Below are 47085 nucleotides of genomic sequence, written 5' to 3'. Positions count from 1 at the left end.
AGAGATGTTTAGCGAAACTCGTTTCCGACGTCAACAACAATTTTGATGTTTTTAGCGGATCGAACTTCGATCCTACCAAGCTTTCAGTATTCCGGGCATGCTTCATCGCTCGCAGAAATGAGATTACCTCTGCGTCTACTATTCCTCAAGCCACTTGCGGAGCCTGAAGACTTTTGATGTTCGTCAGAGGAGCCGCGAAGACTTGCCATTTGCTGGCAGCTACGGCTCGTGGCGTCGATCAGGATCTTTGAGAAACCCTGATCAGACCCGGCCTTCAGTGGAGTTCTCATGGAACTCTTCTGACGCGGTGTCTGTGACATGAAGCCTGCCTGGATCTGAAATCCGGCGGGGTTGCGGATATGTCGATTAGCCGGCGCTTTGTCAACACCTCCTCAAACGGATTTTGCATTTTCCCCTCCCCGTTCGGAGAGGCATGCTTAACAGTCCCTAAAACCCTACGGGCCGAAGCTTGGCCGTCCTTGATCCGCATCAAAGAGAGGGAGTAAACGGACGGAAGGGATGTCCTATGTGAGCAGTCGAGCCAGCGGAAAGAAACCGGGGACCGGCCGGTCCCCGGAACGGCGGCAACCCAAGCGAGAAGCTGGAAAGAGCCTTTGCGGGCAATCATCAAGTGCCCTCCCCCTCTCCTCGCAAGGGCTCTTTCTCCGGTCTCTCCGGTCATGCAGGCTTTCCTCGCCGCTCCCCATCCCAGCCTAAGACATAGGCGCCTACCTGCTCCTGCCGATGATGGCATAGCGGCTCTCCGTCTCCCGATGGCGACGCGTAGCTTTCACGATGGACTCGGCTGGATCGCAGGACCTAGTTCAGAGTAAAGCCGTGGTGGTGGAGTCCTGGCGTCAAGAACCGCGGGCAAAAAGCGGGATATCGCCAGGAGGCATAGTGCGGTCGCGCGTTGGAAAGGCAAGCAGGGCGGGTTGCCCTAAGCCGTTGAAAAGCGACGAAACAGACTAAAGCGCAAGCTTCGAGGATGGCCAGTTGCCGACCAGCGCAACATCGGCTCCTTGGATCACGGCCGTTGCGCGACGAAAAACAGGCGCGGGAAACGCAGGAGCACCTTCCCGTCAGCCTGAGCCGGATAGGCCTTGGCGATTTCCTTTGTATAGCGACGGAGGTACTCGGCCTGTTCGTCTGGGGAGAGCCGGTCAAGATACGGCTTCAATCCGGTGCCCTTGAACCATTCGACGATAGCGCCGGCGCCTTCGAGAGGATGAACATAGGTCGTCTGCCAGATATCGGCCGTGCATCCGGCCTGCTGCAAACACGCGTAATAATCCTCGAACGAGCCGATCTTCCCTTTCGCGTCAGAGGCCGAAGCCAATTTGGCTGACCAGGGACCGTCATTCGCAACCTGCTCCATGAGGCGGTGTGACGGCTCATTCAGGTTGTTAGGCATCTGCACAGCCAGGCAGCCGCCCTTCTTCAGGAACGAGACGAGACGGGTCAGGAGACCCGGATGGTCAGGGATCCATTGCAGAACGGCATTGGCGAAGATCAAATCGAATCTCTCCTCAGGCTGCCATGTCGCAATGTCAGCTGCCTCGAACGTCAGGCCTGGAAGTCGCTCTCGCGCCTTGGCGAGCATCCCGGGAGAATTGTCGAGGCCGCTCACCTGTGTGCTTTGAAAGCGCTTGACCAACAATTCGGTGCTGTTTCCCGGACCACAACCAAGATCCACACAGCGCTCCGGGGCCGACAGCGGCACCCGCCGGAGCAGGTCGACCGATGGACGCGTGCGCTCGTCCTCGAACTTGAGATACTGCCCTGGATTCCAGTCTGCCATTGTGGGCTCCTCCTCACCAAACTCTGTCGGCGACATCCCATGCGCTTGACGCGCTCACCTGATCCCTGAAGCGATGTTCGGCCGCTTTCCTTTCAGGGGCGCGATCCGACAGGCGCAACCGTCGCGGTCTCCATGCCGTGAGCATCAAAGATCTTTCTGATGGTCCCATCGCTTTTCAGATCCTCGATGATGCGGCTGAAGACCTTCAGCGCTTCGGGGCGTCCCTTTGGGACGGCTACGGCAGTGCCGGCAGCATGAAAATGGCCGTCCAGCATTCTGGCACCAGGAAATCGTGAAAGAAGACTCTGGAGAGACTCCTTGCCGAGAGCAAGCGCATCGACCCCACCGTTGCGGAACTTCTCGAGAGCATCCTCAAGATTCGAAAGGCCAACAGCCGTTGTCTTCGTGAGCGATTTGCGGGCACTGCGGATCGTGGCGGTGTTCTCGACACCGTAAATCCGGACGCCTTCACGATCCACATCCTCGATGTTGATGATCGAGGATCCTGCCGGAACCATGTAGGTGCTCTCGCCGAGAAAGTAGTTCGGGCCAAAGTCGACGAGCTTCTTTCGCTCGGCATCCACAGGCGTGAATGACACGTCCCATGCTCCTGACGAGGCTGTCTCGATGATGGCGCCTGAGCTGGCGCATGCGACCAGGGTCAAGGGCACACCGATGCGTTCCGCCATGAGCTTCGCCAGATCGACGGTCGGGCCGCGTGGCTCGCCGGTCTCTGTATCGCAGGCGGTCCAGACTGCCGAGAGGGCGCTGCCTACCGCGATGGCCACGCGCAGGCTCCCCGTTGGGGCCAGAACCTTAAGCAGATCGTTATCGAGATCCGTCTTCATGCAGCCCCTCGGAGCTTTGTATCTGCCAGAGCATCACCGGACTGTTCCGGATTACGCGCTAGCTTATGACCCGGATCGGTTTCCCATCAAGGAAGGCTTTGAGGTTCTCGATCGATTGATTGAAGAACAGCCGATAATTCTCCTCGGTCACGAATCCGATATGCGGGGTCGCAACGACGTTCTGCAGATAGCGGTAGGGATGTTCCAGCGGCAAGGGCTCGATGTCGAAGACATCAAGACCCGCACCAGCGATCCGGTGGTGGATCAAGGCGTCAAGGAGCGCAGCTTGATCGACCAGCCTCGGGCGCGACGTGTTGATGAGAAAAGCGGAGCGCTTCATCTTGGCGATATCGGCAGCCGATACGATACCCTCTGTTGTGTCGCTGTGGGGAATGTGGATCGTGATCACGTCCGAGTCGGCAAATAACTCCTCCTTGGACACGCATTCGACCCCGTGTGGTGCGGTCCTCTCAGGCGTCAGGTTGGGACTCCAGGCGACGACCCGCATGCCGAAGCCCTGTCCGATCCGGGCGACGGGCTGGCCCATGTTTCCCAGGCCGAGGATGCCGAGTGTCTTGCCGGCCAAGCCCAGTCCAAGGCCCAACTGCCAGCCGCCGTTCCGCAACGAAGCCGCCTCGAGGGACATCCGGCGCATGAGCATCAGGATCAAGCCCCAGGTAATCTCCACGGTGGTTTGATGATAGGCCTCAGTCGTGCACACCGTGATGCCGAGATCCCGGGCTGCTGGAAGATCGATCGAGCGCGCATTGCGCATGCCGGTCGCCAGGAGCAACTTCAACTTCGGCAATCGCTCCAGCGTTGAACGGGGAAACTCCGTCCGCTCGCGAATCCTGAGAACGGCATCGAACTCGCTCAGACGATCGATGAGTTGCTTCTCCTCATGGACGTGGTCCGTGAACGGCACGACGACGGCATTGGGAATGCTGCTCCAATCCGCCAGTTTGAGAGCTGATGCCTGATAATCATCAAGGATCGCTATGCGCATAGGCTAGACCTTTATGAAGAGGGAGGTTCTTTGTTCCGGGGAGAATCTGCTTGCGCCTCAGTGTGAGCGGGCGGTTTCGGCAAAGGGCACCAACAGCTGGCCTCAACGAAGAAACCGCGCTTGCTGACCCAGCATTGGGTGACCGCCCGCCAATGGGAAATCTCGTAATCTCCATATTTCGTGAAGCACAAAATTTCCTTGCCATCCTTCGGGGCCGTCTCCATGGGCCGCCAAGGCCCATAACCGGTCTGGTCCTGAGTATCCTCATGAATCGCAACCATGAGATCCTTGATGACCTCCCATATTTTGATCAGCCACGAGGCTGTGGCTGATCTGTTCCGCCGAGGTTTTCAAATAACTTATCCGAAAACCTCAGCCCTGGCGCATGCAATCGCTTTCTTACGGCACCCAGGTCGTCTCGGGTGCTTCCTGCTCCGTTCTGTTTGCAAAGGAAACCGGCGCTTCGACCTTTCGAGCCCCCCGAAGGCTGCTCACTTGGAGCAGGCGGGTCAATTGACCAATATCCGCAACGGACTCAAGGGTCTCCAGCCGCTCGAAGAGCGGAGCAATCTGCTCCCGCGGCAATGAGCGACTCGCACAGTCCTCGAACTTCTCCCACAGCTCATCCGAACTCATGGGATTATCACCGCCGCGCCCGACCAGATTATCCACCCGCCTTGACAGCATGCGACCGTCCTTGAGCTCCACGATCACTTCAGCGCCCCACTGCTCTGCGGCATCGTCGGCCATGTCGGGATGGGGACGCGCCTCCGTGATTTGAAGAAGACGGCGGATCGTGGGCTCATTGTGAGCCTCTCCCTCGAAGTCTTTGAGACGGACAGCTCCATCCAATAGGGCGCGCGCCACGACATATTGAACGCTGAACTTCGCCTCAACGGGAGTTTTCGGATGCGGCGTGTTGGTGTGGCGCAGCCGACGTCCGTGAGGGAGAACCTCGAGCCGGGTAACATCGTCTGCCGTGATCCCCTCCTCGCGAACCAGGTTCAGCATCATCATGATGGCAGGATGCGTGCTTCCGCAGCATGGGAACTGCTTCAAGCCGACATCTGAACTCTCGATCTCGAGTGGCTCCGCCCAGCCGGCGAAGAGTTTCTCTGCATCGAATGTTCCAGGTCCGTTGAAAACGTTCAGGAAGCCCTGATGGTGCTCAAGAACCGAGGGATTGGCATCGAAGCCGTTTTCGGCAAGCAACGCTGCAAGCAGCCCGTTGCGCCCGCACTGCCCGACATGAAGCGGCTTGGTCATGGTGCCGAAATTGGCCTTGATGCCGCTTGCGAGCGAAGCAGCGATGGCAAGAGCCATCGTGGTTTTCTGCTGGTCCAGCCCGATCAGATAGGACATTGCAGCCGCGGCCCCGAAGGTTCCAAGCGTCGCGGTGGGATGCCACCCTTTGTCGTAGTGGTGGAAGTGGACGGCGCGAGCGAGCTTGAGCTCGGTTTCCACCCCGACGATGTAGGCGAGAAGGACCTCCTCGCCGGAATACTTCCGCTCCTCGGCGACCGCCAGGAGAGCCGCCACGAGGGGCACCGAATGATGCCCGCCGAAGACGCTGTTGAAATCGTCGTAATCCAGAGCGTGAGAGGCCGTTCCATTGATCAGAGCTGCATCGAGCGCACTCGTGCGCCGATCCGTACCGAAGATCAGGGAGCTGCCGGGAGCCTCGGCCACACCGGGCGTCCGCAGCAGGATCTGAGTGCAGTCCTCCGGGATGCCTGCCAAAGTCACGCCCACCGTATCGAGAAAGCATGTCTTGGCCTGCTGAAGCGCCTTTTTCGTCACCTGCTGCTTGTTGAAGCTACGGATTTTCTCGGCAAGGCGCGCCGCTAGGGATATCTGTGCCAGTTGGTTTATGTCGTTCATGAGCGCCTCCTCATGATCGTGTGGCAGCATTCCGGCCGGCGATGCGGCCGAATGTGGCTCCGGAGACAAGACCGGTTCCAGCCGGGTAGTTGTCATAGAACAGACCGCCGACCATTTCGCCGCAGGCGAAGAGCCCCGGGATAGGCCGCCAATCGGTCCCGATCACCTGCGCATTCTCGTCGACCTTCAGGCCGCCGAAAGTGAACGTGATGCCGCCGGTCGCGCTATAGGCATAATATGGCGGCTTATCGATCCGCAGCGCCCAGTTCGTCTTCTCGGGATTGAGGCCGCGGGACCGCAGCCCGTCCTTGCGGGTCGGATCGTATCCGTCCTGGGGATCACGGGCGCCTGCATTATACTCGAGCAGCGTTTTCAGCGCCTGCTCCTTGTCGTCGATATCGAGCTGTTCCAAAAGCCCTTCAAGCGTATCGGACACGATCGGCGTGCTGGTTTCGTAGCGCGGCTCGAGAAGATGGACGACCTTCGAGTCGAAGATCTGATAAGCCTTTCCGCCAGGCTCGGCGAGGATCGCCCGCCCGAACTTTGCATAAGTGAAGAGCGCCCCATCCTCACCCTCATCCACGAAGCGGCGCCCACGACGGTTGAGCATCACGCCATAGACATAGCTCAGGCGGTTGCTGCGATCCGTCAGCTCGCGAGGAGCGAACTCGCCCCAATCCGCACTGATGGGCGTAGCGTGGCAGCCGCTCCATTGGCCCCACGGCATCGCACCGATCGCCATGGCCATACGCAGGCCGTCGCCTTGATTGTGAGGCGTTCCACGCACTTTGGCGGCCCCGACCAGAGGCCCGATATGCTGAGTGCGCATCTGCACGTTGGCTTCGAACCCGCCGCAGCCGAGCACGACCGATTTCGTGCGGATCGTACGAATGCCTTCGTTGTCACGAACTTTGACGCCGTTGACGCGCCCTTTTTCATTAAGACATAGCTCGATCGCAGCGGCGCCATACTGGATATCGATCCCCATCCGCTCCGCCGTCGCAAACCAGCTCCGGGACAGACCGACTCCCTCATGCTCCGCTCGAACGACGAGACCACGCGCCCAGATCATCACGTTGTCTTTTCTGACGGCGGACAGGGTGATCGCCGGCTCCATTTTCACGCGGCCGGTCTTGTTCATCCAGAAGACCGTATCCTTGGAATTGTTGACGAGGACTTTCGAGAGAACGGGATCTGTCCGCCCGCTCGTCACCCTCATCAGGTCACCGTGATAATCTTCCTTCGTGTAGGGCGCGATACCTTCGTAGAAGTTCTCGTATTTCTCGTCCGCTCCGGGGACAAGGGGCGCGATCTCTCGGGGATCGTCGAAGGCGAAGCGCAGCACTCCGCCACTCCAATGGGTGTTCCCGCCTCGCATCTCACGAGGTGCCTTCTCGAGCACCAGAACCCGCTCCGCCCCGTTCTCCTTGGCGGATACGGAGGCTGCTAATGCAGCATTACCGGCACCGACGACGACAACATCATATTCTTCCATGGTCTTCCTCGTTTCCTCCGCGCCTGGCCTGCTGGACAAGGGTCCAGCAACCGGTCATCTTTCTGTTCTTGCCCTCACCAGGAGCATTACCGCCAACTGTAGACAGTTGTCAGTTTTCTACAGGAAAGGTTCCCGCATTGCAATGCTTCCTGCATTGCACCAAGTTCGGATCAGGGCAGACGGAAACGCATTGGCAGCATGAGCCAAAACGCATCGAGCCGCGCCGGATTCCGGCGCGGCTCGATGCGTTCAGATGGCAGCGATCTTTAAACCCGCTCTCTGCAGAGCTCGGCGCTAGAGCATCGGACGAGAAAGGTGGATTTGCATTTTTTGGGACGCATCCGATGCTTCCTTTCTAAGCAGCGCATCGTTTGAGCGGAAAACCGGGTCCACTTTTCCGCACGATGCGCTAGGCCACTGGCGGCCTGGAACTGCGCCGTGAGACCTTCTTTGGAGCGGGCGGCATCTCGACGGATGAAGTTGGCCCACCCTCCTCCGAGGAGGCTCCAAGTTGCGCCTCAACGTGGAGCCGTGCATTGCGGATATGCGCGCGCATCTTCTGTTCTGCGAGTTCTGGATCGCGCTTAGCGAGGGCAGCGACGATTTCCTTGTGCTCCTCGAAGGCATTTCTCGCGCGCCCCCGCAAGGTACTGGACTTATAGCGGTAGACACGCAGCAGATCGTACAGATCACCGCACAGCATTTGGATCAGGCGCTCGTTGCGGCTTCCCTTCACGATCCGGAAATGGAAGTCGAAATCCTTGCTTTCCTGATAATAGCCTGCCCCAACCTGGATGCTCTTGCGCGAGCCATGCTCCTTCAGCAGAGCTTCAAGACCAGCGATCTCTTCATCGGTCATTCGCTGCGCCGCCAAGCCGCAAGCAATCCCCTCCAGGGCTTCGCGAACGACAAGAATATCGGACAGGTCAGAGACCGACAGGGCCGCCACGCGCACGCCAATGTTCGGCGTTCTCTGAAGGAGCTTGCGCCCCTCGAGCCGTCGGATGGCCTCCCGTAAAGGTCCACGGCTCACCCCGAGAGATTTCGCAAGGGCCTGCTCACTGATCTTGCTGCCTGGAGCAAGCTCTCCGCTGATGATAGCGGCCTCGAGTCGTTCGGCCACGACGTCTACCAAGGATTGGGCCTGAACCCTGCTGTTCAAAAGATCGCTCATAGGAAATTCTGTTACCCTAATAGACTGCCGAGTGGAAGCCGTGGATTGCGCCCTCTCCTATGAGCGCCGGACCTTTCTGGCAATAGAAACCGACAAATAACCAGGACATCAACACGTTACACGCTTTTGGCGCGTGATCAGGCGCACTGTCTGGGATCAACGCTCCGTATTTAAGTTGATCGCTTCACCCAAGCCTTCTCACCACGACGTCGATGTGAACTCCGTGCATTTAAGCATGAACGACACCGAATTGCAAGATTGCGTAAACTGTTGACATTTTACATAACGAGTGCTGTCAATGCAACATCGCGAAGTCACAAAGATTGGATGCCCCATGCTCCACGTTCGTCACAATGCCGAGGTTGCCTCATCCAATGGGCCAGCGAGCAGCTTGGCGCGGTTCACGGCGGATCTGCAGTACGGAGACATTCCCGCCTCTGCCATCGATCGAGCCAAAATGCTTATTCTCGATGCATTGGGCGTTGGCCTCGCATCGAATGCCTATGACTATGCTGAAAGGGTTGTTGCCGGAGCGGTTGCGCTGGGCGGAAGCGGCCCCTGCTCCGTGATCGGGCGCGCTGAACGCCTGCCTGTCCGCGACGCGGCTCTGGCGAACGGAGTTCTCATCCATGGACTGGATTTCGATGATACGCATCTTACCAGCATCGTTCATCCGACGGCTGCATGCTTGCCTTGCGCACTGACTTTTGCAGAGTCTCTGAAGGCAAGCGGTCAATCGCTGCTCACGGCCTATGCGGCCGGCATGGAGGCTGCGGTTCGAATCGGCGGATCTGTCAAAGGCGGATTCCACCATGTCGGATTCCATGCGACCGGAGTTGTCGCCCATTTCAGCTCCAGCATCATTGCCTCAAAGCTCCTCGGCCTGTCCACCGAGCGTATCGTGGCCGCCCAGGGCATTGCGGCCAGTACGGCGGCAGGGATCCAAGTCTTCCTTGAAGAGGGCGCGTGGACCAAACGCTTTCATCCAGGCTGGGCCGCTGTCGCTGGCATCACGGCCGCGCGTTTGTCGGAGAACGGCTTCGTGGGTCCATCGCGCCCCTATGAGGGCAAGTTCGGCCTTTTCCAGACTCACCTTCACGAATATGCGAAGGATGTGGATCTGAGCTGGATGAGCGACCGGCTCGGTGAGTATTGGCATTTCGCCGACACCGCCATCAAACCCTATCCGGTCTGCCACTTCATTCATGGCTGCGCGGATGCCGCAATCGAGCTTCATCGGGAACTCAATCCGGATGACATTACGGAAGTCGAGGCGTTTTTGCCGAAGGATACACTTCACATCATCGCGGAGCCAGCAAGCTCGAAGGAGCGTCCGACAACTGATTACGAGGCCAAGTTCAGCGCGCAATTCGTTGTCGCGACATGCCTCATCAAGGGCAGGTTCGGCCTTCCCGAACTCCAGGCTGATGCGCTCGCCGATCCTCAGGTTCGGGATCTGGCCACGCGGGTCCGCTGCCACGCGGATCCGGATTCCGCCTTCCCGAAATTTTTCTCGGGAGGCGTACGGGTGACGACCCGTGACGGGCGCCAGCTGACACGACATGTCAGGGTCAACAGTGGCGCAGGAGAGCGGGCTCTGCCGCTTGAAGGTGTCGTAGAGAAATTCATGGCCTCGGCATCGCTTGGGGTGTCGCGTTCGAAGGCGGAAGAAATCCGGGATGCTGTTTTACAGCTCGATACAATCTCAGTCGAACAGCTCGCGAATGCCCTTCGCTATGATCGGCGCGCCTGATTCCTGTGCGCCATCCACCAAAGAGCTGACGTGTGTACGCTGGTTGAGCCCCGTCGTGGCTCACCAGCATACAGAATAGCCAATTAGAATGGATGAGATCTTTCGAGTTCGGTCTAGGCAGGTGATGCGAGCACACGCACCGGATTGCCTGCCCGCCAGGCCGCAATGCCATCAACGGTGTCTTCAAAAAAGGCCCGGTAGGCCCCCTCCGTGACATAGCCGAGATGGGGCGTCAGCACAGCGTTCGGAATTGTCCGCAAGGGATGCTCGGGAGGGAGCGGCTCCTGGTTGAATACATCGAGGCCCGCCGCACGAATCCGCCGGGTCTGCAAGGCCTGGACCATCGCTTCCTCGTCGATGATCGGACCGCGGGACGTATTCACGAGGATGGCGGACGGCTTCATCAACCCGAACTCGTGAGCGCCCACGAGCCCGCGGGTTCTCTCGCTCAGGATCAGATGGATCGATACCACGTCCGAGATGCGAAACAGTTCGTCCTTGTCGACGTGCCTGGCTTGAAAAGATGCAGCCTTTTCCTCAGTGAGATTCTGGCTCCATGCGACGACATCCATGCCGAAGGCCCGCGCGATGGGCACCATGCGGCTCCCCAGCTTGCCTAGGCCAAGGAGGCCGAGCGTCTTGCCGCCCAGGGAGAGACCGATGGTTTCCTGCCATCCTCCCTCCCGGACATGGCGATGCTCCTCCGGAATTGAGCGGGCACAGGAGAGAATGAGCCCCCATGCGAGCTCAGGCGTCGCATATTGCGATTCTCCCGGGTGAGTATGGCAGACAGTCACTCCGTGTTGGGCTGCCGCTTCCAAGTCGATGGTGCGGGTTCGGGCACCGGTCACGATCACGAGCTTGAGACGAGGCAAGCGCTCGATCAGTTCTCGCGGCAGCGGCATCCTCTCACGCATGAGACATAAGACATCGAAGTCCGCCAGCGTATCCGCGGCCTCATCGATGGACGAGAGGTTGCGATCGAACACCTGGATGTCGTAGTCCGGTCCGAGCGTGTCCCAGTCTGCATACTGGAGAGCGACACGCTGGTAATCGTCGAGGATCGCAATGCGCATTGAACTCTCCGCTGAGATTGAACCGTTTCTACAGCTCTTCGATCTCGACAGGGAAGAGGCTGACCATGTCGTCGACCTCCATGAGGTGGAACACATTGAAACGATAAGCTGAGCCTGTCACGACCTCGGGCGGAGTGAAGGGAAATGCCAGATTGCCGGCCGTCGAGATACGCCCCTCATACCCATGATGGAGTAGGTATTGCTTGGTCGTTCTGACGACCTCCTCTGCCCTCTCTGCGCTGGGGGCAATGCACTCGCCCAGGATGAAAACCTCCCGAGGCAGCGGGTCCGGAGCCGTTCCCCAGTCCCGGACGCCATCCGCGCCATAAATGCGGAAGAACAGCTTGTAATCCTCCTCGGTGTCCTCGCAGACGAGATCGCGGACGACCGCCTTCACGCTCTCCAGAATCATCTCGTATCGTGCAATGAAGCGAGGATCGGCAGCGCCACACAGGAGAAGCGCCCGGAATCCCACTGATCGTGCGCCCTCGAGCTTGATGGTCAGCCGCTGGGCTGGTTCGAAGACAGCACCGGCGACCCGTGTCCTTCGGGAATCGAGTGCGGTATACGTGACGTTTCTTAGATCGATGCGGCCGGCCGGCTCGCGGATCTCGTAAGGATCAGCCTGTTCATAGAGACTGTGGGCAGCCACGGAACTCGGTGTCGCCGCACGGTTGGGTGCCATGCTTTCGAGATCGAAGCCTTCATCGTCCAAGGTCGCCAGAATGGTATCGCGCCCGCCCGGAATGCAGCAGAGCGACGCGCATTCGACGATCTTCGCCATGTGGGTTGCGATGCCCGCCGGGAAGCCCAGCATGATGGGAACGGCCGCGAAAATGCCGGTGTCGCAAGCCCGGCCCGCAATAACCACATCGGCTCCGGCCATCAAGGCTCTGCGGAACGCCTCGACACCCATCTGGCCGACAAGGTTGGTTGTGGCGTCGACCTCTTCTTCGGTGAGATCCGGCATCGTATCCAGAGAATGGACGCGCCCTGCCCTGATTGCAGCTTTCACGGCCTCCCGCGGAATGTCCGCCGGAATGACGGCCATCCTGAAATGAAGCCTCTCTTCGCGGGCAATCTCCCGCACGAGATCGACGGTCTGTTGGAGATGCGGGGCGGCTCCGGCAGAGCCGGCGGAGCCGATAATCAAGGGAATGTTGAGCTGTCGCGCGGCTTTCAGCACCTTGCGCAGGTCTCGTTTGGCACCCACCCGCGTCGGCGCCATCGTACCGCTCCCCAGATAGTGCGGGCCGATGTCGATGGAACCCATGTCGCACCCGATCATATCGGGGTTGCGGCGCAAGCCTTCATTGAGCGCCGGCGTCGGAATTCCATAACCCAGTTGCCCCGAGGCTCCGAGAATGCGAAGCGGCCGGCGGCGTCCGCCGGAGAACTCATCCATGAGGCGTTCGATGGCGCTCATACTTCAATCTCCAGCAACGGTGCATGCTGCTGCGCGCCATAGACATCGCGATCTCCCGGATCCCCCGACATGATAGCGCGGGGAATCGTGATCTTCACCGCCTGGGCGGGCGCATAATCGATGACCCGGACCTCGTTCTCGGAGCGGCCATAGCGGGCCGCGACCTCGGACCGCAAGTGCGCCACCTGCGAACGGACGCGTTCGAAATCCTCAGGACGGTCGAAGATCAGATCAAAGGTGACGAGACAGGGACCAGCGTTCTTGCTGCGCAAAATGCGAGCGATCTCTTGGAGTTGCATCGGCGTACTCATGCTGAAGCCATCGAGCGCCTGACGTCCAGCTGAAGCGCTTCGATGATGGAATTCGTGAAATGGATAGTCCTGACGCCATCAGAGAATGGCGTCAGGCCGCCTTGGCTGTCTTCTCAGGCACGGCGACAAGGTGGCAGTCTGCTGGCGCGAAGCTGATCCTCACGTCCGCTCCGGGCATAAAATCGAGCGCGGAATGCACCTTCACGATGGTTCCGCCGGCCCTCACGAAATACTCCGTGTAGGCCCCCATGTAGTGCCCCTCCTCCACGCGGCCTCTCAGCTGGTTCACCGACTCATGATATGCCGCCCCCCGGCTTGCATCCGACAAATGAATGGCCTCGGGTCGCAACATGGCCTGGTACTGACCATTGGCACTGAGATTGGAAGCATCCAGCTGAATCCGCGTGCCGTCAGGCGTGACCCAGGTCCGGCCATCTGGGCTTGGGGTCACGTCGATGAAACTCGCCCGCCCGACGAAGTCGGCAACGAAGCGGTTGACCGGCCGACGATAGAGATCCTTGGGCTCGCCGACCTGCATGATCCTGCCGGATTCCATCACGATGACGCGATCTGACATGGACAACGCCTCCTCCTGATCGTGAGTCACGTAGACGGCAGCGACCCCGAGTTCACGTTGGAGACGGCGGATCTCGGACCGCGTTCCTTCGCGCAGCTTGGCGTCCAGGTTGGAGAGTGGCTCGTCGAAGAGGAGAACCTTCGGTTGCCCCACGATGGCCCGCGCCAAGGCCACGCGCTGCTGCTGACCGCCCGAAAGCTGTGATGGCTGGCGGTCCTTCAGGTGGCGCATCCCCACGACTTCCAACGCTTCATCGACCTGTTTGGCCACATCGGCAGCCGGAACCTTGCGGATCGTGAGCGGGAATCCGACGTTCTGGGCCACCGACATATGGGGCCAGATCGCGTAGGATTGGAACACCATGCCGATGTTGCGCTCATGCGGCGGGATCAGAACGCCCTGCTCAGGTGCGGAGACGACCTCGTCCCCGATCCTGATCATGCCATTATTGGCATCCTCCAGCCCAGCGATACACCTGAGGGTCGTTGTCTTGCCGCAGCCTGACGGGCCCAGCAGACTGACGAATTCTCCTCTGGCAACCTGAAATGAGATGCCGTGGACCACGGTCAGGGCACCATAGCGCTTGACGAGATTCTGAACGACGATGCTCATGGCGTTTCCTTACACTTTCTCTCAGCCGCGCCGTGCAGATGGCATCAGCCAGATGATGAGCGACATTGCTGCAAAGATGATGACGGTTGCGACCACCGACAGTGCACTCGCAAGGCCCCAATTCGCCTGTTCGAAGAACGACCAGATCGAAATGGACACCACGGAGGTCGTGGCGGAGTAGAGGAGGATCGCCGACGAGATTTCACGGAAGAAGGCCATGAACAGCAGGAAATAGGCTCCCTGCACCGACGGCCGCGCAAGAGGCAGCAGGATCTTGAAAACCGAACCGAGCCGCGTTGCTCCGCCGACCCAGGCAGCCTCCTCCAGGCTCTTATCGATCTGGACCAGTTGGCCGCCGATCGTCTCGGTCGCATACGGCAGGAAGCGCGTAACGAAGGCCATGATCATCAGGGCAAGCGTGCCGTAAAGCGGGATCGGCAGATAGGCATAGGCCCACAGAAGTCCAAGGCCCAAAACGATGCCCGGCACTCCGAAGGGAAGACTCGCGATGAAGTCGAGCCCTCTATACCCGGTCGGCCTCAGCCGCAGGGTGAAGTAAGAGCAGAGAAGGCCGAGAACCACGCCGATGGCCGCGCCAACCCCCGATACGATCAACGTGTTCCAGAAGCTGCGCATGGTCGATGCGCTTTCCCAAATGAACATGTAGTTCCGCAGGGTGTACATGCCGGTCATGGGATTGGCCGTGAACCACTTCAGCAAGGATGTATAGACGAGGATCACCATCGGCAGGAGAAGACCGAGGAACACGAAGCCGAAGCAGAGAATATAGGCAGCCCACTTCCAGCGTCCGAGCGGAATAGGTGTCGCCCGTCCGGCCTTGCCGGTGATCGTGGTCAGACGCCCGGTCCGCGTGACCCGTCGCTGAGCCCAGATCGCGCTTCCGGTAATGGCGCTGAGAGCAATGCCCACGGCGGCAGCCAGCCCATAATCTGCCGGCGAAAACCGGACAAGGAGGTAGAGCTGGGTCGCCAGCATGGTCACCTGGCCCGGAATGCCGATGAGAGCCGGAATTGCGAACTGCTCAATGGTGATAATGAAGGTGAGAATGAAGCTCGAGATCAGGGAATAGCTTAGAAGCGGCAGAGTCACCCTGAACAAGACCGCATGGGGCTTAGCGCCCGAGGTGCGGGCTGCCTCCTCATAGATTCCATCCATGCTGAGGATCGGTCCGCGCATCGTCAGATAGACGAATGGCACTTGGTGCAGCACCATGACGATGACGATGCCGAGGGTCGTATAGATGTCGATCCGAAGCCATGGCAATCCCAGCACATCGTCCACGACCGCGTTGAAGATGCCACCGGGCGCGCCGATGATGATCCAGGCCATCGCGAGAATGAATGAAGGGAAGTAGAAGGCAAGTCCGATCAGCGCCGTGATGATATTGCCGTATTTGAAGTCTGTGCGATGCACCACAAGGGCGATCGCCGTTCCGATGACGATGCAGAAAGCGGAGGAAAGAAGTCCGATCCAAAGCGTCGTGGCGATGGTCGACAGAACACCTCCGGAAAAGAGGTTTGCATAATTTTGAAGGGTCCACTCCCCTTCGATTCCCGGAGCGCTGGTGCGCAGGCTGCCGTAAATGAGGGCCGCAATGGGAATTGCGACAAGCAATATCACAATGGCATATGTCGCAACGTATACAGCATTGAGCACACGATCGTGTGATTGCCGTCGCCTGACCTTCCCGGTCACGAACTCATCGGCGGTCGCGGTGATCGCCTTATCGGTCATTGTTCAATTCCCAACTCTTCTCGCCAATGATGGAAATGGCCGCATGTCTGCCATGCGGCCATCGCGTTTTTCATCTTAGCGGACGCCGAAAACAGTGCGCCAATGCTCGACGATCTTCTTCTGCCGCTCAGGGGTCAGAATTTCTTCTCCGCTCACGACATTTGAGAGCTGAGAGGTCGCAGGGAGCTTAGATAGCGGCGGGATCCCGTTCCGGGTGACGGACAGACCGCCATATTGCTGAAGTGCCTCCTGTCCTTCTTTGGTCATGAGCCAGTTGAGGAAGACACGGGCCGCATTCGGATGAGGCGCATTCTTGGCAACGAACGCTACGTTGGCCGAGGAGGTCGTGCCGGACTTCGGGTAGACGTACCCGATAGGGGCGCCGTCTTCGAGCAGCGGGTTGAGAGGAAGGTCCGTCAATTCTGCAACGCGCACGTCACCGCGGATCACCGCTTGGATGATGCCCCCCGACCCTTCGAAGAAGCGAACCTCATTCGCCTTGAGCTTCTCGGCAGCATCGGGGAAGCCTTTATCCTCCCAGAAGGCTACGATCTGTTGGATCGACACTGACCGCCAGGGCGGGTTCATGCCCACCTTGCCCTTCCATTTGGGATCAAAAAGATCAGCCCATTCCTTGGGAGCCTCGGAATCCTTCACGAGCCCCTTGTTCCAGATAATGGCCTCACGCGCATATTGCAGCGTGAAGAGCATGTTGTTCTGGTTCACGCCGGCAGGAAAGTTGGACAGTTCCGGCGGCGTCCACTGCGCCATCCAACCCTGTTTCATGCCCTCGGTGACGCGCTCGTCCGGGAAGGTGATGAAAACGTCGGCGATGTGACGACCGGAATTGAACTCGGTCTGGAACCGCTCGATGAGCGGATTGCTGCCAAGACGGATCTGCTCCGTCTGGATCTCGGGATATTTGTCACGGAATTTCTGCAGCAATGGCTCGATGCCGTTGGGCTGCAGGTTGTTATAGAAGACGACCTTTCCCTCTTTCTTGGCGGCAGCCACCGTATCGTCCCAAGACTGAGCCTTGACCGGTGAGGACAGGGCCGCCGCCAGAGCAGTGGCTGCAATAGCCCCACCCGTGAGCCATGACTTGGCCTTCGAATACCAGCTCGATTTCATCATTAGAGCGTTCCTCCGTAACACTGAGCAGAATTGTTTATCTTGTATGCCCTAGAGGTTAGGCTAGCAGCATACAGCGAACTGTCAACAGTTGACTGGGAGGCAGGGCCCTCCTATAAGACAGATCAGAACGGCAAACTCGCGGCCGGGAGGCCAAGCGAGCTTAGCGGACAGAATGGCAAGCAGCATGTTTCACCAAAAAACGACGTCGCAATCACCCTCTGGAGCCAGAGTTCGCTTGAAGCAGTTGGTCGAGCAGCGGAACGCCCTTCTCGTTCCCGGCGCGGCAAATGCTCTCAACGCGCGGATCATCGAGGATCTAGGCTTCGAGGCTGCCTATCTGACCGGCGCAGGCTTGGCCAACACTTATCTCGGCATGCCCGACCTCGGCCTCGTCACCGTGACGGAACTCGCTGAGACTGCGGCGAGAATCACGGATGTGTGCTCGCTGCCGCTGATTGTCGACATCGACACAGGCTTCGGCAATTCGCTGAATGTATACCGCACCGTCAAACTCCTGGAGCGCAGCGGAGCGGCGGCGCTCCAGCTCGAGGACCAGATCTTTCCGAAGAAGTGCGGCCACTTCTCCGGAAAGGGAGTTGTGCCTCTGCCGGAAATGATCGGCAAAATCCACGCAGCACTCGACGCGAGGCAGGATCAGAATCTTCTTCTGATCGCGAGAACCGACGCAAGAGCCGTCGAAGGTTTCGAGCGGGCGCTCGAACGGGCGCACGCCATGACGGAAGCGGGAGCTGACATCATCTTCGTCGAAGCTCCGGAATCGGTAGAGGAGTTGCGAGCCATTGCTCAGTTGCCGGCTCCGCAGCTGGCGAACCTGGTCATCGGCGGCCGGACGCCTCTTCTGACGATCGACGAATTGCGCGAACTCGGCTTTGCAGTTGCTCTTTATGCAAATGCCGCACTTCAGGCGACTATCCGCGCGGTGCAGGACATCCTCAGGCACCTGAAGGAGCAAGGCTCCCTATCCGGCGCTGAAGAGAAGCTGGCGAGCTTTTCCGAGCGCCAACGTGTTGTCGCCAAGGAGGCGTTTGATGCGCTGGAAGCTCGCTATACCGGAAGCTGAGCCATCCTTAATCCCATCAGGCGCCTTTTCTTAGCGCGTCAACGAAAACCTAGTCTCACCATGATGAAGCCATGAGGTTTTAACGTGACACAGGCACGGATTCGAGCATCCTTCATGCGCGGTGGCACGTCCAAGGCCGTTGTCTTTCGGCAAGAGGACCTTCCGGCGGATCGCCGAGAGTGGGACACCATCTTCCTCAGTGTGATGGGCTCGCCGGATCCGAACGGCCGTCAGCTGGACGGAATGGGCGGAGGAATTTCGTCGCTCTCCAAGATCTGTGTCGTGGGCCCTCCGTCTCGGCCCGATGCGGATGTTGATTACACATTCGCCCAGATCTCGGTGCGCGATGCTTCGGTGGACTTCAGCGCCAATTGCGGGAACATGTCATCCGCCATTGGGCCGTTTGCCGTCGAGGAAGGGCTTGTGCCGCCCCCGGGGGATGGGGAGGCCATGGTCCGCATCCATAATACCAACACATCCAAAATCATCGTTTCACGATTTCGCGTTGAGAACGGCGCAGCCGTTGTCGATGGAGACCTGTCCATTGACGGCGTGGCAGGCTCCGCCGCCCCGATCCGCCTTGAGTTCACCGATCCTGGCGGAGCGAAGACCGGCCGACTTCTTCCCTCCGGATCCGCACTTAACAGGCTTGAGGTTCCGGGGATCGGCGTGATCAATGCATCCCTGGTCGACGCCGCCAATCCTTGCGTGTTCGTCAATGCGGCTGACCTTGGCAAACGCGGCGACGAACTCCCCGATGCGCTGGAGGCCGATCCGGTCTTCCTTGACAGGATGGAGGCCATCCGCTGCGCCGCATCGGTGCACATGGGAATTGCCAAGGACATTGATGAGGCCGGCCGGGTGCCAAGCATTCCCAAAGTCGCCATCGTGGCGGCTCCGCGGGCCATGACGACTTTGTCCGGTCGTTCCCTTACGCCTTCGGATATGTCCATTCTTGTGCGCATGATCTCCATAGGGCAACCTCATAGAGCCGTGCCGATAACAGGCGCGCTTTGCCTTGCCGTCGCGGCCCGCATTCCAGGCAGCGTTCCGAATGTTCTTGCGCATGCAACAGATGAGCCGATCCGGATTGCTCATCCATCAGGCGTTACCGTTGTGGACGCCAAGGTAAGCGGCACCGGGTCGGCGGAAAATCTGCATGCGGAATATGGCGCGGTTTATCGAACGGCTCGCCGTCTCTTCGAGGGAGCTGTTCTCTACAGGAAAGGTCGGTAACCCATGGCATCCGCAGCGCGTCAGGGGGCTAAATCCTACGAGGATCATGATCCTGCCGGCTCGAATATGACCCTGCTCTTCGCCGAGTCTCTTCTCGAACTCTGGAGTCAGGGCCTTGACGTTGCCGCGAGCAAGGCTGCGCGGGAGCTCCTTCTTGATGGGCTCGCGGTTGCCGCCCTCGGCGCACGGGAACGCGGACCTCGGATTCTGGCACAATTGGCTATCGAGGCAGGAAGTACGCCGGTCGCCACGTTGATCGGACATTCAGCCCGCGTATCCGGAACGGATGCCGCGCGCGCCAATGGCGCAGCGATGCATGTCCTCGACTACGAGCCTATGTGGAATCCTGCGAACCATGCCCTGTCCACAACGCTTCCTGCCATTCTTGCTCTTACGGAGATGCTGGCCCGTCGGCACGCAAGCGTCGGGGGTCGAGTTCCCTGCGCGATCGATATCCTCACCGCCCTTGCCCTTGGAATCGAGGCGCAGGCGAGATTGCGCCTTGCCTCGGGACAGTTCGAACCCGCGCACCTGCAGTTTCACCCGCCTGGTGCAGTCGGCCCCATCGGAAGCGCGGTCGCGTGCGGGATGCTGCTGGGGCTCGACGCCCCTGGCCTTTCACATGCTATCGGTATTGCGGCCTCGCGAGCGGGGGGCATCCTGGCCAATGTCGGGAGCATGACCAAGGCGCTCCATTGCGGCGGCGCTGCAGCGGCAGGGCTTGAAGCGGCCGTTCTAGCGGCTCGAGGATTCACGGCGGATGCCGATGCGTTGTCAGGTGCGCGCGGCTTCGGCAAGGCCTTTTTCGGCAATTCCTTCGCGCCTGAATGGCTGACGAAACCAGCGGACAGGCTCCACATCGTGGAGCCTGGGCCGGCATTCAAGTTCTATCCCAGCCAGTACGGCACTCACTTCGTCATCACGGCCGCATTGAACGCGCGCAAGACGCTGCCGCCGGATACCAGCATCAAGCGCATTCGCATCATCTCGCCGCCGATGCCCTACGTTCATCGCTCGGCACCTGCCACGGGCCTCGCCGGAAAGTTCAGCTTTCAATACACGGCTGCAGTGGCGATCCTCGATGGATCCGTAACAGTTCGCAGCTTCACCGACGAACGTCGTTTCGCGCCTGATGTCTGCGCATTGCTCGAACGGGTTGAGATCCAGGTCGACCCCGATCGGAAGGGACGCTTTGACCAGATGAGTCTCGCTGTCGAGATTGAGCTCGACAATGGTCAGACCATCAGCGGCTTCTGCGATGGTCCTCCGGGAATTTGGGGACGCCACGCAGAGCCCGAGCGTCTCGTCGGCAAGGCACGAGATTGCCTGAGCGCCGTCCTTGGCTCCGATCAGACTGAAACAATCATCGAAAAGGCGAGCCGCTTCCACGAATTGGGCATCGACGATGTTCTGTCGATGCTCGACATGCTGACAAACCCGGCTGGACGTAAGGCGTAGGATACCGATGCTGCAAGTCCCCTCCTCCGAAGCAGCCCCTCTCAAGCTTCGCGTCGGATGCCTTGAGCTCTTCACGGCGTTCTGCTCAGTCGGGCTTTCAGGCTTTGGAGGTGTCCTGCCATGGGCAAGACGCATGCTGGTGGAACAAAGACGCTGGCTGACGGATGAGGAGTTCACCAATATCGTCTCACTCTGCCAGTTTCTTCCGGGCCCCAATATCACCAGTGTCTCGATTTGCGTCGGCGCTCGTTTCGCCGGACTCCGCGGAGCCATTGCGGCCGTTTCCGGCATTCTGTTCGTGCCGGTCATCATCGTCATTCTGCTTGCCATGCTGTATGATGCCTATGGGCACATCGGGCCCGTTCAAGATGCATTTCGCGGCGTCTCCTCAGCAGCCGCAGGGCTGATCGTCGCCATGGCCATCAAAATGGCCTATCCCTTGCACCGCAGTATTCACGCCATGGTATTCATGGCTTGCGCCATTGCGGCAGTTCTGGTTTTGAAGCTGCCGCTCATCTGGATTCTCCTCACACTGGTGCCTCCGAGCATCGCTGCCTCCTGGATCATGCGTCGATGAGCGAACGTGGCATTCTGACCGAGCTTGCGATTCAGTTCGCGCTGATCTCCATCATCAGCATCGGTGGTGCCGTCGCGGTTCTGCCCGAGATGCACAGAGCCGCAGTCGACGTTCATGGCTGGATGTCGAGCGAGACTTTTGCCAATCTCTTTGCTTTGGCTCAGGCTGCGCCCGGCCCTAACGTGATCATCGTCACCCTGATCGGCTGGCATGTCGCAGGAGTTCCAGGCGCACTCATCGCGACCGTCGCCATGACGGGACCTGCTTTCATTATAGCCTATGGAGCCTCGCAAGCCTGGGAGCGATGGCACAAGGTCCAATGGTACAAGACCTTCGAGCGTGGTGTCGTGCCGATCACGGTCGGGCTCATTGTCGCAAGCGGATGTCTCCTGACAAGCGCATCAGGGTACGGCTGGGCGAACTATCTGATCACGGCAGTGACAGTGGTCTGCGTTCTGTTCACCCGGCTCAACCCGGTGATTGTCCTCTCGGGAGCGGCTCTGCTCGGCCTCACCGGAATGATCTGAGCCAAACCTCGACGCCTGCAATCAATCGCATCATAGGACGGAACATGCCAAGCGATATGCCAGCCCATGAAGGAACAGTCTATGCGAGAGCCGAGGACGTTCGACGTTTCGTCGTGGCGCTGATTGCCGCCAATGGCGTTCCTTCCGATGATGCTCGAATTGTTGCGGAATGTCTTGTGAGAGCCGATCTGCGCGGCGTCGATACTCATGGGATTGCACGACTGCCAGGCTATCTTGATCGTGTCCGACGAAACCTGATCAATCCACGTCCCGTGCTGCAGCCGAAACGCGTCTCTCCTGTCGCGTCTCATCTCGACGGTGACAATGGATTCGGTTTTGTGGTGGCCACACGCGCGATGCAGGAGGCCATGGAGATCGCACAGGCAACAGGTCTTGGACTGGTCTCCGTAAAGCGGAGCACTCATTTCGGTATGGCCGCGAACTACCTTCTGCAGGCGGTGGAGGCCGGGTTCATCGCCCTGGTCTTCACAAATGCATCCCGGTCCATGCCCCCATGGGGCGGCCGTGAAGCGTTGTTGGGAACGAGTCCGTTCGGAGCCGGCGCCCCAGGCGGTAACCATGGCCCGTTCATTCTGGATATGGCTCCGAGCGTCGCGGCTCGCGGAAAGATCCGCAAGGCTCTCCGGCTGGGACAGCCGATCCCACCGGATTATGCCCTGGATGCAGAGGGCCGGCCGACGACCGATCCGGCGCGCGCGCTCGCAGGCGTCGTCCTGCCGATGGGAGGTCCCAAGGGATCGGGTCTCTCGATGTTGATGGATATCCTCAGCGGAGTCATATCGGGCGCTGCGTTCGCAGGAGATGTGGAGGATCAATACAAGAATTTCGAGAAGCCCCAGAATGTTGGTCACTTCTTCCTGGCTATAAGGCCGGACCTCTTCATCGGCCTCGACGAATATCGGGCTCGCATGGATGTGCTCGTCGAGCGCGTTCATTCCACTCCACGAGCAGAGGGTTTCGATGAGGTCCTGATGCCGGGTGAGCCTGAGGCACGCCAGGAGAAACGGCGCTTGGCGGCGGGCATTCCCTATCACAGGACTGATCTCGATCCCTTGCTGAAGGAAGCGCAGGCGGTCCACGTCGAACCTCTCACAGCCTCCACCCTGCCGTTTCACTAAAATGGATCAGGCCAGTTGCCTGTCAGCCTCTGGCACAAAGACGTATCCTTCCATGATCCGCCGGGCTGTCCGGCCAACTGTCGCGCGCTGCACCGAATAGCTGTCGTTGGCGCGCTCCAGTTCGATCTCCGTCTCGATGACGCCGGCTGGATGCCCGATCCTCACCTCGCGCCTGTTGCGCAGTGCCGTGCGAGCCTCAGGCCGGGTCGCCTCGTAGACGATCGATCCCGGGATCTGGCTCGCCACGCCGGTGCAGGCCGTACTCGTCGCTGCGTAGGTCTTGTGCATCTGCTGCATGAACATGAGGCGGGAGACAAGATCGACGTCGCCGGCAGAGATGGTCCTGTCTCCTATCACGTCACGATAATCCGCCGGCGGACTGACGATGGCGAGCAAGGGCGTCGCTGGGCTCTCCTCGCGCGCAAGATGAGGAGCCGAAACCATGCCCATGCGAGCGGCCGCGGCGCCTCGGATTCGCTCGAGGACAGATGCAAGTTCCGTGTCCCGATCAATCTCGGCGGCCGTCTCAATGCCTTTGAGACCGAGGTCGTGCGCTCTCACGAAGACATGCGCGTTGCCAATATCGACGAGAGAGACCGCAAGATTGCCGAAGCCCTCCACCTCAAGGCGATCGATCGGGTTTCCGGTCGGCAGCAATGCACCCGTCGTGGCCCCTGCCGTCTGGGCGAAGTCGACCACGATCCTGGCACCCGATCCCGGAACTCCCGGCACGATATAAGGACCCTCCTCCACCGGGCGCCCGTCCTTGACCGGAACTTCGATTGAGAGGATCCGGTCGAGATTGGAATTGTAGACTCGGACCTGCGTGATCGGCGAATCCGGTTCGACATATCCCTCGTAAATGGCAAAGGCTCCGACCGCAGCCGATATATTGCCGCAAAGACTGAGCCAGTCGATTTCAGGATGCGCGATTCCAACCTGGCCGAATGTGTAGGTCAGATGTGCGCCGGCAGCGCTGGGCACGCCAGCCCGTGGAGGCCCGATGAGCGCGACCTTGCTTGTCAAGGGATCGGCTCCGCCGAGCCCGTTGATTTGGCGGCGGTCCGGAGATCCGAAAATGGACAGGATCGTCCTGTCTCTCTCGGCCGGATCCAAGGGTAAGTCAGCCTCCTTGAGGATGACGGCTTTGCTCGTCCCTCCCCGCATGAGAACGCAACGGATTGCATGATCCATTCTCTTCCTCCCTAGCGTCGCCGATTGTTCGCGCGAAAGGTGTAGACAGTCAACACATGATGCCTGATTGCTCAGAGACATGAGCATATCTGAGGCAATCCCTTTGCAGAGACATGCGTTCGCACGCCTTGATGTAAGAAGGTGTCCAGAAGCGCTCCCTAGCGCATCGTTGGATGTGGAAAAACCGGGTCCGCTTTCCGCATGAAGGATGCGCTAGCGCTGGGGAGTAGCCGCGCAACCCGAAGCGCTGCCTGCATTACACCGCTTGCGGCCGGGGTGTAGTGAGGTTGCGGTGCTCACGGGATGTTATTGGGAAGTCGCGGAAAGGAGCTGAGCTTCGAATCGATCCGAAACGCGAAGAACGGGGCCCGAACAACCCTCGGGGAACGCGAAATCAGGGAAGGAGCGTCGAAAAACCCTTTACCACCTGGAGGTTAGGTGGAGCGGGCGATGGGAATCGAACCCACGACATTCAGCTTGGGAAGCAAGATTTCCGATAGGCTGAAATCGTTTCAGGGCAAGAGTTTCAGAGCTTAGGCCCACACCCGTGTGGGGTTCTGTGTGGGGTTTTCGGTCGGGACCACGACTTGCATCCGATCCGCATCGAGAGCTTCGCGAGCCAACATCGCCTGTCGGATGCGCTCAACCTTGACCCCGCCCATGTAACGTTCGGTCATGCCAAGGTCGCCGTGATTCATGCTATCGCGGACGATCATCGGGTCAGCACAGGCTTCGGCAAGACGTTCACCGGCAGCGTGGCGCATGTCGTGCATCCGCACATTGGTCAACTGCTGCTCCTTCTTCCACCGTGCCCATTCGGTCCCAATGCCCTCGTAGGTCAGCCGATAACGCTCCCCCTTAACGTGGTCCCGACCCGTCTTGTTGTTCCAGAAGGTCCGCTCCCCCACGTAGGTCCACACATACTCCGGGTTGTACGGCCTCTTGGTCTCCGGGTCGATCTGCGACAGGATCAGGTTTTCGATGCTCGGCGTCATCGCCAGCACGTAGGGCTTCGGCTCCTGTCCCTTCTTCGCCTTCTTCTTGAGGCTCTTGAAGGTGATCGTCCGCTTCCGCCAGTCGATCTGATCCCACCGAAGGTCAACGAACTGTTCGCGCCGGGGGCCACCGGCCAGGGCGAAGCACAGAGCCGGAAGATGATCCGTGCGGTAGGTCTTGAGCATCAGTTGCTCATGCTCGTAGGTGAACTCGGTATGGCGCGGGGCCTCCTTGACCCACACCACTTCCCACCGGATCGGTTGGATTTGCCGACCCTTCGATTCCATGTGGGACAGGAACCACTTCATCCGCTCCCCAACCGAAATGTTGACGGTTCGAGCGGACACGAGCTTCTGCGGCTTCGGCTTGCCGGTCGCCTTGTCGATCTTCGGCTTGCCGTCCTTGGTACGAAGTTTGACGAACTCCCTCTTCCGCTTGTTCACCATCTCGATGATGGTCTCGGTGTCGATGTCACCGATCATGAAGTGCGCGCCGAGATAGCCGATGATGCGTTCGAAGTCGGCCTCGATGTCCCTAATCCCTGACCACTGGCCTTCGTGGTCCTCGAAGTATTCAGCTACAGCCTCATCAAGAGTCTGATCGAGGATTTTGCCTTTGGGGTTGCGGACGCGGTTCGCTTCGGCAGCCATAATATCTGCTTCCGTTTCGGCTCGCCATTGCGCCTGTAGAGCTTGCGCCTTCTCCTTGTTCTTCTTGGACCCCGTAACCGGGATTTCCGTCTGCCGGGTGTATCGCTGACCGTCGATATACCATTCAGTCCGGTAGAACCCTTTGTTGTTGTATGCCACTCGTATTCTCCTATTCCGTTGTTCTCCAGATGCGGAAAGGGCGGCTATGCCGCCGCCCTTCCAATTCGTGCCATAAAGCTCTTGCGACCCACGGAGACAGCAGACCTTCGCATCTGCTTGGGGGTCGGTTCTGTTGCCCTCGCATTCGCGATGGGGCGGTTTATGTAGGCGAGCAGGTCTTCCTTGCCCACCATCCTCCGCCTTCCCTCTTTCCGGTAGGCCAGCCCACCCAGGTTGACCGGCTTTTTGGTAATGGCTCGAACGCTGTCCACGTCTTTGTACCGGAGCACCTTCGCGACCTCCTTCAGTTCGAGCAACAAGGGCCACGTGTCGGGGTCTTTTGGGTCAAAATCCTCTTGGGTAGGGATCGGGATTGTCATCTCACCACCCCTCGTGCCAGCGCAACTTGAATAGGACTGCATCAGCTTCCCGTAGGAAACAGAAAACGCAATCGGTAATGGGAGTCACAATCCCGGCACACAGTTGGTCAACATCAATCACGGCTGAAATCCTTTAAATCAATAACGCGAACGTACCTGATGAGGATTCCAATGTTCAATATTCTCGTGATCGGGACAGATTTAGCCCTGTTTTTAAACGCTTTTTTTTGTTCAACGAGATTTTCGTTCAACGAAGCCCACGTTGACTGATGGGGCGATGGTCAGTGTCAAACCGGCCTAGTCTTCAACGTGATCGAAATCATGGGCCTCTGAACGTAAATAATGACGCCGGAATCCCTCCACCTGTAGGATAGCGGCATTGTTTGATTGATTGCCGTTACCCATGAACTTGACCTCAAAGGAGAAGATGGCCCGGTTGCGGGCTGCACTTCTGGAAACAAAAACTGATAGCGCCCAGGCGCTTCTTTACGATCTTGACACCTGCCGGGTGGACTGGAAGGGGCGCTACCCGTGCCGTTCGCCTATCTGTTCTCACTGCCGGTGGCGATACATCCGTGCGCAACAGATCGAGACCCGAGAGTTTTTTGCCGATTCCGGCAACAGCGATCTCGGCCTGCTGACTGTTGTGCTCGGGGCCACCGATCACCTCGATGGGATCGAGGACATTACGGGCAAGGCTTATCGCGGCACACGTAACCGCATTAACGCAGGTCGCCGTGGCCGCAACTCCATGTGGTGGAATTTGGCTGCCATCAAGGGCTGGTACGAAATCGACGCTTTTGGGGTCGAACACATCCCTTCGCTCGGTTCGAAGCGTCGGGCGCTCTTGGGCGGGATCGCACCCTGTTCCATGAGCCAGACCGGCCCAATCTGGGTGCCGACATTTCATGCCATCGTGAAATTCGGGGGTCTCGGTATTGGCGAGGTTCGGGAGGCTTTCGAACGCCAGTGGCCCGTGCCAGGGCAAACTCACCTTGTTCCGTTTCGTGCTGACCGGGCGGTGGAAAACAATCTGGATCGGGTGGCCTCGTATGCCAACAAGCACGCCTGCACGATCCAGCTTGGTGGGGTTTACGAACGCTGGCCGGTGTCATGGATCGCTGACCTTTACTCCTGGCTCCACGTCAAAAGGAATGCCTTCGAGTTCATGCGCTTCAGCGTGGGAGAGAAGGTCTTGCACGTGGTTGATGATTCCATAGATCATTCGAGTATTGAGGTTGATCCTCTCCCCTTCGATGTCTCGTTTAACACTTTTCCTATGCCATATAGACTGTCACCGCCGATCTGAATGGCGTGCTGTTCAACGAATTTTCGTTGACGAAAATTCGTTGAACTATTCCCGCCTTGGGGCTGCGGGGCTTCCAACGAGATAAATACCTCAAAGGAGGCCCGCCGATGCGCCAGATAGAACTGTACCCCGTCCCCCTCGATCAAGCCTATGATGTGGCCGACGGAATTCAGCTACCAGGGCTGGTAACCACCATCGAATCTACGCCCTACTGGGGTTATCTTTGTGCCAACCCAGCAGACGCCGCGCGTTTCGTGGAGCGGTTCGGTGCGGCACGGTACCCAACTGTTGATCCGGCAGTATTTCTCATGGTCACATCAGCCCCTGATGTGACCGAGGATTGGTACGACGAAATCAAGGTCGAGATGACGTTGGTAGAATTCGGTGCCGTGCATGACCAACACCGGTTCGAACTCGCACTCTGGTGAAATATGCGGCTGCACGAGATCGACATTGCGGGAGATATCCGCCGTTCCCTCCAGCGTTCGACGCCGAATGACGTGTGCCGGTCGGACCTGCTCCAGGCGCTGTACGGTGACCCTGAACCCTCCGAATCCGAAAGGTTGGAGGCTGATAAATTGCGTGCCGAGATTGCGTTGAAACTGGCCGATGCGGACAAGCGGCGGGCCGAGGCTGAGAAGGCCCGCGCTATTGCACGGGCCTCACATAAGCGACTGGATGATCCTATTTCCACCGAAGCTCAACGAGTTCGATCTCACACCCAGGCTTGAGTTTCCCAAGGGCCTGCATCACCAACGTCTCGGATTGTTGGAGGACGCGCCCGGACCAGCTTGTACTGGTCCACGCTCCGTTGGAGCCGGTTCGGCGGTAGCGGAACCGAACACTTGCGAGTGGTCTGGCAGCCATGCTCAACCCCGGATCGTGATGTCGATAGCGTCGGGAGACACCCCGAAGGCATTGGCGAGGCCCAGTTTCGCCTGAGCGATGGTGAGCTTGAACACCTCTTCTTCCACCACCTCGTCCTCGGCATCCTGGGCGGGCGCGGCCTCCGGAGCCGGGGACGGCATCGGCTTGAAATCAAGTGTGGCCGGGTCGATCCCAAGCTCTTCGAGGGTCGTGTAGCGGACCGGGTTGCGCCACCCCTTCCAGACGTTCGGGAGGTCGATTTCCGCATATTCCGAGAAGGTGATCAGCCACCGTCCGGGAACCTCGGGAGAGGGCACGATGTCCTTGACGCGACCGATGAGGAACGCGGACGAGTGCGGCTCATGGCCTTCGACATGGGCGTGATGAGCGTTGCGCGTGCAGACAGCGTAGGGAAGCTGCCGGGCATGGGCGCGGTTAAGCGCCCATGAACAGGTTCCGCCAACGCTGAGGATATGTTCCCGGGATTTAAAGGTAAAGACGGCGATAACTTCGTTTGACATGCGGGCAATCTCCTGGGCTTGCGACCCTGATATTAATGGAACATTGCCCGCATGTTGTCAATACATTGACCAAAAGTATCGCCGATGTTGCGTCGGTATTGCGCTGATTGGCTAATAGCAGAGTATCTATGCCGCCGCCCCGGACTTCCCAGCGAGCCAAATTTTCCTACGGTTAGATGATGCAGAGACGTGAATCCCGAATTTCTTGGCAACCTCGGTGACGGTTGCCCCGGCGTCGAAAGCGGCGTTGACGGCAGCGATCCCGGCGTCCGTTAACCGGCCATCCGCCCGCTTGAAGAGATCGGGAGCAGACGATCCAGCGGACTTCGCCGCTGTCTGGGCCGTTTGGAGCAGTTTCTCGATTCGGGTGGCCAGTTTCCCGGCTGCCGCCTCCTGGGCGCGGGCCTCCTGGGCGATGGCCTGAAGTTCGGAAATGGTGGTGGCGTTCATGCATGGGCTCCCTGTTCAGATATCCAATGTCGTGCATCGGACATCAGGAATGTAGGCTCATCCTGAACTGACTTCAAGTATCAGAATATAGATTTCTGATATCAGATTGACAGACGTGCTAGGGGCCGATAAAAGCAGGATATCGAAAGTCAGGAGCCCGCCATGACCGCTGTTACCCCCTCGATCACCGGGGCTGTCACCACCCCCGTCGATCTTGCGGCGGTGGCGGATCGCGCCGCCGATCTGGCCGAGGGCGCGCGGGCCGAGGCGACCCGGCGGGCGTACCGCTCGGACTGGAAACACTTTGAGGAATGGTGCGCCAGTCACGGGTTCGCGGCGTTGCCTGCCACCCCTGAAACAGTTGGGCTGTATGTCGTCGCTCACGAGAACCAGCTTTCGATGGCGACCCTGACCCGGCGCTTGTCGAGCATCGCCACCGCGCACCGCATGGCCGGGCACCCGATGGACACGCGCCATCCGGCAGTTCGCGATGTCATGCGCGGCCTGCGGAGGTCCAAAGGTGTGGCGCAGCGTCATGCCGAAGCGTTGACGGTGCCGCTGGTACGTCGAGTTCTCGATACCTGCGCGGGGAAGCTCATCGACCTGCGCGACCGGGCACTGTTACTCGTTGCTTTCGCGGCGGCGCTGCGCCGGTCGGAACTGGTAGCTCTGACCGTAGATGACGTGGCCCTTGTGCCGGAAGGCTTGCGGATCACTATCCGGCGCTCCAAAGGCGATCAGGAGGGCGAGGGGCAAGTGATCGCGGTCGGACGCACCGGCTCCGCCACCTGCCCAGTCGCAGCCTACGAGGCGTGGATCACGGCGGCGGGGATCGAAGCGGGCCGGTTATTCCGTGCTGTCACTCGGCACGGCCATCTCGGGTCGAAGCTCTCGACCAACGCGGTCGCCCGCATCGTCCAGCGCCGGGCGGCGCTCGCCGGTCTCGATGCCCAGGCGTTCTCGGGCCACTCGATGCGGGCTGGGTTCGCCACCAGCGCCGCCATGCAGGGCATCGAGGAGCGCGTGATCGCCAAGGTCACGCGGCATCGCTCAACCGCCGTTCTGCGCCGCTACATCCGCGATGGGGAACTGTTTCAGCGGAATCTGTCTGCCGAACTTGGCCTATAGATAGACCGGCGTTCCTGCCCCCGAACCTGGGGACATTGGGAACAACATGGAAAGTCGTATCTCGTCCCTCGACAAGCGCACAACAGAGGCTCCACATTGACCCCGCTGCGGGCCGGTGTCCGATTCGTCTCGGCCCCTCCCCCGCAGCCCCCATGCCGTGATCGAACGAGGACTCTGCGGAGCAACCCAGATCAGTCGCGGGACGACATGGATTCACCGGAAGCGGTCGCGAACGTGGAAGGTGAGCCGATGCCCATCCATGAACGGCGGCAAATCCGTTCGATGGTGCGCTCAGTTCTCAACCCCAAAGGGTCGAGGCGCGCTGAGACCCGGAGGACTGACCCATGCGGTCAATTATCCGTGTCCAAATCAGGGTGAAGGTAGACGTTGGCGCGATCCTTTTAGGGTTTGTCGCTTTGCTGAAGTTCTTCATGTAACTGGACGACCCGCTTCGGCGGGTCGTTTCGTTTCTATATGCCTATTTCCTCCAGCGATATTCCCAGGCAGTAATTGCGTGACACTCGAATCAGAGGGTTCGAGCGGAAACAAAAATGTCAGCTTGGGGGCAAGACGTGGCAGAACGGATCGCAATAAAAAAACTCACCGCGAGCGACTGCACTCTGTTTGAGGCGGTGTTTCGAAAAATCGGGGCCGGAAACCAAAAGAGCATAAACCTAAACGCTGACGTTCTAACGGGTCAGCTTTATCCGAATCTGAGCACCGCTGCCGCTGCGAGCAATAACGAGATTGCGCTTGCCATCTCGTTATACGGTCCTTCTGGGAAACCAGCGCACAAACTTTCCCGAAAAATCATCAAGAACGCGACCTACAAGAACTGGCGTCTGAATGGCGAGTTCATATACGGTCCACCCTCAGACCCGACCCGGTATGACGATATCGTTCCGGGTGATTTTGCCATCATGGTCTTCAAGGGTGACGTAACACCTACTGGAATGGACCTGATAATTGTGGCCCAGGGAAGCCCTGAGGATGCGGCGCTTCACACGGCGCTCGCTGCCTTGTTTGGCAACAAGAGCATGATTGCGGTTTCATCAGGCGATATCGCCGCCGCAGCAGCCACGGCCAATGCTCCAGATGGGCATCCTATCTATGTAGCTGCGGCTGATCCGGAGATGGACGCCGCACTCGAAGATGCGGCTCAGGGTGGAGAGGCTGGAACCACGAAGTTACTCAAAAACAAAAAGGGCAAGAAGGTATCTCCTGCCGAATTCGCCAAATCCAAGGCCAAGACGGAGCTAACAGGCCAGGACGGCGAAGGGCTTGTGAATGCGTATCTCGCATCCCTGCTCGCATCCGGTAAGATCAACTCCTACACCTGGGCTTCAAGCGAAAATGCGATCTCCCCGTTCGACTTCGAGATAAATGAAGCCGGAACGAAGACGCTGATCGACGCCAAGGCAACAGGAGGTGATTTCACAAATCCCATTCACCTCTCGCTGGCCGAAATCGTTGAAGCAGCCGGGGAGACGCCCTACCGGATATATCGCGTATTCGACCTCAGTGAGAACGGTGGAAAGCTGCGCATATCCGACGACATCCGCCCCCTCGCCCAGACCCTAAAGGACACACACGAGAAGCACATCCCGAAGGGCGTACGGGTGGACAGCTTCTCTATTGCGATCTCCGCTTTGACCTGGGGGCCTGAGCTTTACGTGGAACGTCCGGACGGCGAGGAGTAGTCCCGTTCGGCTGCACCGATGCCATCGTGCTCTCCCTGAGCACTTTGTGCATGACCTCAGCGATTGCCCCTGCCATCAGGGGAGGAACGGCGTTTCCAATCTGCCGGAAAGCTGCGTTCATGGCCCCCTGAAATACGAATCCATCGGGAAACGACTGAAGCCTCGCAGCTTCCCGAACCGAGATCGTTCTTGCCTGGGTCGAATCCCAGTGGATGTGTGAGTAGGTGTCCTTGCCGATGTGAGCCATCAAGGTGCGCACCGGCCAGTCAGGTCTCAGCTTCCACCACTTGTTCGGGAATTTGGAAACATCATAGGGCGGCACGATGCTGGCATAGAGCTTGTCGTAGGCAGCGGTGCCGGGCCGGATGCGGCTTTCACGGGCCTTTCGCTCCACAATTCGTACTGCGGTGGCATGGGCCTCTGGATACTCGGCCCCCTGTCGCATCTCCGCGAAAACAAGGTGATCGCGCGGCAGGTATCGGATCACGTGGTCCTTTACGCCGCCACATGACTCGAACCCTGGCCACTGCCGCATCAGCTTCTGGTATTCACTGGCCCGAATGCCAGTCCGATACTTGACAAGCTCGGTGAACTTTCTGGCACCACGCTTCACACTCGTCCCAAGTATTGGGGGAAGGTCGCCGATGGCGTCTTGCGCTGAAACTGGCCCAGGAAGGGATTCATCACCCAGATCGGGGCTGATGTAGCCTGAGCCGTTGAAAAGATCGACATGCCGCAACGCAACGGCTCGTGTGCCCGCGTAGCCGGGCGGCAGAACCATGTGATTGGTTGCCTTGGGAAACGTGACTTTGGCCCCTAGCTCGCGACGGTAGCCGATTAGGAACACACGGTCACGCATTTGGGGAACGCCATAGAAGGCGCTGTTCAGAAGGCTGTAGCCAGCCGAATAGCCGAGTCCATCAAGGGCCTCGACCATTTCCTCGACAACGTTGTGGCCCCCGTAATGGAGAATATCCGGTACGTTCTCCATCAAGAGCGCGAGTGGCCGGAATGCCTCCACATAGGCGAGATATCGAAGAAACAGGTTCCCGCGCGGGTCCACCTTGAAGGCTTCCGGGTGGGCGGCAACTTCTCTCAGCTTGGCGCGGCCAACGCGGGCATACGCTTGGCAGGGTGGCCCGCCCACCAGCACGTCCACTGCATCTTCAACCGGCCCCAGGCCGAGTTCGGATGCAAGCTGATCAGGTTCGACGCGCGTTATATCACGTGCCCTGGCATGGGTTTCCAACACGTCCGGGTGGTCGGCATGGAAGTTCAGCGCATGGGTCAGCGCCGCAGTTGGATCGACTTCGACCGCGCCAGCTATCTGAAAACCGGCTCGCTGGAACCCAAGGGAGATGCCACCAGCACCCGCGAACAGGTCGAGGACACGGGGCTGCCCACCCGCTGCCAGCCGCTCAATCTTTCGGAGCACGGCGGTATCCTCCACCGTGCCGTGTCCAACCCCACTATCTTTGAATAGAATCTCCGACCTGCGTCCATCCAGGGATGCGGTCGAGGGCTGATGCGCTGGGACTTCCACAGTGTTCTCTCGATACTATGTAACAAAATATCTATTGCCCGTGACCCGGTGGCCCGAGAAACCTTCTGATGCGGTCTATAAGGTGTCCATCGTTAATTTCACATTCCCACAGCACTAATACGGACCAGCCGGATGCCTCCAGGGCAGTGAGGTTGCGTTCGTCGCGTTCCACGGTGGCTTCGAACTTGGAAGTCCAGAATTCTGATCTCGTTTTTGGGGTCGCGGCATATGAACAGCCAGGGTGCCTGTGCCAGAAACAGCCGCGCACTTCGATAATTTTTCGCCGTCCAGGGAAAACTATGTCCGGGCGGCCCGGCAACCCCTTGCCGTGGATGCGGTATCTGTAGCCAGCACGGTGGAGCATTCGCCGGATGATCAGTTCGGGCTTGGTGTTCTTGCCCGAATTCGCGGCCATGTTGCGCCGTCGAGCCTCGCTGGCATCTGCGAAAGAAGGCCGAGCGGATTTGCGGCGTGAGGTCGGTTCCCCTTCAGTCGAAGGGGCCTTCTTATCGCTCTCCACCATCAGATGCCGCCCATGATCCCTATGGGAACTGTCAGATTTCCCGCCAAGCCTGTGCAGGCAAAATGCAAATTTCCCGGCTTTTTCACAGGAAGCTGCGCCTTACTTTAGGACGATGCGGCATTGCCGCAAGCGCCCCGCTGGCAATCTGCTGTCGGCCTGCGACTTGCCGATCTGGTTGTATGACCGATCCATCCTCCCCACTCCCACTGGATGGTCAAATGGCTTCTGACCCTCGAATCTGCCCTGGCTCAGGGTTGAGCTTGTGTGGGGTTCATTGTGGGGGTCTTGGTCGGGTGAGCCCCACATTTTCCGGTTGTTCCCGGTTCATTCCGGTTTGAGGCTTCAGGCCAAAAACGAGAAAACCCCTGGAAAGCCAGGGGTTTGTTGGAGCGGGCGATGGGAATCGAACCCACGACATTCAGCTTGGGAAGCTGACGTTCTACCTCTGAACTACGCCCGCGCTCTTCCAGACCATATCGATCTTAGCCGCACTTCCGCAAGGGGTCAGCGGAAGTGCTTCGACAGTTTCAAGCCTTGAGCTTGGTAGTTGGAGCCGGCCCCTGCCCCGTAGAGCATCTTTGGACGCTCGGCCATACGCTCATAGACGAGGCGTCCAACGATCTGCCCATCTTCCAGGATGAAGGGGACATCGCGGGAGCGGACCTCGAGAACCGCGCGGGCCCCCTCCCCTCCTGCGCCGGCATGGCCGAAGCCTGGATCGAAGAAGCCGGCATAATGGACGCGGAACTCGCCCACGAGCGGGTCGAAGGGCACCATCTCGGCCGCATAGTCCGGCGGTACATGCACCGCCTCCTTCGAGGCCAGGATGTAGAACTGGCCCGGATCGAGGATCAGAGTCCGGCTGGCATCGGCATAAAGCGGCTCCCAGAAATCCGCGATCCGGCAGGAGCCAGGCTTGTCCACGTCCACGAGCCCCGTATGGCGCTTGGCGCGGTAGCCGATGAGATTGTCGGAGCCGAAACCCGCCAGATCGACGCTCACCGCCACACCGTCCTGGATCGACGGCTCGGCTGAGGTGACGACCCGTTCGCGCTCGTGCAGCGCCTGGAGCTCGGCATCGCTTAAGCGCACCTCGCCCTTGCGCAGGCGCAGCTGCGACAGGCGGGTGCCCGTCCGCACCAGGACGGGGAAGGTACGGGGCGAGATCTCCGCATAGAGTTGGCCGTCATAGCCCGCTCCAATGGTGTCGAACTCCTGACTGCGGTCGGTGATCACGCGGGTGAACACGTCGATGCGGCCCGTCGAACTCTTGGGGTTCGCGGCGGCGGAGAGGTCATCCGGCAGGGCCAGGCTTTCCTGCAGCTCGGCGATATAGACGCTGCCTGTCTCCAGGATAGCCCCGGCCGTGAGGTCGATTTCGTGGAAGCTCAGCTGGGCCAGGCGATCCTTCACCGTATGGTTGCGACCCGGCAGGAAGCTGGCGCGGACGCGATAGGCCTTTCGGCCCAGTCTCAGATCGAGGCTTGCAGGCTGCACCTGATCGGAGGCGAACGGCGTCTCCGGTTTGATCACGCCCGCTTCCGCAAGGCGCATGATGGCATCAGCCGATTGGATCCCGTCCTTCACCGCAACCATGATCTTCTTCCAGGCCCCCTGCCCCTACTCGAGGGTTCTTGAAACTTAGCTGTCGACGTCGTGTAGCGGAATTGTCAATCCGTTTCACCATTCTCGCCGCGAAATGCGTGCTAGGCCAGCCCCACCCGGCCCAAGGCGCTCATGAAGGTTAACCCGGCAAAGGCCTAGGCCAGGACCGGGAAGACCCCGGGATCGCAGGCGATATCGAGAAACTCGCCCCGGTCCGTCGGACGGTTGGCACGGGCGATGGCTCCGTCCAAACCATCGAGCACGCGGTTGAGAGCAAAGAGAAAGAAAGCTGCTAGCTCCAAGCCAAGTGCTAGCATGAAGGCCGCGGCTAATCCGGCTCCCAAGACCAACAGCGTTGTGGTATCGGCGGAGACGCCTGTACGGGCAAGCCCCTGTCCGTTCCGATTCAAGCGCGGATCGATCCTGCGCCCATCCACCCGTCAAGCATGCCCCTCCTTGAAGCCCTCGATTGACGAGGCTTCATGGCCGCCTTACCACGGGGACTGAGCATTCCACCACTGGCTTCAAGGGACCACTCATGTACAAGGCCGTTACCCGCGGCATCAGCGTGACGGTGATGCCCCGCTACCTGCCGGGAGAATCCTCGCCCGACGAAAACCGCTACTTCTTTGCTTACACAGTCGAGATCATCAACCTGAGCCTGGAGCGCGTGCAGCTGCGCGCCCGCTACTGGCGCATCACCGACGAGCAGGGCCGTGTGCAGGAAGTGCGCGGTGCAGGCGTCGTTGGCGAGGAGCCGGTGCTCGGCCCCGGCGAGAGCTACAGCTATACCAGCGGCTGCCCTCTGACGACACCGAGCGGCACGATGCAGGGCAGCTATGTGATGGAAACCGCCAACGGCGAGACCTTCAACGCCGAGATTCCCGCTTTTTCACTCGACATGCCGCGCAACAAGCGCGTGCTGCATTGAGGTTTGCATGTCCCCCAACGGTCAGCGGCTGACGCCGCTTGAAATGCTGGCTAAGCTGGTTGCGTTCGATACCGAGAGCGCGAAGTCCAACTTGAGCTTGATCGAATTCGTGGAAGGCTATCTGCAGAGCTGGAACGTGCCTTACGTGCGCGTGCCGAACGAAACCGGGGACAAGGCCGCGCTCTACGCCACGATCGGCCCGCAGGACAAGGGCGGCATTGTGCTGTCCGGCCACACCGATGTCGTGCCCGTGGCCGGCCAGGCCTGGACGTCCGACCCCTTCACCCTGCGCGTCGAGAACGGGCGTGCCTATGGGCGCGGCGCGGTGGATATGAAAGCCTTCGACGCCCTGGCGCTCGCACTGATCCCGGAATTTCAGGCCGCCAATCTCAAGACGCCGATCCACATCATGCTCTCATATGATGAGGAGACTACCTGCCTTGGCGTCGTCGACACCATTCGCCGCCTGGGCCGCGACCTGCCACTCCCGAAAGCGGTAATCGTCGGCGAGCCGACGATGCTGGAGATCGTGGACGCGCACAAGAGCGTCGTGACCTTCACAACGACGGTGCATGGATCGGAAGCGCATTCGTCCAAGCCCTATCTCGGCGCGAGCGCCGTGATGACGGCGGCGGAGATGATCGGTGAGCTCAATCGCATCGGCGACGAGATGATGGAGCGTGGCGACACGAGCGGGCGCTTCGATCCGCCCTACACCACAGTGCATGTGGGCGTGATCTCCGGCGGCACCGCCCGGAACATCATCTCGAAGTCATGCACCTTCCATTGGGAGTTCCGCGGCCTGCCCAATCAGGATCCGAACGAAATTCCGGACAGGCTCGAAAAATTCGCGCAGGAAGTTGCCTTGAAGCGCCTCAATCGCTTCGGTGATTTCGGACATATCGAAACGAAGGTCCATGCGCATGTGCCCGGGCTTGCGCCGGAGCCCGGATCGTTTGCGGAAACATTGGCGCTCCGTCTCGCTGGCAAGAACCGCACGCATACCGTGCCGTTCGGAACGGAGGCAGGTCACTTTCAAGCTGCCGGCATTCCCACCGTCGTTTGCGGCCCCGGCTCCATCGATCAGGCACATCAGGCGGATGAATACATCACCCTCGACCAGCTGGAAGCAGGCGCAGCCTTCATGCGCCGTTTGGCGGCAACCTGCGCCTCTTCTTGAAACCGTTCACAACTGCTCTGCCCTCATCCTGAGGAAGGCCGCAATCCTCCTCAGGATGAGGTGAGCGCATATCGAAATGTTAGTGCTGGGCTTCCGTCCTCGCGATCTCGGCTTCCACGTCAGCGGGATCGAGATCATAGAAGCGCGAGCAGAACTCGCAGGTGATGCCGATACGCCCATTGTCGCCCACCATGTCGCGGCGATCCTCGGGCGAGAAGCGGCGCATCATGCCCATGATACGCTCGTACGAGCAGGTGCATTCCTCATGCACGTGCTGGCCTCCGAACACGCGCACGCCGCGCTCGTGGAAGAGACGATAGAGCAGCCGCTCGCTCGACACCGCGGGATCGATGAGTTCGTGATCTTCCACCGTCGCCAGAAGCGACTTGGCCTCGACCCAGGCATCGTCCTCGGACGGTCCGGCGAGATCGTTGGAAGGATGCCCCTCCGGAATATCGCCGGGATGAAGGTCGGCCTGGCGCAGTCGCTCGGATGAGGACGGCAGGAACTGGATCATCAAGCCGCCGGCGCGATAGGTGTGACGACCGTTTTCGAACTGCTCGGCAACGGCGAGACGCACCTGCGTCGGGATCTGCTCCGACTGACGGAAATATTGGTGCGCGGCCTCCTCGAAGCCCTGACCTTCAAGCGCAACCACGCCCTGATAGCGGCTGCGCTCCGTCCCCTGGTCGATGGTCATCGCGAGATAACCGTTCCCGAGCAACTCGCCTGTGCCGGGCGTTGCGGAGCCGAGCGCTTCCAGCTTCTCCTTGTCGAAGCGGGCCGTCGCGCGCAACTTATCCGGCGCATTGAAGTCAATGACCACCATGTCGATGATGCCATCGGACTTGGTCTGAAGCTGGAAGCGTCCTTCGAGCTTCAGCGACGCGCCGAGCATGACGGTGAGCGCAGCCGCCTCACCGATGACGCGCGCGACCATGTCGGGATAGCCGTGACGGGTCAGGATGGTATCGATGGAGGGACCGAGGCGCACCACGCGCCCGCGCACGTCGAGCGGCTCCACCGCGAACGGCAGAACGACGTCATCATGTCCCTCGAACGAAGGTGAACTCATGCGCTTTCTGCTCCGAGGCACCACGCCAGGATGCCCTTTTGTGCATGAAGCCGGTTCTCGGCCTCATCGAAGACTACGGATTGCGGACCATCCATGACGTCATCCGTCACTTCCTCGCCGCGATGCGCCGGCAGGCAGTGCATGAAGACCGCATTCTTGGTGGCCACGCCCATCAGCTTGCTGTTGACCTGATAAGGCTTCAACAGGTTGTGGCGGCGGAACTCGTCGTCATCGCCCATGGACACCCAGCAATCGGTAATGACGGCATCGGCCCCCTCCGCCGCCTCGAAGGCGTCGGTCGTCACGCTGATCCTTGCTCCTTCCTGCTTTGCCCAGGACAAAAGCTCCGGGCGCGGAGCAAGTTCCGGCGGGGATGCGATCTTCAGCGTGAAATCAAGGCGCCCCGCGGCGTGGACCCAGGAGGCGAGCACGTTGTTGGCATCACCCACCCAGGCGATCGTACGCCCCTCGATGGAGCCGTTATGCTCCTCGAAGGTCATGAGGTCGGCCATGATCTGGCACGGATGCGTCATCTTGGTCAGACCGTTGATCACAGGGATCGAGGCGTACTGCGCAAGCTCCGTCACCATGGCATGATCGAGCGTGCGGATCATGATGGCGTCCACATAGCGCGAGAGAACACGCGCCGTATCGGCGATGCTCTCGCCGCGGCCAAGCTGCATCTCCTTACCCGTGAGCATCAGCGTCTCACCGCCAAGCTCGCGCATACCGACATCGAAAGAGACGCGGGTGCGGGTGGAGGGCTTGTCGAACACCATGGCAAGTGTCTTGCCCTCGAGCGGGCGCTCCTTGGAGCGCTCACCGCGGCGGCGCTTGGCCTTGATCTCGGATCCGATCTTCAGGATGTGGCGGATCTCAGCTCCGGAGAAATCGCTGAGATCGAGAAAGTGACGGATCTTCATTGAGCTGCTCCCGGCTGAGCGGTTGTCTTCAGCTCAGCTTCCATGGCCGTGCAGGCGGCATCCAGACGATTGAAGGCTTCCGTAATGTCCGCATCCGAGATGATGAGCGGCGGCAGAAGCCGAACCACGTTGTCGCCGGCGCCAATCAGGATAAGCTTCTGGGCACGGGCTGCGGCGACGAAGTCGGTATTGGGCACCACGGTGCGCAGGCCCATCAGGAGGCCGAAGCCGCGCACCTCGGCGACGATGGACGGATGGCGGTCCTTCAACTCGGCCAGACGCTGCTTGAGCAGAAGGCCTTTCTGCTCGACCTCTTTCAGGAAGCCGGGAGCGAGGATCACATCGAGCACCGCGTTGCCCACGGCCATGGCGAGCGGATTGCCGCCGAAGGTGGTGCCGTGGGTTCCCGCGGTCATGCCCCTGGCGGCTTCGCGGGTGGCGAGGCACGCGCCAAGCGGGAAGCCGCCGCCGATGCCTTTGGCGATCGACATGATATCGGGTGTCACGCCCGTCCACTCATAGGCAAAGAGCTTGCCGGTGCGGCCGACGCCGGTCTGGATCTCGTCGAAGATCAGCAGCAGACCGTGCTGGTCGCAAAGCGCACGCAGCTCCCGCAGGAAGGCGTTGTCCACCGAGCGGACGCCACCTTCGCCCTGGATCGGCTCGATCATGAGGGCCGCGGTCTCAGGTGTGATGGCGGCTTTCAGCGCTTCGAGATCATTGAGGGGGACCTGATCGAAGCCCTCGACCTTGGGGCCGAAGCCTTCAATGTACTTGGCCTGACCGCCGGCGGCGATGGTGGCGAGCGTCCGGCCGTGGAAGGCGCCTTCGAAGGTGATGATGCGGAAGCGCCCGGGATGGCCGCCCGCATGATGATACTTGCGAGCCATCTTGATGGCCGCCTCGTTCGCCTCAGCACCTGAGTTGGAGAAAAACACCACATCCGCGAAGGTATTCTCCACGAGCCGCTGGGCCAGCCGCTCCCCTTCGGGGATCTGATAAAGGTTCGAGGTGTGCCAGATCTTGGACGCCTGCTCCGTCAGAGCCCTGACCAAGTGCGGGTGAGCATGACCCAGGGCATTCACGGCGATGCCAGCCCCGAAGTCGAGATATCGCTGCCCATCTCGGCCGTAGAGCCAGGGGCCCTCCCCCTTCTCGAAAGAAAGCTCGGCACGTGCAAAAACAGGCAGTAATGGCGATGTCACGGGTTGTCTCCGCCTCACATGGTGACCCAAGGTCGCACCTGGAGGCCGGCCTTGAGCCTTAAAAAGAAAGCGCCGCCCAAGCGGGGCGGCACGATGGGGATTCTAACGAGGTGCGAAACTCTGTCAATTCAAGAGAAATGAAGTGACTCATCACGGGCAGATTTTCCGCAAGGTGACTTCCTTGGGGAAAACGACAGGGGGTGGCCGGGGACTCTTGCGCCCGAGTCCACCCATCCTGTAACTTCAGGGCAGTCGAGTACGACATTCGTGCGGCGGCTTTCACCCTCAGGAGCGACCCCTCTCAGCGCGGTCGGACATCAAATTTCTGTCCGCGAAGTATAGGGGATTCTGGGTTCAAAGAAGCGGCCACGATGGAGGCAGGTTTAAAAATGACAGATGCGGGCGCAACTTGGACGGATGAGCGGGTCGAACTTCTCAGGAAGCTCTGGACCGACGGCTTGAGCGCAAGCCAGATTGCTGCCGAGCTTGGCAACGTGACCCGCAATGCGGTGATCGGCAAGGTTCACCGCCTCGGCCTTTCCGGCCGCGCCAAGGACGTGAAGCCCGCCTCCACCGCTCCCCGTGCCCGCAAGATCACCCGGACGCCCAGCGCCCCGGCCCCGATTGCGCCCCAGGCACACGGCAATGTGGTTCTCGCCCCCATCCCGCTCCAGCCGGTGCGAGAGGAGCGGGAGGTGATGGTCGAGGAGGAGGATGTGGCGATCCCCATGTCCGAGCGCGTAACCATCATGGATCTGCGCGAGTCCATGTGCCGCTGGCCCATGGGCGATCCCACGAAGCCGGAGTTCCGCTTCTGCGGCGCCCGCTCCATCACGGGCCTGCCCTATTGCACGCACCACGCCCGGATCGCCTACCAGCCCGTGGCCGACCGCAAGCGCGAGCGCAAGCTGGCCCGCGCCTGAAGCGCGATATCGAGTTTCAAACAAAAAGGCCGCGCTGATGATCTCAGCGCGGCCTTTTTGATTTCTGGAAAGACGATCTCAGCCCTCGGCGTTCGCGGCCTGCTCGGCCCGGGCGAATGTTTCGTCAAAGGAATAGCCGGCCCCGCGCACCGTGCGGATGGGATCGGGCATCTTGGGAAGGTTGATCGCCTTGCGCAGGCGGCCGACATGCACGTCCACCGTGCGTTCGTCGATATAGACGTCGTGCCCCCAAACCGCATTGAGCAGATGCTCCCGGGAAAAGACGCGACCCGGGCTCTGCATGAGAAACTCCAGCAGGCGGAACTCCGTGGGTCCCAGATGCAGGTCCTTGCCGGAGCGGCGCACACGGTGGGTCTCGCGGTCAAGCTCCATGTCGCCGGCCCGCAGCAATGTCGCGATATGTGCGGGCTTCGTGCGGCGCAGCAGCGCGCGCACGCGGGCCAGTAGCTCCGGCACGGAGAAGGGTTTGACGATGTAATCGTCCGCGCCGGTGGACAGGCCGCGGATGCGGTCGCCCTCTTCGCCACGCGCTGTGAGCATAATGATCGGCAAACGTTCCGTTTCCGAACGCACACGGATGCGGCGGCAGAGTTCGATGCCGGAGAGGCCTGGCAGCATCCAATCGAGCAGCACAATATCAGGCACCTGCTCGCGCAGGCGGATCTCAGCCTCGTCCCCGCGCGAGACGCTGTCCACCTCATAGCCCTCGGCTTCGAGGTTGTACCGCAGGAGCAGCGTCAACGGCTCCTCGTCCTCCACGATCAGAACGCGAGGCCCCATGCTCAGGCTCCTGCCTCGGTGCTGGTGTCGATCGACCGGTCATTCTTCGGTCGATCAATCGCAAGCGTCTCGCCCGTCACCAAGTAGTGCACTGTTTCGGCAATGTTGGTGGTGTGGTCGCCGATGCGCTCGATATTCTTGGCGCAGAACAGGAGATGCGTGCAGAACGAAATGTTGCGCGGGTCTTCCATCATGTAGGTCAAAAGCTCGCGGAAGAGCGAGGTGTAGAGCGCATCGATGGCTCCATCACGCTTCCACACGTCGAGAGCGCGAGCCGTGTCTTTCTGCGCATAGGCATCGAGCACGTCCTTGAGCTGACCCAGCACCAGGTCGCTCATGTGCTGAAGGCCCAGCACGATCTTCTGCGGCTGGAAGTCGGTGCCGATGGCGAGCGCGCGCTTGGCGATGTTCTTGGCAAGATCGCCGATCCGCTCCACGTCGCCGGAGACGCGGATGGCCGAGATGGTTTCGCGCAGGTCCACCGCCAGAGGCTGGCGGCGGGCGATAGTGAGGATGGCGCTTTCCTCCACCTCGCGCTGAAGCACGTCCAGGCGCTTGTCCGAAGCAATGACGGTTTGCGCCAAGGCCGTGTCGTGGCGGACAAGTGCATGTATCGCATCGACCAGCATCTTCTCGGCGATGCCGCCCATCTCGGAGATGCGGCGGCGGAGGGCCTGCAGGTCGTTATCGTAAGAGCTGACGATATGCTCCGCCATGGGAAGCCTCCTTGAAGCGCTTCGGTCAGCCGAAGCGGCCCGTGATGTAATCTTGTGTTTGTTTCTTGGACGGGTTCATGAACATCTTGGTCGTCGGCCCGAACTCGATGAGCTCGCCCAGATACATGAAGGCGGTAAATTGCGAGATGCGCGCCGCCTGCTGCATATTGTGGGTGACGATGACGATGGTGAACTCGGAGCGGAGTTGCTCGATCAGTTCCTCGATCTTGCCGGTGGAGATCGGATCGAGCGCGGAGGTCGGCTCGTCGAGCAGGATCACCTCGGGACGCTGCGCGATGGTGCGCGCGATGCAAAGGCGCTGCTGCTGACCACCGGAGAGACCCATGCCTGACTGGCGCAGCTTGTCCTTCACCTCGTCCCACAAGGCCGCCTTGCGTAGCGCTTCCTCAACGCGACCGTCGAGCTCGCTCCTGGGTAGTCTCTCATAGAGGCGAATGCCGAAGGCGATGTTGTCGTAGATCGACATCGGGAACGGCGTCGGCTTCTGGAAGACCATGCCCACGCGCGCGCGCAGCTCGTTCACGTCGATGGCTGGCGAGAGAACATTTTGTCCATCGAGCAAGATCTGACCTTCGGCACGCTGCTCCGGATAAAGGCTGTAGATCCGGTTGAACGTGCGCAGCAGCGTCGACTTTCCGCAGCCGGAGGGGCCGATAAGAGCCGTCACCTGACGGTCGAAGAAATCGATGGAGATGTCCTTCAGGCTGCGAAAATCGCCGTAATAGAAGTTGAGATCCTTGACGGCGATGCGAACTGCTGCATCGCTATCGGCAGCGGCCGCATTCCCGATGGCGCTGCTCGTATTCACGGCAATCGTGCTGCTCATCGGACTTTATCCTTCTTCAAGAGCAGGCGCGCCACGATGGACAGCGCCAGGATGGACAGGGTGATGATGAGGGCGCCGGCCCAGGCGAGTTGCCGCCAGTTTTCATAAGGTGCCAGCGCAAATTGATAGATCGTGACAGGCAGGTTCGAGACGCCACCCATCAGGTTCGGGCTGAACCAGAAGGTATTGTTGAGCGCCGTGAAGAGCAGCGGCGCGGTCTCGCCGGCGATGCGGGCAGTGGCAAGGATCACGCCCGTGACCATGCCGGCGCGCGCGGCCTTCCAGCTGATCTTCACGATCACCGTGGACATGGGCGCACCGAGCGCCGCACCGGCTTCGCGCAGGGAGCCCGGCACGAGGCGCAACATGTCCTCGGTCGAGCGCACGATGACGGGAACCGCAATGATCGCAAGCGCCACGCCGCCAGCCCAACCGGAATAGCCACCCATAGGTTGCACCATGAGCATGTAGACAAAGAGACCAATGAGAATGCTGGGTGCTGCCAGCAGAATATCGTTGACGAAGCGGATCACCGTCGCGAGCGTCGAGTTCTTTCCGTATTCGGCGAGATAGGTTCCAGCGAGCACGCCGACCGGCGTCGCGACCACAATGCCGAGAACGGTCAGCACCAAGCTGCCGACGATAGCGTTGGCGATGCCACCCCCTTCAGTGCCGGGACCAGGCGTCGTCTCTAGGAAAACTGCTGGCGAGAGGCCACCGATGCCCTCGACCAGGAGCATCAGCAAAATCCATCCGAGCACGAAGGCTCCGAGAGCCGTAAACAGCGTGCAGATGATCTTCAGCGCACGGTCAGCAACATGGCGGCTTCGGCGCACACGCCCCCAGGGCGCAGGAGCAGCCGTCGTGGTATGACTATAGACAGCGGTATCCATCATCCACCTCTTCAGTGCGTTTTCACGCGAGCGATCAGGAGACGCGCGAGGGCCAGAACAATGAAGGTCACGACAAAGAGAATGCAGCCGAGCGCAAGCAGAGCGTTCATCTGCATACCGGCCGCTTCGTTGAACTCGTTGGCGATGCGGGATGCGATCGTCGAACTCGGGTCAAAGAGCGAAAGCGACAGGCGGTTCGCATTGCCGATCACGAAGGTGACCGCCATCGTCTCACCAAGTGCGCGGCCGAGGCCCAGCATGACGGCGCCGATGATGCTGACGCCGGCTTGCGGCAGAAGGACATAGCGCACCACTTCCCAGGTGGTGCAGCCGATGCCGTAGGCGCTTTCGCGCAGCACGGTCGGGATCTGGTCGAGAATGTCGCGTGTGATCGAGGCGATGAAAGGAATGATCATGATCGCAAGGATGATCCCCGCCGTCATCATGCCCACACCGGACGGCACGCGCGCGTAGAGTACGGTCCCGAGGATCGGCATGCCCTCGACAATCGAGGTCAGCGGGACCTGGACGTATTTGGCGAAGAGCGGTGCGAAGACGAAAAGACCCCACATGCCGTAGATGATGCTGGGCACCGCAGCAAGGAGCTCGATCACCGTTGAAACGGGACGGCGCAGCCAGGGCGGGCAAAGCTGGGTGAGGAAAATCGCGATGCCGATGGAAATCGGAACACCAATCACGAGCGCGATAAGAGCCGATGTGAGCGTGCCGGAGATGGCGACCCATGCGCCATACTGATCCTGGCCCACATTCCATATGCTGGACGTGACGAAACCGAAACCGAATTCCTGGAAGGCGGGCCATCCACCATAAACCATGGTGCCGATGATGCCGGCAAGGACAGCGAGAACGATCAGGGCAGAGCCGTAAGCAGCCCAGCGGAAGCCCTGATCGAAAGCAGGAGAGGAGCGGCGGACGGTCTGCATGTTCGATACGGTCATCTTATCAGACACGACAGCCATCCGCCTCACTCCTCTCGACAAGCTACGTAGAGCTGTCTTTCTTACTTCTTGTAGACCGGCTGGCCCGAGGCGTTCTTGATCTCGTTCGCCCAGGTCGTGCGGATCTGCTCGACGACGTTGTCAGGCAGCGGCACGTAGTCAAGGTCGCTGGCGAGCTTGTCACCGTTCTTGTAGGCCCAGTCGAAGAACTTCAGAACCTCTGCGGTCTGTTCCGGCTTCTCCGCGGTCTTATAGACCAGGATGAAGGTGGGGTTCGTGATCGGCCAAGCGTCGTCGCCAGGCTGATTGGTCAGTGAGATGCCGAAGCCGGGAGCGGACGACCAGTTGGCGCTGGCGGCAGCAGCCTGGAACGACTTCATCTCGGGCTGCGGGTACTTGCCGGCCTGGTTCTGGAGCAGAGTATAAGGAATATTGTTCTGCTTGGCGTAGGCGTACTCGACATAGCCGATCGAGTTCGGAACCTGCTTCACGGTTGCGGCGACGCCTTCGTTGCCCTTGCCGCCCTGGCCGACCGGCCAGCTGATCGTGGTGCCTGCACCGAACTCACTCTTCCAGGCCTCGGAAACCTGCGAGAGGTAGGTGGTGAACACGCTGGTCGTGCCTGAAGAATCGGAGCGATAGACCGGGGTAATGTTGGCATTCGGCAGGTTCACGCCGGCATTCAGCTGGGCGATCTTGGCATCGTTCCACTTGGCGATCTTACCCTGGAAGATATCCGC

Annotated in this window: 45 protein-coding genes and 1 tRNA gene (1 of these 46 cut by a window edge); 15 read left to right on the top strand and 31 right to left on the bottom strand. The window is 60.0% G+C overall.

Annotated features, from left to right (window positions below; translation table 11 throughout):
* Positions 1–1027: 1027 nt before the first annotated feature.
* The 6 genes from tam to ACUXUR_RS11930 form a co-directional block, all read right to left on the bottom strand.
* Positions 1028–1801 (bottom strand): trans-aconitate 2-methyltransferase, encoded by a 774-nt coding sequence (tam, locus tag ACUXUR_RS11955; RefSeq protein ID WP_445502569.1) that lies wholly within the window; start codon positions 1799–1801, stop codon positions 1028–1030.
* A gap of 92 nt (positions 1802–1893) precedes the next feature.
* Positions 1894–2649 carry a transporter substrate-binding domain-containing protein gene (locus ACUXUR_RS11950; RefSeq protein WP_445502568.1) on the bottom strand — a complete coding sequence of 252 codons (756 nt, stop codon included), beginning with the start codon at positions 2647–2649 and terminating at the stop codon, positions 1894–1896.
* Positions 2650–2707: 58 nt separating this feature from the next.
* The gene (locus tag ACUXUR_RS11945) at positions 2708–3655 is read right to left on the bottom strand and encodes a D-2-hydroxyacid dehydrogenase family protein (RefSeq protein ID WP_445502567.1); all 948 of its coding nucleotides are present in this window, start codon (positions 3653–3655) and stop codon (positions 2708–2710) included.
* Positions 3656–4054: 399 nt separating this feature from the next.
* Entirely contained in the window at positions 4055–5536 is a 1482-nt protein-coding gene (locus ACUXUR_RS11940) for an MmgE/PrpD family protein (protein WP_445502566.1), read from the bottom strand.
* Between the two features lie 10 nt (positions 5537–5546).
* Positions 5547–7031, bottom strand: a complete 1485-nt coding sequence (tcuA, locus tag ACUXUR_RS11935; RefSeq protein WP_445502565.1) for an FAD-dependent tricarballylate dehydrogenase TcuA — start codon at positions 7029–7031, stop codon at positions 5547–5549.
* A gap of 409 nt (positions 7032–7440) precedes the next feature.
* Entirely contained in the window at positions 7441–8205 is a 765-nt protein-coding gene (locus ACUXUR_RS11930; protein ID WP_445502564.1) for a GntR family transcriptional regulator, read from the bottom strand.
* 334 nt (positions 8206–8539) lie between these two features.
* On the opposite strand from ACUXUR_RS11930, the gene ACUXUR_RS11925 reads away from it, so the two are divergent.
* Positions 8540–9958, top strand: coding sequence for an MmgE/PrpD family protein (locus ACUXUR_RS11925; RefSeq protein ID WP_445502563.1), 1419 nt, complete (start codon positions 8540–8542; stop codon positions 9956–9958).
* 113 nt (positions 9959–10071) lie between these two features.
* Here the strand turns inward: ACUXUR_RS11925 and ACUXUR_RS11920 are convergent, their stop codons facing one another.
* The 6 genes from ACUXUR_RS11920 to ACUXUR_RS11895 all read right to left on the bottom strand — a co-directional run bounded on the left by ACUXUR_RS11920 (position 10072) and on the right by ACUXUR_RS11895 (position 16849).
* Positions 10072–11034 carry a D-2-hydroxyacid dehydrogenase family protein gene (locus ACUXUR_RS11920; RefSeq protein WP_445502562.1) on the bottom strand — a complete coding sequence of 321 codons (963 nt, stop codon included), beginning with the start codon at positions 11032–11034 and terminating at the stop codon, positions 10072–10074.
* Positions 11035–11062: 28 nt separating this feature from the next.
* Positions 11063–12460 carry an acyclic terpene utilization AtuA family protein gene (locus ACUXUR_RS11915; RefSeq protein ID WP_445502561.1) on the bottom strand — a complete coding sequence of 466 codons (1398 nt, stop codon included), beginning with the start codon at positions 12458–12460 and terminating at the stop codon, positions 11063–11065.
* Positions 12457–12759 carry a DUF4387 domain-containing protein gene (locus ACUXUR_RS11910; RefSeq protein ID WP_445502560.1) on the bottom strand — a complete coding sequence of 101 codons (303 nt, stop codon included), beginning with the start codon at positions 12757–12759 and terminating at the stop codon, positions 12457–12459. The genes ACUXUR_RS11915 and ACUXUR_RS11910 overlap by 4 nt, the downstream gene beginning before the upstream one ends.
* A 103-nt stretch (positions 12760–12862) precedes the next feature.
* Positions 12863–13960, bottom strand: a complete 1098-nt coding sequence (locus ACUXUR_RS11905) for an ABC transporter ATP-binding protein (RefSeq protein ID WP_445502559.1) — start codon at positions 13958–13960, stop codon at positions 12863–12865.
* 21 nt (positions 13961–13981) lie between these two features.
* Entirely contained in the window at positions 13982–15715 is a 1734-nt protein-coding gene (locus ACUXUR_RS11900) for an ABC transporter permease (RefSeq protein WP_445502558.1), read from the bottom strand.
* Positions 15716–15790: 75 nt separating this feature from the next.
* Entirely contained in the window at positions 15791–16849 is a 1059-nt protein-coding gene (locus tag ACUXUR_RS11895) for an ABC transporter substrate-binding protein (protein WP_445502557.1), read from the bottom strand.
* A gap of 235 nt (positions 16850–17084) precedes the next feature.
* Here ACUXUR_RS11895 and ACUXUR_RS11890 point away from each other — a divergent pair, with 235 nt between their 5' ends.
* The 6 genes from ACUXUR_RS11890 to ACUXUR_RS11865 all read left to right on the top strand — a co-directional run bounded on the left by ACUXUR_RS11890 (position 17085) and on the right by ACUXUR_RS11865 (position 22867).
* Positions 17085–17930, top strand: coding sequence for an isocitrate lyase/PEP mutase family protein (locus ACUXUR_RS11890; RefSeq protein ID WP_445502556.1), 846 nt, complete (start codon positions 17085–17087; stop codon positions 17928–17930).
* Between the two features lie 84 nt (positions 17931–18014).
* Positions 18015–19166, top strand: a complete 1152-nt coding sequence (locus tag ACUXUR_RS11885) for a 2-methylaconitate cis-trans isomerase PrpF family protein (RefSeq protein ID WP_445502555.1) — start codon at positions 18015–18017, stop codon at positions 19164–19166.
* A 3-nt stretch (positions 19167–19169) separates the two neighbouring features.
* Positions 19170–20624, top strand: a complete 1455-nt coding sequence (locus ACUXUR_RS11880) for an MmgE/PrpD family protein (RefSeq protein WP_445502554.1) — start codon at positions 19170–19172, stop codon at positions 20622–20624.
* A gap of 7 nt (positions 20625–20631) precedes the next feature.
* The gene (locus tag ACUXUR_RS11875; protein ID WP_445502553.1) at positions 20632–21201 is read left to right on the top strand and encodes a chromate transporter; all 570 of its coding nucleotides are present in this window, start codon (positions 20632–20634) and stop codon (positions 21199–21201) included.
* Positions 21198–21728, top strand: a complete 531-nt coding sequence (locus tag ACUXUR_RS11870; RefSeq protein ID WP_445502552.1) for a chromate transporter — start codon at positions 21198–21200, stop codon at positions 21726–21728. Before ACUXUR_RS11875 ends, ACUXUR_RS11870 begins: the two co-directional genes overlap by 4 nt.
* Before the next feature lie 44 nt (positions 21729–21772).
* Positions 21773–22867, top strand: a complete 1095-nt coding sequence (locus tag ACUXUR_RS11865; RefSeq protein ID WP_445502551.1) for an Ldh family oxidoreductase — start codon at positions 21773–21775, stop codon at positions 22865–22867.
* Positions 22868–22873: 6 nt separating this feature from the next.
* Here the strand turns inward: ACUXUR_RS11865 and ACUXUR_RS11860 are convergent, their stop codons facing one another.
* The 3 genes from ACUXUR_RS11860 to ACUXUR_RS11850 all read right to left on the bottom strand — a co-directional run bounded on the left by ACUXUR_RS11860 (position 22874) and on the right by ACUXUR_RS11850 (position 26246).
* The gene (locus tag ACUXUR_RS11860; RefSeq protein WP_445502550.1) at positions 22874–24061 is read right to left on the bottom strand and encodes a 2-methylaconitate cis-trans isomerase PrpF family protein; all 1188 of its coding nucleotides are present in this window, start codon (positions 24059–24061) and stop codon (positions 22874–22876) included.
* A 533-nt stretch (positions 24062–24594) separates the two neighbouring features.
* Positions 24595–25866: a tyrosine-type recombinase/integrase gene (locus tag ACUXUR_RS11855; protein ID WP_445502549.1), complete on the bottom strand. Its 1272-nt coding sequence runs from the start codon at positions 25864–25866 to the stop codon at positions 24595–24597.
* 44 nt (positions 25867–25910) lie between these two features.
* Complete coding sequence (locus ACUXUR_RS11850) at positions 25911–26246, bottom strand: hypothetical protein (RefSeq protein WP_445502548.1); 336 nt, start codon at positions 26244–26246, stop codon at positions 25911–25913.
* A gap of 403 nt (positions 26247–26649) precedes the next feature.
* Between ACUXUR_RS11850 and ACUXUR_RS11845 the strand changes: the two genes are divergently transcribed.
* The 3 genes from ACUXUR_RS11845 to ACUXUR_RS11835 all read left to right on the top strand — a co-directional run bounded on the left by ACUXUR_RS11845 (position 26650) and on the right by ACUXUR_RS11835 (position 28286).
* The gene (locus ACUXUR_RS11845) at positions 26650–27555 is read left to right on the top strand and encodes a hypothetical protein (RefSeq protein ID WP_445502547.1); all 906 of its coding nucleotides are present in this window, start codon (positions 26650–26652) and stop codon (positions 27553–27555) included.
* Between the two features lie 107 nt (positions 27556–27662).
* On the top strand, positions 27663–27983 hold the full coding sequence (locus tag ACUXUR_RS11840; RefSeq protein ID WP_445502546.1) for a hypothetical protein: 321 nt from the start codon (positions 27663–27665) through the stop codon (positions 27981–27983).
* Between the two features lie 3 nt (positions 27984–27986).
* Positions 27987–28286, top strand: coding sequence for a F0F1 ATP synthase subunit epsilon (locus ACUXUR_RS11835; RefSeq protein ID WP_445502545.1), 300 nt, complete (start codon positions 27987–27989; stop codon positions 28284–28286).
* Positions 28287–28424: 138 nt separating this feature from the next.
* On the opposite strand, the gene ACUXUR_RS11830 is transcribed toward ACUXUR_RS11835, so the two are convergent.
* Together ACUXUR_RS11830 and ACUXUR_RS11825 are read right to left on the bottom strand one after the other, a co-directional pair.
* Positions 28425–28943: a hypothetical protein gene (locus ACUXUR_RS11830; protein ID WP_445502544.1), complete on the bottom strand. Its 519-nt coding sequence runs from the start codon at positions 28941–28943 to the stop codon at positions 28425–28427.
* Positions 28944–29069: 126 nt separating this feature from the next.
* Complete coding sequence (locus ACUXUR_RS11825; RefSeq protein WP_445502543.1) at positions 29070–29393, bottom strand: hypothetical protein; 324 nt, start codon at positions 29391–29393, stop codon at positions 29070–29072.
* Positions 29394–29555: 162 nt separating this feature from the next.
* Here ACUXUR_RS11825 and ACUXUR_RS11820 point away from each other — a divergent pair, with 162 nt between their 5' ends.
* Together ACUXUR_RS11820 and ACUXUR_RS11815 are read left to right on the top strand one after the other, a co-directional pair.
* Positions 29556–30521, top strand: coding sequence for a site-specific integrase (locus ACUXUR_RS11820; protein WP_445502542.1), 966 nt, complete (start codon positions 29556–29558; stop codon positions 30519–30521).
* Between the two features lie 572 nt (positions 30522–31093).
* Positions 31094–32221, top strand: a complete 1128-nt coding sequence (locus tag ACUXUR_RS11815; protein ID WP_445502541.1) for a hypothetical protein — start codon at positions 31094–31096, stop codon at positions 32219–32221.
* Here the strand turns inward: ACUXUR_RS11815 and ACUXUR_RS11810 are convergent.
* The 5 genes from ACUXUR_RS11810 to ACUXUR_RS11790 form a co-directional block, all read right to left on the bottom strand.
* Positions 32154–33671 (bottom strand): DNA cytosine methyltransferase, encoded by a 1518-nt coding sequence (locus ACUXUR_RS11810; protein ID WP_445502540.1) that lies wholly within the window; start codon positions 33669–33671, stop codon positions 32154–32156. The two genes, ACUXUR_RS11815 and ACUXUR_RS11810, sit on opposite strands and share 68 nt — an antisense overlap.
* Before the next feature lie 124 nt (positions 33672–33795).
* A complete protein-coding gene (locus ACUXUR_RS11805; protein WP_445502539.1) occupies positions 33796–34287 on the bottom strand; it encodes a very short patch repair endonuclease in 492 nt (163 codons plus the stop codon).
* A 385-nt stretch (positions 34288–34672) separates the two neighbouring features.
* A tRNA-Gly gene (locus ACUXUR_RS11800) sits at positions 34673–34747 on the bottom strand.
* Positions 34748–34791: 44 nt separating this feature from the next.
* Positions 34792–35883: a 2'-deoxycytidine 5'-triphosphate deaminase gene (locus ACUXUR_RS11795; protein WP_445502538.1), complete on the bottom strand. Its 1092-nt coding sequence runs from the start codon at positions 35881–35883 to the stop codon at positions 34792–34794.
* Positions 35884–36047: 164 nt separating this feature from the next.
* Positions 36048–36302, bottom strand: a complete 255-nt coding sequence (locus ACUXUR_RS11790; protein WP_445502537.1) for a CDP-alcohol phosphatidyltransferase family protein — start codon at positions 36300–36302, stop codon at positions 36048–36050.
* A gap of 128 nt (positions 36303–36430) precedes the next feature.
* Between ACUXUR_RS11790 and apaG the strand changes: the two genes are divergently transcribed.
* Entirely contained in the window at positions 36431–36823 is a 393-nt protein-coding gene (apaG, locus tag ACUXUR_RS11785; protein ID WP_445502536.1) for a Co2+/Mg2+ efflux protein ApaG, read from the top strand.
* 7 nt (positions 36824–36830) lie between these two features.
* On the top strand, positions 36831–38003 hold the full coding sequence (gene argE / locus ACUXUR_RS11780) for an acetylornithine deacetylase (RefSeq protein ID WP_445502535.1): 1173 nt from the start codon (positions 36831–36833) through the stop codon (positions 38001–38003).
* Positions 38004–38082: 79 nt separating this feature from the next.
* Here argE and ACUXUR_RS11775 read toward each other — a convergent pair whose 3' ends face one another.
* From ACUXUR_RS11775 to ACUXUR_RS11765, 3 genes are read right to left on the bottom strand one after another with little or no spacing between them, the layout of a single operon-like run.
* A complete protein-coding gene (locus ACUXUR_RS11775) occupies positions 38083–39078 on the bottom strand; it encodes an Hsp33 family molecular chaperone (RefSeq protein WP_445502534.1) in 996 nt (331 codons plus the stop codon).
* Positions 39075–40001 (bottom strand): ornithine carbamoyltransferase, encoded by a 927-nt coding sequence (argF, locus tag ACUXUR_RS11770; RefSeq protein WP_445502533.1) that lies wholly within the window; start codon positions 39999–40001, stop codon positions 39075–39077. The genes ACUXUR_RS11775 and argF overlap by 4 nt, the downstream gene beginning before the upstream one ends.
* Complete coding sequence (locus ACUXUR_RS11765) at positions 39998–41206, bottom strand: aspartate aminotransferase family protein (RefSeq protein WP_445502532.1); 1209 nt, start codon at positions 41204–41206, stop codon at positions 39998–40000. The genes argF and ACUXUR_RS11765 overlap by 4 nt, the downstream gene beginning before the upstream one ends.
* A gap of 389 nt (positions 41207–41595) precedes the next feature.
* On the opposite strand from ACUXUR_RS11765, the gene ACUXUR_RS11760 reads away from it, so the two are divergent.
* Positions 41596–42129: a GcrA family cell cycle regulator gene (locus tag ACUXUR_RS11760; protein WP_445502531.1), complete on the top strand. Its 534-nt coding sequence runs from the start codon at positions 41596–41598 to the stop codon at positions 42127–42129.
* Positions 42130–42207: 78 nt separating this feature from the next.
* On the opposite strand, the gene phoB is transcribed toward ACUXUR_RS11760, so the two are convergent.
* From phoB to pstS, 6 genes are all read right to left on the bottom strand, one after another.
* Complete coding sequence (gene phoB / locus ACUXUR_RS11755) at positions 42208–42930, bottom strand: phosphate regulon transcriptional regulator PhoB (RefSeq protein ID WP_445502530.1); 723 nt, start codon at positions 42928–42930, stop codon at positions 42208–42210.
* Positions 42931–42932: 2 nt separating this feature from the next.
* Positions 42933–43646 carry a phosphate signaling complex protein PhoU gene (gene phoU / locus ACUXUR_RS11750; protein WP_445502529.1) on the bottom strand — a complete coding sequence of 238 codons (714 nt, stop codon included), beginning with the start codon at positions 43644–43646 and terminating at the stop codon, positions 42933–42935.
* Between the two features lie 25 nt (positions 43647–43671).
* Positions 43672–44493: a phosphate ABC transporter ATP-binding protein PstB gene (pstB, locus tag ACUXUR_RS11745; protein ID WP_445502528.1), complete on the bottom strand. Its 822-nt coding sequence runs from the start codon at positions 44491–44493 to the stop codon at positions 43672–43674.
* The gene (gene pstA, locus ACUXUR_RS11740) at positions 44490–45386 is read right to left on the bottom strand and encodes a phosphate ABC transporter permease PstA (protein ID WP_445502578.1); all 897 of its coding nucleotides are present in this window, start codon (positions 45384–45386) and stop codon (positions 44490–44492) included. Before pstA ends, pstB begins: the two co-directional genes overlap by 4 nt.
* 11 nt (positions 45387–45397) lie before the next feature.
* On the bottom strand, positions 45398–46330 hold the full coding sequence (gene pstC, locus ACUXUR_RS11735; protein WP_445502577.1) for a phosphate ABC transporter permease subunit PstC: 933 nt from the start codon (positions 46328–46330) through the stop codon (positions 45398–45400).
* Between the two features lie 77 nt (positions 46331–46407).
* On the bottom strand, positions 46408–47085 hold the 3' portion of the coding sequence (gene pstS / locus ACUXUR_RS11730) for a phosphate ABC transporter substrate-binding protein PstS (RefSeq protein ID WP_445502576.1). Its footprint extends 357 nt past the window's final position; only the last 678 of its 1035 coding nucleotides appear in the window; its start codon lies off the right edge, out of view; its stop codon occupies positions 46408–46410.

This window comes from Microvirga medicaginis (assembly GCF_052658925.1).
This window is presented reverse-complemented; position numbering and strand designations above follow the sequence as displayed.

Excerpts from the sequence above, each read along its gene's own strand:
- ACUXUR_RS11865 (WP_445502551.1), top strand. The coding sequence starts at position 21,773 with ATGCCAAGCGATATGCCAGCCCATGAAGGAACAGTCTATGCGAGAGCC.
- ACUXUR_RS11840 (WP_445502546.1), top strand. The coding sequence starts at position 27,663 with ATGCGCCAGATAGAACTGTACCCCGTCCCCCTCGATCAAGCCTATGAT.
- argF (WP_445502533.1), bottom strand. The coding sequence starts at position 40,001 with ATGAAGATCCGTCACTTTCTCGATCTCAGCGATTTCTCCGGAGCTGAG.
- phoB (WP_445502530.1), bottom strand. The coding sequence starts at position 42,930 with ATGGGGCCTCGCGTTCTGATCGTGGAGGACGAGGAGCCGTTGACGCTG.
- ACUXUR_RS11835 (WP_445502545.1), top strand. The coding sequence starts at position 27,987 with ATGCGGCTGCACGAGATCGACATTGCGGGAGATATCCGCCGTTCCCTC.
- ACUXUR_RS11805 (WP_445502539.1), bottom strand. The coding sequence starts at position 34,287 with ATGGTGGAGAGCGATAAGAAGGCCCCTTCGACTGAAGGGGAACCGACC.
- ACUXUR_RS11895 (WP_445502557.1), bottom strand. The coding sequence starts at position 16,849 with ATGATGAAATCGAGCTGGTATTCGAAGGCCAAGTCATGGCTCACGGGT.
- ACUXUR_RS11920 (WP_445502562.1), bottom strand. The coding sequence starts at position 11,034 with ATGCGCATTGCGATCCTCGACGATTACCAGCGTGTCGCTCTCCAGTAT.
- ACUXUR_RS11905 (WP_445502559.1), bottom strand. The coding sequence starts at position 13,960 with ATGAGCATCGTCGTTCAGAATCTCGTCAAGCGCTATGGTGCCCTGACC.
- ACUXUR_RS11915 (WP_445502561.1), bottom strand. The coding sequence starts at position 12,460 with ATGAGCGCCATCGAACGCCTCATGGATGAGTTCTCCGGCGGACGCCGC.
- pstB (WP_445502528.1), bottom strand. The coding sequence starts at position 44,493 with ATGAGCAGCACGATTGCCGTGAATACGAGCAGCGCCATCGGGAATGCG.
- tam (WP_445502569.1), bottom strand. The coding sequence starts at position 1,801 with ATGGCAGACTGGAATCCAGGGCAGTATCTCAAGTTCGAGGACGAGCGC.
- pstC (WP_445502577.1), bottom strand. The coding sequence starts at position 46,330 with ATGCAGACCGTCCGCCGCTCCTCTCCTGCTTTCGATCAGGGCTTCCGC.
- ACUXUR_RS11870 (WP_445502552.1), top strand. The coding sequence starts at position 21,198 with ATGAGCGAACGTGGCATTCTGACCGAGCTTGCGATTCAGTTCGCGCTG.
- phoU (WP_445502529.1), bottom strand. The coding sequence starts at position 43,646 with ATGGCGGAGCATATCGTCAGCTCTTACGATAACGACCTGCAGGCCCTC.
- ACUXUR_RS11950 (WP_445502568.1), bottom strand. The coding sequence starts at position 2,649 with ATGAAGACGGATCTCGATAACGATCTGCTTAAGGTTCTGGCCCCAACG.
- ACUXUR_RS11760 (WP_445502531.1), top strand. The coding sequence starts at position 41,596 with ATGACAGATGCGGGCGCAACTTGGACGGATGAGCGGGTCGAACTTCTC.
- argE (WP_445502535.1), top strand. The coding sequence starts at position 36,831 with ATGTCCCCCAACGGTCAGCGGCTGACGCCGCTTGAAATGCTGGCTAAG.
- apaG (WP_445502536.1), top strand. The coding sequence starts at position 36,431 with ATGTACAAGGCCGTTACCCGCGGCATCAGCGTGACGGTGATGCCCCGC.
- ACUXUR_RS11875 (WP_445502553.1), top strand. The coding sequence starts at position 20,632 with ATGCTGCAAGTCCCCTCCTCCGAAGCAGCCCCTCTCAAGCTTCGCGTC.
- pstA (WP_445502578.1), bottom strand. The coding sequence starts at position 45,386 with ATGGATACCGCTGTCTATAGTCATACCACGACGGCTGCTCCTGCGCCC.
- ACUXUR_RS11775 (WP_445502534.1), bottom strand. The coding sequence starts at position 39,078 with ATGAGTTCACCTTCGTTCGAGGGACATGATGACGTCGTTCTGCCGTTC.
- ACUXUR_RS11930 (WP_445502564.1), bottom strand. The coding sequence starts at position 8,205 with ATGAGCGATCTTTTGAACAGCAGGGTTCAGGCCCAATCCTTGGTAGAC.
- ACUXUR_RS11825 (WP_445502543.1), bottom strand. The coding sequence starts at position 29,393 with ATGAACGCCACCACCATTTCCGAACTTCAGGCCATCGCCCAGGAGGCC.
- ACUXUR_RS11925 (WP_445502563.1), top strand. The coding sequence starts at position 8,540 with ATGCTCCACGTTCGTCACAATGCCGAGGTTGCCTCATCCAATGGGCCA.
- ACUXUR_RS11900 (WP_445502558.1), bottom strand. The coding sequence starts at position 15,715 with ATGACCGATAAGGCGATCACCGCGACCGCCGATGAGTTCGTGACCGGG.
- ACUXUR_RS11845 (WP_445502547.1), top strand. The coding sequence starts at position 26,650 with ATGAACTTGACCTCAAAGGAGAAGATGGCCCGGTTGCGGGCTGCACTT.
- ACUXUR_RS11910 (WP_445502560.1), bottom strand. The coding sequence starts at position 12,759 with ATGCAACTCCAAGAGATCGCTCGCATTTTGCGCAGCAAGAACGCTGGT.
- ACUXUR_RS11850 (WP_445502548.1), bottom strand. The coding sequence starts at position 26,246 with ATGACAATCCCGATCCCTACCCAAGAGGATTTTGACCCAAAAGACCCC.
- tcuA (WP_445502565.1), bottom strand. The coding sequence starts at position 7,031 with ATGGAAGAATATGATGTTGTCGTCGTCGGTGCCGGTAATGCTGCATTA.
- ACUXUR_RS11940 (WP_445502566.1), bottom strand. The coding sequence starts at position 5,536 with ATGAACGACATAAACCAACTGGCACAGATATCCCTAGCGGCGCGCCTT.
- ACUXUR_RS11860 (WP_445502550.1), bottom strand. The coding sequence starts at position 24,061 with ATGGATCATGCAATCCGTTGCGTTCTCATGCGGGGAGGGACGAGCAAA.
- ACUXUR_RS11945 (WP_445502567.1), bottom strand. The coding sequence starts at position 3,655 with ATGCGCATAGCGATCCTTGATGATTATCAGGCATCAGCTCTCAAACTG.
- ACUXUR_RS11880 (WP_445502554.1), top strand. The coding sequence starts at position 19,170 with ATGGCATCCGCAGCGCGTCAGGGGGCTAAATCCTACGAGGATCATGAT.
- ACUXUR_RS11830 (WP_445502544.1), bottom strand. The coding sequence starts at position 28,943 with ATGTCAAACGAAGTTATCGCCGTCTTTACCTTTAAATCCCGGGAACAT.
- ACUXUR_RS11795 (WP_445502538.1), bottom strand. The coding sequence starts at position 35,883 with ATGGTTGCGGTGAAGGACGGGATCCAATCGGCTGATGCCATCATGCGC.
- ACUXUR_RS11820 (WP_445502542.1), top strand. The coding sequence starts at position 29,556 with ATGACCGCTGTTACCCCCTCGATCACCGGGGCTGTCACCACCCCCGTC.